A 55,781-nucleotide genomic window follows, 5' to 3' on the forward strand; every position below is an offset into this window, starting at 1 on the left:
GCCGAGCAGGGCATAGCCGACAATCATCGGCCAGCGGGTTCCACACCAGGATGACAACTTGCCGAACAAGGAAGAGGTGAGCGCCATCGCAATGAAGACTGGAGCCATGCGCCATCCCGTCGCCGTTGCCGACAAGCCCTGCACTTGCTGGAGAAACAGGGAAAAGAAGAACAGGCTGCTGTAGCCCGAAAAGCCGAGTGCGAACGAAGCGAAGTTGATGGCGGCAAATGTGCGGTCGCGGAAGAGATCGACAGGCAGCACCGGGCGCGCCGCACGCAGCTCGATCGCGATGAAAGTGATGAGCCCGGCAATCGCTATCGCAAGCGCAATCGTAGTCTTCAGGGATGTCCAGCCGGCATGGCCCGCGTTGATCAGCGCATAGGTCAGCGCGCCGAGAAAGACGATGGACAGCGCCTGCCCTGCGGGATCGAGCGCGGCGTGATCGGGATCCGCGCTCTCGGTGATGCCCCTCAGGCCGAGCGCTATCGTGAGCACGCCAATCGGTATGTTGATCAGAAAGATACTCGACCAGCCGACATTGTCGACCAGGAGGCCGCCGAGCATTGGTCCCAGGATCAGCGATACCGCGCTGAAGGAGGCCCAGCCACCGATCACATGGGCGCGTTGTGCAGGATCGGTAAATGCTTGTGTCAGGATGGACAATGCGCCGGGAATGACCAGGGCACCAGCAATGCCTTGCAACGCGCTGCCGGCGATCAGGATGCCAAGCGACGAAGCCGCGGCCGAGATCACCGATCCAATCGAGAACAGCGCGACGCCGATCAGCCAGACGCGTTTGCGTCCATAGCGGTCACTGATCGGTCCGGCCGACAACATAAAGGCGGAAAGGCAAAGTGCATAGGAACCCACCACCCATTGCAGCCCGGAAAGGTCGGTCCTGAGTGCTGCCTGAATGGCTGGAAGAGCGACCGTAACGATGCTGATGGCCAGCGTTGCCATGAACGTGCCGAGGTAGACGGCTGCGACGAGACCGCGTCTGTGCGTTGATGGCATGGGGTTAATCCTGATGATTTTGCTCAACAATATATTCTGACCGACCGTCGGTCAATACGAGAAGCTTTTTGAAATCGTTAGAACTATGCGAGGAGGGACAGGAAGTCGTAGAATGACTCTGCCTCAGCCGCGGGAACCGCAATGAACGGAAACGCAAATCTGTCCGCTAAACGCCGTTCGCGACCTCGGCGGCGTACCTTGCCTGCCGAAGTGCGCACGGACGATCTGATGGCGGCCGCAGCAGCGCTGTTCATCGCGAAAGGCATCGAGGCGACGACGATCGACGAGATCGTTGCGCGTGCCGGCGTGGCCAAGGGCACTTTCTATCATTATTTCGCAACGAAGACGGATGTCGTCTTGGCCCTGCGGGAGCGTTTCTCGCGGGATTTCGCGAGAGGCGTGAACGAGGCAATCGAGGCCTGTCCCGCGGCGGATTTCCCGGCGCGATTGTCAGCCTGGGTTCACGGTGCTGTGCGAGCTTATCTCGCCAATTTCAAATTGCATGATGTGGTCTTTCACGATTTCAGCCACTCACGGCGGCATTCGAAGGAAAAGGATGCCGTGATCGCTCAGCTTGGCGCCTTGCTAGACGCTGGCCAGGCGGCGGGTGCCTGGTCTGTGCCCGATATCCGCATGACCGCGCTGGTTCTATTCGACGGCATGCACGGTGTCGTCGATGACGCAATTGCATCCGAAAGGCGCGATCCGCAGCCACTCTGCGACATCCTGCTGGAATTGTTCTCGAAGATGCTGTCGGTCAGCCGAGGCACTTTTCCGCTAGTCCCCAGCTGATCGAACGAGGAGGAGCCGCTCGCGTATGGCGCCAGCTCCCTGGATGCCGATCACGGGTTGGCGGCGAAGCAGACGAGGTTGCCGTCGGGGTCGGTCACGATGAATGTGCGGGAGCCCCAGGGCTCGGTTTTGAGTGCCTGGAAGAACGGCACATCGGCAGCCTGGTAGTCGAGGAACAGTTTCTTGATACCGTGGTCCAGCACGATCGTTGCCACCACAAGGTGTTCCGGCACGATCCTGGCGGTATCCAGCACCGGTCTATCAACATGGCGCAGGTTGAGGCGCGCTCCATCCCGGAAGACCTGCGCGTAGAAGGGCGGCTCGCCATAGGTGAAACGAAGGGTGAAGCCGAGCTTGCCGGTATAGAAATCGCAGGCACGGCCTATGTCGGCAACGAACAACTGTGGCTCCGAAAGAGCGAGAAACGGTTCTTTTTCGGGTGCGGTAGAGGTGCTCATGACTGCAGGTCCTTTCTTGAGCGCCTCCCAATTCTCGAAACCCGCCTTGCGGGCAACAAGCTCTTGCGCATCGGCGAGCTTGAACTCGCGTTCAAGGATTTGCCGGTCGCTGAGACCTCGATAGCGTGGCAGCAGCGACCGGATCGCCGCGGCCGCGGGATAGCGGCCCTCGCGATGCCATTTGAGATAGAGCTTGGCCTGTTTGCGGAAATGTTCGAACTGGGACATGGGCGCATTTCGGGTTGAGGTGTCGTAGGCGGGCAATGCCCCTTCGGCCGAAACCGGTGCGCCCTACAGCAGCGGAAGGATCGTAAGCGGAGCCAAAGCGTGAGACAAGAGCACTGCAGGACCTTGGTTGAGTCATTGCGGGCTCTTATCTGTCGGATGGCAGGCCTTAGCGTGGTTGACTTGGCCAAGCCCTTCCGATTTACCGTCACCAGCAAATCCCGACACTGCGGACGCCCTTTCCATGCTCGAAAAAACCTATGACGCGAAAAGCGTCGAGCCTAAGATCGCCAAGATTTGGGAGGAGGCGGATGCCTTCCGCGCCGGTGCCGGTGCGGAGGAAGGTGCCGAGCCGTTCTCCATTGTCATTCCGCCGCCCAATGTTACCGGCTCGCTGCATATGGGCCATGCGCTCAACAACACGCTGCAGGACATCCTGGTGCGCTTCGAGCGCATGCGCGGCAAGAATGTGCTGTGGCAGCCGGGCATGGACCATGCCGGAATCGCCACGCAGATGGTGGTCGAGCGCAAGCTCATGGAAAAGCAGATTCATCGTCGTGACCTCACGCGAGAACAATTCGTCGAGAAGGTCTGGGAGTGGAAGGGCGAATCCGGCGGCGTCATTTTCAACCAGCTCAAGCGTCTGGGGGCGTCGGCGGACTGGTCGCGTGAGCGATTCACCATGGACGAGGGCTTGTCAAAGGCGGTGCTCGAGGTCTTTGTCACGCTGCACAAAGAGGGCCTGATCTACCGCGGCAAGCGTCTGGTGAACTGGGATCCGCAGTTCGAGACGGCGATCTCCGACCTCGAAGTCGAGAACAAGGAAACCGACGGCCATATGTGGCATTTCAAGTACCCGCTGGCCGGCGGCGAAACCTACACCTATGTCGAGAAGGACGCGGACGGAAACGTCATCCTGAAGGAAGAACGCAATTACATTTCCATCGCGACCACCCGTCCGGAAACCATGCTGGGCGACGGGGCGGTTGCCGTTCATCCTTCCGACGAACGTTATGCGCCAATTGTCGGCAAGCTTTGTGAAATTCCGGTCGGCCCGAAGGAGCATCGGCGCCTGATCCCGATCATCACCGACGAATATCCCGACCCGACCTTCGGCTCGGGTGCCGTGAAGATCACGGGTGCGCACGACTTCAACGATTATCAGGTCGCCCGTCGCAACAACATTCCACTCTACCGGCTGATGGACACGCAGGCCGCGATGCGCGCTGACGGTGAGCCCTATGCCGACTATGCGGCGCAGGCACTGGATATTGCCAGGACCGGGAACGTGCCGAGCGAAGCCGAAGTCGACGCCATCAATCTGGTTCCGGACGAATATCGTGGCCTCGACCGCTACACCGCTCGCAAGCTGATCGTCGAGGCGATCACTGCGGAGGGGCTCGCCGTCACGGTCAAGGATGCCGAAGGCAATGACATTCCCTTCGTGGAAAAGAAGAAGCTCATGCAGCCCTTCGGCGATCGCTCCAACGTCGTGATCGAGCCGATGCTGACGGACCAGTGGTTTCTTGACGCCGAAGTGCTGGCAAAGCCAGCGCTGGCCTCGGTACGCGAAGGGCGCACGAAGATCATCCCAAGCAGTTGGAACAAGACATATTTCCAATGGATGGAGAACATCGAGCCCTGGTGCATTTCGCGCCAGCTATGGTGGGGACATCAGATTCCAGCCTGGTATGGACCGGATGGCCGCGCCTTTGTCGAGAAGACCGAGGAAGAGGCGCTCGAGGCCGCAATCCAGCATTATCTTGCCCATGAAGGTCCTTGGAAGGCCTGGGTGGAGGAGAAGTTGGAAAACTTCCAGCCGGGCGAGATCCTGACGCGTGACGAAGATGTGCTGGACACATGGTTCTCATCTGCGCTGTGGCCGTTCTCGACGCTCGGCTGGCCGGACAAGACACCGGAGCTGAAGACCTACTATCAGACGGACGTGCTGGTCACAGGTTTCGACCTCATCTTCTTCTGGGTCGCCCGCATGATGATGATGGGCCTGCACTTCATGGACGAGGAGCCGTTCCATACCGTCTACATGCATGCACTGGTGCGCGACAAGAACGGGCAGAAGATGTCGAAGTCGAAAGGCAACGTCATCGATCCGCTCGAACTGATCGACGAATATGGCGCCGATGCTCTGCGTTTCACGCTGGCGATCATGGCGGCACAAGGGCGCGACGTGAAGCTCGATCCTGCCCGCATCGCCGGCTACCGGAACTTCGGCACCAAGCTTTGGAACGCCACGCGCTTTGCCGAGATGAACGGTGTGGCCCGCGACGATACTTTCTGGCTGCAGGATGCCAAGCTTGCGGTGAATCGCTGGATCCTGACCGAGCTGACCCGTGCGGCGCGCGAGATCACTGACGCGATCACGTCCTACCGCTTCAACGAAGCGGCAGGTGCCGCCTATCGATTCGTCTGGAACCAGTTCTGCGATTGGTATCTGGAACTGCTGAAGCCGGTGTTCATGGGCGAAGACGAGGCGGCGAAGGCCGAGAGCCGCGCCTGCGTCGCTTTTGTGCTCGACGAGATCTACAAGCTGCTCCATCCGATGATGCCGTTCATGACGGAAGAGCTGTGGGCTGAGACGGCGGGAGAGGGCAAGGAGCGTTCGTCGCTGCTTTGTCACGCTAGCTGGCCGTCACCGGATTTCGAAGATGCCGAGGCGGCCGACGACATCAACTGGCTGATCGATCTGGTCAGCGGCATTCGTTCGGTGCGTTCGGAGATGAACGTGCCGCCGGCAGCGATCGCGCCCTTGGTGGTCATCGGCGCAAATGCCGCGACCAAGGAACGGCTGGTTCGGCACGAGGCAGCGATCAAGCGGCTGGCACGGGTCGGCGAGATTTCGCACGCCGACACGGCGCCGAAAGGCTCGGCACAGATCGTGTTGGGTGAGGCGACGGCCTGCCTGCCGCTGGGCACTCTGATCGACCTTGTCGCTGAAGCCGCGCGTCTCCAGAAGGAACTGGCCAAGGTGACGGAGGAGATCGCCCGTCTGCACAAGAAGCTGTCGAACGACAAGTTCGTCGCCAATGCGCCGGAAGAGGTGGTCGAGGCCGAACGCGAGAAACTCACCGAATACAACGAGCAGCAGCAGAAGCTGTCGGCTGCGTTGACCCGGGTACGCGACGCCGGTTGAGCTCACGCCATCCCGACCGTTTCCGGCGCGCATTGCGATGCGCCGGAGACCCGATTCTGACGTTGCGTTCAGGGCGTTCCGAGGCCATCGAAAACCCGCCAAAAAGGCATTCCGCTGCGTCACAATTGACGTAAACGGAAACTTTGAACCGCATTGTTGCCATAATGTAACAATTCTGGTTGAACCCGCCAAAATGAGGCTTTTTCGTGCGTTTGGTACGAATTTTGGCGACGTTTTTCTTCGCCGGCCTTCAAAAACAGTGGCTTTTTGGTGTCCGAGCCAATGCTGCGATGAGTAAGCGCGGTGTATTCGGAGCCACGGAAAAAAACTGTACTTGTACAGCTTGAAATTCCTTATTGCCTCATTAACGCGAATTGGCTCTAGCTTGGTGCACGAATTTCCGGGGAGAGGATTTCATGACCAATTTGCGTATCAAAGCGCTCCTGGGGGCAGGGTGCATGTCGCTGGCGATGATCGGCACGGCAAACGCCGGCGGTTTCTCGCGCGGCTCGGCCGATACGGACATCATCTTCGAGCAGGGCAACTTCAACATGCGCTCGAGCGTCACCTATGTGACGCCGAAGCGTAAGTTCAATAAGAACGGTAATCCGCAGCTGATCGGCACCGACTATGCCGAGGATTACGTAATCCCGTCGGCGGCAGTGAAGTTCAACCTGACCGAAAATTTGCGCTGCGCCGGCACGTTGGTGAACAACAACGGCGGCAATGCGAAGTACGATTTTCCGACTTCAAGCGGAAAGATCTCCGAAGAATTCACGACGTATGAATCGGCGCTGACCTGCGGCATCGGCTTTGATGCGGGGCAAGGCAAGCTCTGGCTGCTCGGCGGCGGCTTCATGGAGAAGTTCGACTATAATCGTGTGAATTCGTACGCGGCACAGGGCTTGGGCAACGCTACGTTGCGCCTGGACGGTCAGGAATACGGTTACCGCGTCGGCGCGGCCTACGAGATTCCAGATATCGCCTTCCGCGGTCAGGTCATGTACCGCTCTGGCACAAAGTATGGAGCGGACGGTTCATTGACAGCGCCCGCTGCTGTTTTGGCTCAGGCGACGGCAGGAACGCCGTTGCAGGCCCAGTTTCTCAGAATCATTCAGCAGGCTGGTCCGAACGCACCTGTTCCAGTAGATGCAATCGGTGTTGGCAATCTGCCACAGAGCGTTGAGTTCAAACTGCAGAGCGGCATCGCGCCAGGCTGGCTTGCGTTTGGTAGCGTCAAATGGACCGATTGGAGCCAGCTGACGACACTTGACGTTCGCTCCAAAATTGGTGGTGTGACCGTTTCTTCTGACAAGTACTTCTGGAAAGACGGCTGGACCGTCACTGGCGGTGTTGGTCATGCCTTCAACGACCAGGTTTCCGGTTTCGCCAGCCTGACCTGGGATCAAGGTGTCGGTACCGGCTGGGATGTCATCGGCGACACCTATACGCTGGCAGTGGGTGGTTCCTTCAAGGATGGTATCGGCGGAGAGTTCCGCGGTGGCGTCGGCTTCAGCTATCTCGGCTCTGGTGAGGAAACTCAGTACGGCGCTAAAAACCAAGGCGTCGAGTCAGGCTATGCTATCGCCTTCAACGGTGGTTACAGCATAAAGTGGTAAGCTCCTCATTCTGATTGAAAAAGCCGGGCATCCTGCCCGGCTTTTTTGTTGCATGGAATCCGGCCAGGTCCATCCCGTGCCGTAAATGCAACATCAACATCCCCATTCATAATTGTGACGTTTCGGCAACAGTTTCGAAACAAGCCATCGGCTAAGAAGTCGAGGCGGGCGCGATGCCCATTTCCCGCCATAAACCCGGAGCACCTCAATAAGGCCCGGCGAGACCGAAGACGGTTGGCGCGAGAGGTGGGCCGCAAGGCCGCGGCAGGAATAGCAATGAACGCTCACGTGTTTGTCAGTGCCAGCCAGTTGAAACGCAGCGCGATTGCCATATCGCCGCGCGGTTTCAACCGCAGTTTGGCCGGAAATGCGTGGCAAAACTCGATGAAATGTGAGTCCCAGCGCAACGTGCCGCGCAAAAGCGTGGCTGCGAGGTCGCTGGCTTGTACGGATTCGATCGTCCGCATGGGCGACGCGAAAGAAATGCGCAGTCATGCGGGTTGGTGAGTTGGCGAGATCTTCTGTCCTGACGGTGCTGGTCGCGATGGCGACCCTCGGCGCCGCAGGCCAGGCTTTTGCCTTTGATGACAAGATTTTCGACGACAAGAGTGGTGTGAAGCCGAAATCCAGTCCCTGGGAAGTTTTTCAGTTCGGCTTCTCGGCTTACAAGAACGGCCACAAGGAACAGGCTGTCGAAGCCTACAAATATGCCGCCGAGAACGGCCAGATCGGCGCGACCTGGAAGCTGGCGCGCATGTATGCCGAAGGTGATGGCGTCGCGCAGGACGATTACGCGGCCTTCAAGTTCTTCTCCGAAATCGCCGATCAGGACGTTGAGCCCGGTTCACCGGAAGAAAGCTATGTTTCTGATGCGCTGGTGGCGCTGGGCGATTACCTGAAGCAAGGCATCCCTGGCAGCCCGGTGAGCGCGGATCCGATCACCGCGCAGGAATATTTCACGCGCGCCGCTGCCAATTACCGGAACCCGAATGCCCAGTACGAATTGGGCAAGATGTTCCTGAAGGGCGAAGGCGGGGCAAAGGCCAGTGTCAGGCAAGCCGGCCGCTGGCTGCAGCTTGCTGCCGAAAAGGGGCATGCCGGCGCACAGGCGACGCTCGGCAACCTGTTGTTCCAGAGCGGCAAGGTGGTGCGGGGGCTGGCCATGATGACGGCCGCTCTTTCGCGCGCGACACCGACCGATCAGCCGTGGATTCGCTCCATGCAGGAAGAAGCTTTCGCCGTTTCCGGTGAAGCAGACCGTCGCACTGCCATCTCGTTGGCTGATGATATGCTGGCCAAGGGCGTTACCGGCGCCGAACAGCAGTAACCGCAGGCGATTTTTGTCTCCAGCCTACCGTGTCGAAATGACCTGCTTTCTGGCCGCTCACGCTGCCGTCAGCGTCAGATCCACCGCTACCGGAACATGGTCGGAAGGCTTTTCCCACGCCCGCACATGCTTTTCGATCGACGCCGACGCGAAACGGTTTGCTGCTTCGGGCGACAGGAGCAGGTGGTCGATACGAATGCCATTGTTTTTCTGCCAGGCTCCAGCCTGATAATCCCAGAAAGTATAGACGCCGGGCGCATCGGTGACGGAGCGCACTGCTTCGGTGAAGCCGAGATTCTGCAGCCGGCGGAATGCCTGCCGGGTTTCTGGCTGGAATAGCGCGTCACCCAGCCATGCTTCCGGTGTCCTGGCGTCGATCGCTTCGGGAATGACGTTGTAGTCGCCGGCGAGGATCAGCGCCTCCTCCAGCGCCAGCCGCTCCGCCGCCCACCGCTCCAGCCGCGCCATCCAGGAGAGTTTGTAGGGAAACTTCACCGGATCGCTGATCGGATTGCCGTTCGGCAGATAGAGTGACACGACACGCAGCGCACCTCTGTCGGTCGAAAACACGCCTTCGATGAAACGTGCCTGTTCGTCGGCATCATCGCCGGGCAGGCCGCGATTGACCTCGTCGAAGCGCAGCTTCGACAGGATGGCAACTCCGTTGAAACCCTTCTGGCCGTGCGTCTCGACATGGTAGCCGAGCGCTTCCACCTCAAAGCGTGGAAACTGGTCGTCGACAGTCTTGATCTCCTGCAGGCAGACGATGTCTGGCTGGCTCTCGTTCAGCCAATGGACAAGGTTCTCGATACGAGCGCGCACGCCGTTGATGTTCCAGGTGACGATTTTCATGAAAATCTCGCGACTAGTTCAGGCAGATCAAGGATGGCGCGATCCGCGTTCCGATTCGATCCTGCAATATCCTTCACAGGAAAGGAACCCGGCACGGAACGACAGGCGCGATAATGGGAACATCGTCATGCCATCAACCGTCAAAAGGCTGCCAGAGGAGGCGGCTTTTTATTGCTGGGCACCTTCCAGGGTAGGTTTCTTTTGGAACTGGCGGCGATAGCTGGCTGGCGAGATCGAGAAGGTTCGCGTGAAATGCTGGCGCAGCGACACGGTCGAGCCAAAGCCGGCCATCTCGGCCACATGGTCGATTGAACAGGATCCTGTTTCCAGCAGGCGCTGTGCCGCAGCAAGGCGGTGGTTCAGCAGCCATTGCGTGAAGGTCGTGCCGGTCTTGTTGCGGAAATGCCGGGTGAAGCTGCGAAGGCTCATGCCAGCTCGCCTCGCAAGCTGATCGAGGCTCAGCGGTTCGTCGAGATGCTCTATCGCCCAGCTGATCGCAGCCCCGATCTGGTCCTCACTGCCGCTCGTTGGCAGCGGTTTTTCGATATACTGCGCCTGGCCACCATGACGGTGTGGCGCGACCACCAGACGCCGTGCGACGCGATTGGCGATCTCCGCGCCATGATCGCGGCGCACGATATGCAGACAGCAGTCGAGGGCGGCTGCTGTCCCCGCCGAAGTCAGGATATCGCCATCGTCGATGTAAAGCGCGTTCTGGTTCAAGGCGACATGTGGATGGCTCCGCTCGAACTCGCCGGCCCAGGCCCAATGTGTGGACACCGTGCGCCCATCGAGCAGGCCGGCTTCGGCCAGCACGAAAGTGCCCAGGCACAGGCCGACCACACGCGCGCCGCGCGCATGCGCCGCCTTGAGAGCTTGCAGAAGGGCTTCGGACGGGCGCTCGTCGGGATCGCGCCAGGCGGGTACGATCACTGTGTCTGCCGTCGCCAGGCTGGTGAGGTCGTGCTCCACCTCGATCCGGAAACCTGACATGGTGGCCACCGAACCTATGTTCTCACCGCAGATCTGCAGACGGTAGCGTGGTGCGCCCAGCTTCAGCAGATCATCCCCGAATACGATGCAAGGCACCGAGAGATGGAAAGGGCTGATGCCTTCGAAAGCGATGATGGCGATTGTGTGCATGCGTGATGACTTCAAGCGATGGGTTGGCCGGAACCTATCACATATTGTCATTCAGGCCACTTTCGCAGATCCGCGGATTTTGTGACCAAGCGCCAACGGAAATGGCAAAGAAAGGAAGTTCCCATGGCACAGCACCCAACCATTCGCACCATCGCCGGTGCTCAGGCGCCTCAGCATCTTGATCCGGCCAGGACGGCTCTGCTGGTGATCGATTTCCAGAATGAATATTTCAACGGCAGGATGCCGATCCCGAATGGAGAAAAGGCGTTGGCGAATGCCCGGCGCTTGATCGAACGCGCGGACGCCGAGGGCACCACAGTTTATCACGTCCAGCATGTCGCACCGGCAGGCAGCCCGGTTTTTGCTGAAGACAGCGAGACCTCTGCATTCCATCGTGACAGCCAGCCTGCAGCCAATCATGCGATCTTGCGCAAATCGTCGGTCAGCGTGTTCCCGACAACGGATATCGATCAGCGCCTGAAGCAGTCCGGGATAGAGACGCTGATCATCACCGGCCTGATGACGCATGCCTGCGTTGCCGGTGCCGCGCGCGATGCCGTGCCGTTGGGTTACAATGTGATCGTGGCCGAGGATGCCTGCGCGACGCGTGATCTCGATACCGACAATGGCCAGACCATCGCTCACGATACGTTGCATCGCGCAGCGCTTGCCTCGATCGACGACACGTTCGGCGACATTCTGACGACCGAACAGATCCTGAAACTGCCACGTATGGCGAAGTAGCGCCTGCCGCTTCTTCGCTGCGGACGCGAGCGAGGAGGTCCTCCCGATACCCTGCTTCGGGAGGACCTCCTGTTGTCACGGTTTGCGATAGACCTCATTGCCGGCAAGGTAGGTCGCCTCGACCTTGCGCTGGCGGATCGACCGGTCGAGCGGGTCCGGGAGCGTGCCGTCAATGAGGACAAAATCAGCCCATTTGCCGACACTGATCGAGCCGATCTGGTCGCCCCATGGCGTCATGTTGGCTCCGGCCTGCGTGTAGGAAAACAGAGCCTGGTCGAAACTCACCGCCTGCTCGGGATGCCATGGTCCGTTGCCGAGCCCGAATGGGCTTTCGCGGAAGACGGCATCGTTGATCTGGGTGAGGGGGCTCAGCGGTGAGGTTGGCCAGTCCGAGCCGAACACCAGTGGCACGCCGGCTTCGAGCATGGAATGCCAGACATAAGCTCTGGGCTCGCGGTTTTCGCCGATGCGTTCGGTGATGTATTTGCCGATCGTGCCGGTGGCATGGTTCGGCTGCATGGAGGCGGCAACACCGAGGTCCTTGAAACGCTTGATGTCCGGGGTTTCGACGACTTCGATATGTTCGATCCGGTTCGGCTGCGCGCGCGGAACGGAGGCTTCGGCAAAGGCATCGAGCACCAGGCCGACGCTGCCGTCTCCGATGGCGTGCACAGCGGTGGGGAAGCCGTTCTCGTTCGAAGCGCGGATGGCGGCGGCAAGTTGCTCCTTGGTCTCGAACGGCTTGCCCTTCCAACCCTTCTGGTCCGAATAGTCCTCGTGCAGATAGGCCGTGCGGGTGGACAGAACGCCATCCATCACCGACTTGGTGTAGCCAAGTTTCAGCAGCGGTCCCTTTTTCTCCTGCTCGCCTGAATCGGTGGAGATCTTGTCTACCGCTTGCCGGTCCACGACTGCCGCGGCGATCTTTTTCGGATCGCCTTCGAAGAAGCCGTACCAGACGCGCAGCGGCATTTTCTTGTCTGCAACGAGTGCAGCATAATCGTGCACGGCCGCCAGATCGGACATGTCGTTGACGGTGGTGATACCAAGGCTGTTCGCGAATTTCAGTGTTTCCAGCAAGCCCTCGCGCCGTTCGGTGTCGGTGGCAACCGGCCGATGCTTTTCCACCAGTTCTCCGGCCGCTTCCAGCAGGATGCCGCTCGGCTCACCCTTGTCGTTGAGCAGGACCTGGCCGCCTTCCTTGACTTCCGACTTGGCGGTGACAGCGCCCACTTCGATCGCTTTGGAGTTGACCCAGACAGAATGGAAGTCGATGTCCCGCAGGATCACCACGCGGTCCGGAACGACCGCGTCGATATCCTCTTTCGTCGGCAGCTTGCCTTCGCCCAGCGTGTAGTCCCAGCCGCCGCCGGTCAGCCATGCGCCTTTCGGCAAGCGCGCATCGGCTTCCTTGATCTTGTCGAGCCAAGTCTTCTTGTCGGGAATGTAGGAAAGATCGACCCCGACGACCATGTCGGTGCCAGAGGTTAAATGCGTATGCCCATCGATGAAACCTGGCGTCACGGTTTTGCCGCCGGCATCGACGATCTCGGTGTTGCCGTCGGCCTGCGCCTTGATCTCGTCATTGGTGCCGGTGGCGGTGAATTTTCCGCCCTCGATCGCGAATGCCTGGACCTTTGGCTTGCCAGGATCGACCGTACGCACATCCGCGTTGACGACGATGAGGTCGGCGGCTGCCATGGCATGTCCCGCGCTTGAGACAAGCGCCACCAGGCAGGATGTCAGAAGCAGGCCCTTCCTTGGATCTCTGTTTTTCATGTTTCCCTCGATTTGCAGCCCCTCGGGCGCAACTCCTGACGAGGCGCGGGGCTTGCGCATCGGGCATTGTGGAGCGCTGTTGGGAAATGAAAAATACGCCTTCGGGCTAGGGTGTTGTCGCGGGTGGGTTCAAGCAATGTCGGGCTCGGATGTTCGCCGTTGCTTGCCGCTATTTGGGCATTGTCATACGCTGCGCATGGGAGAGGAGATTTCAAAATGAACGGCGATGATTTCGCCCAACGACCCGCTGGTGGCGCATCGGCGACAACAAACCTGGCGCTGTCATTGCTGGCCGGGGTCGGTTCGCTGGATTTTCAGGAGCGGCTTGCACAGTCGCTCAAACAGCATGTCAAGGTCGACGCGGGCCTGATCCTGCTTTACCGCCGCGATACGGCACCGAAGATACTCTTCAACGACTGGTGCACCGACAGGGGACTTTCGGACATTCGCGCCTACCTGCACGGTTCCTATCGGCTGGACCCATTCTACCGTCTTGCCCTCGACAATGGGGACGACGGACTTTATCGGCTCAACCAGATCGCGCCGTCGCTCGACCGCTCACAATATTATCGCGACTATTATCGGCATTCCGGGCTGCACGACGAGTTCAACATCTTCGTCAGCCTCGACACGGATACCAAGGTTGCGATCTCGCTGGCCCGGCGCAGGTCACATGAAATCTTCAGCGGCGAGGATGCCGAGTTCCTGCAAACCGTTGCGCCGCTGCTGAGCCAGGCTGTGCTCAAGCACTATCGCGACTTGCGGCCTGAAGTCCTTGAAGATCAAGGATCATTGCTGCAGAGCGTGCTGGCGCAAGCGTTGAGAAATTTCGGGCGCAGTGTGCTGACCCCACGTGAATGCGAAGTCGCCCAATTGATCCTGCGAGGCTTTTCCGTGAAGGGCGCTGCTTCGCGGCTCGGCATTTCGCCAGCGACGGTGAAGCTGCATCGCCGCAATCTCTATGCAAAACTCGATATCGCTTCCCAGACCGCGCTGTTTTCGCTGTTCATCGATGCCGCCGCATCGGCAGGCAATGCGTCGGAAGATCCCCTGATCGCTTATCTCGGCCGGCGCGGCCAACTGACGGGGCAACTGGCGCCTCATTGAGGGATCGGCAGGACCGTCCCGATCGCTACGTCACATGTTCACGCCTCTGCCGTTGCCTTGCTGCGGCTGGGTAAGGAGGTCATCGCAACAACTCCGGCAATGACCGTCACCAATCCGATTGCAGCTGTTGTGGTAACAGTCTCTCCGAGGAAGATGACGCCGATCGCCACGCCGATGGGAACCCTAAGATAGGCCTGTGCGGTGGCGCCGACCGAGCCCAGCGTTTGCAGCAGCCGGAAGTAGATCGCGAAGGCAAGCGCGGTTGAAAAGACGGAAAGGCCGAGCAGCGCGAGTAAAGAGTGCGTCGAAGGCGCCAGTGACCAGGGGTGATCGACGACCAGGCTGAGCGGTATGAGCATCATCGCTCCCGCAATCAGCGAGCCAGCGGCGGGGATCATCGGGTCCGTCCCCTTGAAGCTTTTGCCCGTAATCGCTGCGGCGCCGTAGCAGATGGTTGCAGCCACCATCGCAAGCTGCGCCCACAATTGCGTGCCCAGCCCGTTCAGCGCCTGTATCCCGATGATCAGGCATGCGCCGGCAAGCCCGGCAACGACACCGAACAGCTTGCGGCTCGTTACCTGTTCATGCCTCGTGATGAGTGCGGTGAGCAGGAAGGCGAAGATCGGCGTCAGCGAATTGAGGATGACGGCGAGTCCCGCATCGATCGAGCGTTCGGCCCAGGCGATCAGCGTGAAGGGCACCGCGCTGTTCAGCACCGCCTGCAGCACGAACCGGCCCCACATCGTCGCTTGCGTCGGCAATCGCAGGCCACGCCAGTGCAAGACCCCAAGCAGGATCAGTCCAGCGATCAGGGTTCGCGCTGCGATCAGCGTCACCGGTGGAATGGTCTCCACGCCGACCTTGATGAAGGTATAGGAGGCGCCCCACAGCGTCGACAGAAGGACGAGCAAGGCAAGTTCGGGAGCGGTCTTGGCGGGCATGGCGGGTCGTGCTGTCCTTGTGACGTTTCATCGTCCTCTAGCGTGTTGCCGTCATGCAATGTTTCGATTTGGATCGAACTGTTGGGCCACGCTTTTCGCAAGGAGCCGCGATCTGGAGGCAGCAGCCGGTGGTACTTAGAGCATTTTCCGTTTTTTCGAAAACGCTCTAAGTCTCTGTTTTTACGCAATTTCGAACGGAAAACCGTTACGTATTTTTCCTGGAATTGCTCTAGCCCGCTTTGCGTTCCACCAGCCCGATGGTGTTGCCGGCAGGATCTTTCAGGAAAGCCATCCACTCACTTTCGCCGGCCGGGCCGAACAGGCCATTGATGTCGTGGTGCACCATTGCCGGCGCAGCGGTGAACGGTACGCCGGCGGCTTTGGCTTCAGTGTGGAAGGTCTCGATGTCGGTGATGTCGAGGTAAACGGTGCCTGCCGGCACGCCGTCGGCGAAATAGAGCCGCACGTCACCTGCCATGATGAAGGCCATGCCGGGTGGATCGAAACGCGAATGCAGGGACAGACCCAGCACCTCGTGCCAGAAGGCCAGCGTGGTATCGAGATTTCGCCCGGCCGACAGCGCGACCTGACGGACCGCGCCGATCGAAGGCATGTTAGATCGAGAAACTGGTCCCGCAGCCGCAGGAGGCAACGGCGTTGGGATTCCTGATCTGGAAGGACTGGCCCATCAGATCGTCGACGAAGTCGATGACCGAGCCGCCCATATAGATCAGCGAGATGTCGTCGATGAGGATGGTGGCGCCGTCGCGCTCGATGGCGACGTCGTCGTCGTTGCGGGTGTCGACCAGGTCAAATTTGTACGAGAAGCCCGAACAGCCGCCACCTTCGACGGCAACGCGTAATGCCGTTTTGCCGGGTTCGTCGCCAACGATCTTGGAAATCCGCTTCGCGGCGGATTCCGTCATCTCGACCTTCATGGCGGTTTTGGCGTCGGCACCCATGGGCGTCACCTTGCGTTCGGTTCTGCATGATAGGTATGAAGCGGGGCGGGGCAAGTCAACAGCGACAGGGGCGATGACCAGCGAGCTTGGCGATATCGGCTTCGGCTACAGGCCACGCGCAGCCTATGCGTGCGACCCGGCGCGTTCGCGCGGCCGCCTGTTCGACGAGGCGGAAAGCCCGACGCGCACGCCTTTCCAGCGTGACCGGGACCGGATCATCCATTCTACTGCGTTTCGCCGGCTGAAGCACAAGACGCAGGTCTTCGTTGCGCATGAGGGCGATCACTACCGCACCCGACTCACCCACACGATCGAGGTGGCGCAGATCGCGCGGGCGCTGGCCCGTGCTCTCCGCGTCGACGAGGATCTGGCCGAAGCGGTGGCGCTGGTTCACGATTTCGGCCATACGCCCTTTGGCCATACCGGCGAGGATGCGCTGAACGAGAAGATGACGCTCTGGGGCGGTTTCGACCACAACGCGCAGTCGCTGCGTGTCGTGACGCGGCTGGAGCGCCGCTATGCCGAATTCGACGGGCTGAACCTGACCTGGGAAACGCTGGAAGGGCTGGTCAAGCACAATGGTCCGTTGACGGATGCCGCGGGCAGAGGGTTGAAAGGGCCGGTACCAAGGGCGATCCTTGACTATTCGGAACTGCACGACCTCGAACTGTCGCGCTACGCCAGCATCGAGGCGCAATGCGCGGCCATCGCCGACGACATCGCCTACAACACCCATGACATCGACGACGGTATTCGCTCGGGTCTCATCAGCCTCGACATGCTGGAGGCCGTCGGCCTGCCGGGGTCGATCCTCAAGGGCGTCCGCGAGCGCTATCCGGCGCTTGATGCGGTCCGCACCGGTCACGAACTGATGCGGCGCCAGATCACCATGATGGTCGAGGACGTCATCGTCACCGCCAAAACCAATCTCGCCCGTCTTTCTCCCGGCAGCCCGGACGCTGTGCGGGGTGCCGGTGAGACCGTCGTGCGTTTCTCCGACGAGATGGCGCTGGCGGAGAAGGAGTTGAAGACCTTTCTCTATGCGCGGCTTTACCGTCATCCCGAAGTGATGCGCGTTCGCGCCGATGCCGAGCAGATCGTGAAGGACCTGTTCGACGCCTATTTCGCCGATCCGCGCGCCATGCCGGATGGCTGGCGTGAAGGGCTCGATCGCGCCGAGGCCCGCATCAAGGCGCGCGACGTGGCGGATTTCATTGCCGGCATGACCGACACCTATGCGTTGAAGGAGCACCGACGTTTGTTTGACCGAACGCCTGATTTGAGCTAGGCCGGGCACGATTTTCGCCGGCCAAAGACCGGTTCTTCTCGCATAAACGCAGAGCAGTTTTCATGAATATCTTCGCCGACTTCACAGCGCGGGTCATCAAGACCGTGAAAAGCCTTGATCTGAAAGACAAAGATGGTGGTACGCTCGATCTTGGCCGCATCGCTGTCGAGCCACCGCGTGACGCCAGCCACGGCGATCTCGCAACCAACGCCGCGATGGTGCTGGCCAAGCCCGCAGGTCAGAATCCGCGCGCATTGGCCGAGCGCATCGTTGAAGCCTTGCGCGGTGATGCCGACGTCTCCGGCGCAGAGGTGGCTGGACCGGGTTTCGTCAACCTCAGGCTTACGGACGCGTTCTGGCACCGGCATCTCACCGGTCTGATCGACGAAGGCCAGGATTATGGCCGCTCGAAGATCGGCGAGGGTCTCGCGGTCAATGTCGAATATGTCTCGGCCAATCCAACCGGGCCGATGCATGTCGGCCATACGCGCGGTGCCGTCGTCGGCGACACGCTGGCCAACCTGCTCGCCTTCGCCGGCTACAAGGTGACGAAGGAATATGTGATCAACGACGCCGGCGTGCAGATCGACGTGCTCGGCCGCTCCGCTTTCCTGCGTTACCGCGAGGCGCTGGGCGACGAGATCGGCGAAATCCCGCCAGGCCTCTACCCCGGCGATTACCTGGTGCCGGTAGGGCAGGCGCTGGCAAAGGAGTTTGGCCGTAACCTGCTGCAGATGCCGGAAGATGAAGCGCTGGCCATCGTCAAGGATCGCACGATCGATGCCATGATGGTGATGATCAAGGAAGACCTCGCGCTGCTCAACGTCCATCACGACGTTTTCTTCTCCGAGCGCACGCTGCATGCCGACAACGCCAAGGCGATCCGCGCGGCGATCGCCGATCTGACGCTCAAGGGGCACATCTACAAAGGCAAGCTGCCGCCCCCCAAAGGCGAGAAGCCTGACGACTGGGAAGACCGCGAGCAGACGCTGTTCCGTTCGACGGCGGTCGGCGACGACATGGATCGTGCGCTGGTCAAGTCCGATGGCTCCTTCACCTATTTCGCCGCCGATGTCGCCTATCTGAAGGATAAGGTGGAGCGCGGCTTCGACGAACTGATCTATGTGCTCGGCGCCGACCACGGTGGGTACGTCAAGCGGCTGGAGGCGCTCGCCAAGGCGGTTACCGACGGTCGCGTGAAGCTCACGGTGCTGCTGTGCCAACTGGTGAAGCTGTTTCGTGATGGCGAACCCGTGCGCATGTCGAAGCGCTCCGGCGATTTCGTCACGCTGCGCGAAGTGGTCGAGGAAGTCGGCCGCGATCCGGTGCGTTTCATGATGCTCTATCGCAAAAGCGACGCTCCGCTCGACTTCGACTTCGCCAAGGTCACCGAGCAGTCGAAAGACAATCCTGTCTTCTATGTGCAGTATGCATCCGCGCGCTGCCATTCGGTATTCCGGCAGGCGAGGGAGCAGCTCAACATCGTCGATCCGTCGCGCAAGCAACTGTCGGCCGGGCTTGATCTGCTGAAAGACGAGGGTGAGCTTGCGCTGATCAGGAAGCTCGCTGAATATCCACGTTTGATCGAGCAGGCGGCGCAGTCGCAGGAGCCGCACAGATTGGCTTTTTACCTGTATGATCTGGCCAGTGGCTTCCATGCACAGTGGAACCGTGGCAACGATCATGTAGACTTACGTTTTGTTAAGGTTAACGACCCACAATTGACCTATGCCAGACTCGGGCTGGTGCAGGCTGTTCTGGACGTATTGTCGTCTGGCCTGGCGTTGATCGGAGCGGATGCCCCGACCGAAATGCGCTAGGTTCGACCGAAAAGCCTGTCACCATTTGCCCACATTGCGCTGGTAGGGGCCAACCTTCCGCGACGTCCATGGCGTCCGATGAGTGCGAGTTCGGGAACGACAATGGCAGACAGAACCCAGGCGCGTGTAGCCAACCACAACGACATCGCAAGTGACGATCCGTTCGCGGAACTGACCCGCATCATGGGCTTTGATCCGCGTGAGCCGGTGCAGCGCCAGGCGGCGCCGCAGCCGACTGCCGGGCAGGCCGAAGATTTCGACATCGACCTCGAAAAGGAATTGATGGGCGAATTCGAGGCTTACGATGAAGAGCCGGTCGCTGCGGCGCAGCCGCTCGCCGCCCTTCCGCCGCAGGCCACCGAGCCGCATGCCGATGAAACGGTCGACGACGATTTCGTCGCTTCGATGGAGCAGGAGTTCCGTGCTGCCGAACCTGCGGTTTCAGCCGTAGCTGCTCCGGTCGAGGATGATGCTCCAGACTTCGATTTCGCTGCCGCCGCTGAAAGCCTGGACGAACAGGCCTTTGACGAGGCTGTCGTGATCGATGATGAGGTTCAGCCGCAAGCCACGCCGACCGGACAGCAGTTCGAAGATTACGAAGCCGCGATGAGCGACGTTGATTTCGGCGATCTCGACTTCGCGGACGAAACGGCCGGGGATCCTGTCGCGACGGTAGAACCCGTCGTTGCCGAGCAAGTTTCTGCCGAGCCTGTTGCCGAGGAGTCGGCATCATTTGCCGTCGAGCCGAGCGCTGCCGTTGCTGGCGATGATTTCGATGCGCATTTCGACACAGCCATGGCCGATGTCGATATGGATTTCAGCGCACACGATGAGGCGCCGGTTGTTGCGGCGGAGGCGACTGAAGTCGAGGCTGTCGAAGTCGAGCCGACGCAGTCCGAGCAGACATTCATGCCAACCTTTGGCCATCATGCGCAGCCGGCGGATGTCGTTGCCGAGGATGAGCCTGATTTCGACGTCGATCTGGAGGACGCCTTCAACGACGAGAGCGAGGCCGTGGCGATTGCTGCCGCCGAACCCGTTGCCGCAGTGGCCGCTGAAACCCCGTCCCTCGCTGCGCAGGACCGCAGCCTGGAAGACGAGCTCAACGCGCTGCTTGGACGCATGACCGCACGCCCTGCTGCCGCCCCATCTGCTGAAGCCGAAGCTTGGCGCCCGCAGTTTGCCGCGGCTCCAGCCACGGTTGAACTGCCGGCTCAGCACGAGGTCGAAGCCGATCTTGACGCTTCGTTGGTCGAGGAATTTGCCGCTGCCGATATCGAAGCTGTCGACGAGATCCCGCACGCTGAAGACGACATCGATTTCGACACCGATGCCTTTGATGCGGCGATGGCCGGCGGTATGGATACACTCGACGAGGAACCGGTCGAGCAGGTCGAAGAAGATCCGGTCGAAGCGCTGAAATGGGCGGCTCCAGCCGCGGCTGCCGCTACCGCTACCTTCGCGCAGCCCATGCGGGCCTGGAGCCGCGGCAATCCGGTGGCGCCTTCGTCGCAGCCATACTCCGCGCCTGCGCAGCAATACTCTGCATCCGTGCAGCAGTTCTCGACGCCGGCGCAGCTGCCCCCGGTTCAGCCGGCCATGCAAGTCGAACCACGCGCGGAGGCCGCGCCGCAGCCGGTTGTTCAACCTGCCGCCGCGTCCTGGCAAAAGCCCGCACAGCCGGTTCGCGAAGACGTGCCGGATATCGAGACCATGGATGTGCCGGAGCGTGTCGTTGCACTTGCGGACGATCTTGATATCCCGGAAGTTCCCTTCGAACAGGACAAGCCCGAAACCTCGAACTTCGACGAACTCGACGCCGAATTCTCGACGCTTCTCAACGAGATGCTACCGGGTGAATCGGCGGCGCCTGCGAAGACGGCTCAATATGACGACGACGCCGTCAACAACTACAAGCGCGACCGTGTCGAGATGCCGGCTTACGCTGACACGCCGCAGGCCGCTGCCGCGGCTGCCGCTTACGCTGATCTCGGTTACCAGGGCTACGATTCCCGCAATCCGGGGCATGCCATGCCAGCCGAGGGCGGCCAGATTGCCGACGACGGTTTCGACTATGATCCGGACCTTGAAGAGGGCATGACCATCCCGGACGCGGCTGCTGCCGAAGCGAATGAAGCGCCGCGTCGTCGCGGTCTGCTGATCGCCGCTCTGGTCGGTGCGGTCGCCGTAGTCGGCGGCGTTGGTGCCTTCGCTTTCTCGTTCGGCGGTGGTTCGAGCTCGGATGCGCCGGCTATCGTCAAGGCTGACAGCCAGCCGATGAAGGTGAAGCCAGAAAATCCGGGCGGAACCGTCATTCCCAACCAGGACAACAAGGTTTATGACGCCGTCGCCAAGGGCGCCCGTCCGGCTACACCGACCCAGCCGAAGCTGGTCGCGAATGCCGAGGAGCCGGTGGATGTCGTCGCCAAGGAGCAAGCCGACCGGGCTGAGCGCAATGCCGCCTTCTCGGGCACGGACGACAGCGAAGGTGATGCGCAGGGGCAAAATACCGCGCAACAGCCGGTGAAGTCGGAAGACCGCGTTGCTCAGATTGCACAGGAAAACGCCGGCACGTCGGAAGGCGCGCTGGTAACGCCGCGCAAGGTTCGCACCATGGTGGTCAAGCCAGACGGTACACTTGCCCCGCGCGAGGAGCCGGCTGCAGCTCCTGTGGCGGCTTCCGAACCGACCGACCCGACGCCACAGCGTGTCGCGCAGGATCAGACAGGCACCGTGCCGCAGGCCGGCGCCGATCAGCCCGCACTGAAGCCGGCGAAGCCGAGCACCGTTGCTGCAACCCCGTCCGCTGCCCCGCTGGCGCCGCAGCGCCCGTCTGACCAGCCGGTCGACATAGCCGGCGAGATCAAGCCGCAGGCACAGCAACAGCAGCAGGTCGCTTCGGCACAGCCCCAGGCTCCGGCGCCTGCAACTTCTGGCTGGTCCATGCAGATCGCCTCGCAGCCGACTGTCGAGGGTGCTCAGTCGACCTATCAGGATCTGGCTCGCCGCTATTCGAATGTGCTGGCAGGCCGCAGCGCCAACATCGTCAAGGCCGACGTTGCCGGCAAGGGCACCTTCTACCGGGTGCGCGTGATGGCGCAGTCCCGCGAAGACGCCATCAAGCTGTGCACCAGCTACAAGGCGGCTGGTGGCAACTGCTTCGTCTCGAAGTAAACCGGACGAAACCTTCCGAACACAAACGGCGCGGCTTTGGCTGCGCCGTTTTCTTTTGGGAGCCCGGCTTGTTCGTTCATGCGACATGCCGACAAGCAGACCGCGAGGCTAACAGTGGCAAGCCTCAGTTGCTCTTGAGTGACGTTCCTTTCACTTGCCTTGCGCGGTAGGCGCGGCGCACGCGCTCGCGGTTGCCGCACAGATCGCTGGCGCACCAGATGCGCGAGCGGTTGTTGGTGTGGTCGATGAAAATGGCCCGGCAATCCTGCGCATGACAGGTGCCCAGCTTCCTGAGGTCGTCGGAGACCAGCAGCGTAGAAAGTGTCCACAAAATCGGCCAGAGCGGTTCTGCCAGGTTCCGGCCCGGGAGGTCGTAGGCAGCGCCTTGGCCGCGCGCCGTTGGCAGCAAACGGGGCGGGGAGACGAGGCGTGCGAGATGGGCATTTATCCCAGGCAACAATGGAGAAAGATCACCGCCTGTCTGAACTGCCTCGGCAAGCTGGCGGACAGCGCTGCGCAATTCAAGCGCATCGGCCAGCGCATGGTTGGCATCGGCTGGTGCTGCATTCGCCAACCTCAGGAGTTTTTTTCCTGTCGCCGGCATCATCGTGGCTCGCGCCACACTCCAGGCAATCAGCGCACCGTAATCGGCAACCAGATCGCGTTCTTTCGGTGTGCCCGGCAGATCGATCGTATTGATGAAGTCGAGGCACAAGCTGCCTGCGATAAAGCGATGCGGCCAGCCTGTCTTGGTGTCGGCAAGCAAATGAGCCTCCTTTGTCAGGATGGTTGCGTCGGTTGGCGATCTTTCCTTGCTAATGCATGTAGCCATTAGTATCCTGGAAATATAGCTCAGGCAACAGGCCGTTGCGCGCCGGAAAACGCTGGCGCCGGGGCATGGGGCGCAAGCGACGGAGGAAACGATGACGCAGGAAAACCAGACGGCACGGATCGTGCGCGTGTGGCGCGGCAGCACTACAGCCAGCCGGGCCGATGATTATGAGGCTTATCTCTATGCCGAAGGCCTGCCGGATCTGAAGAAATATGCCGTCGGGGTGCAGATGTTGCGGCAGGATCGTTCAGGCGAAAGCGATTTCATGGTCATGTCCTTCTGGAAGGACATCCCGTCCATGTCGAATTTTGCCGGCAGCGATCCAAAGAAAATCCGGCATCTGGAGCGAGACGAGGAGTTTTTGACCGTCTTGCCCGAAGCTGTCGAGATATTCGACGTGAGGGCCAGTACCTTGCCCGCGCCGTTGACACTCGCTTATTCGGCCAAGGCGCACTGATGGCATCCGTCGTGGTCGATCCTGCCAAGGTCAGAGAATTTCCGGATGCTGACAGCTTCTATGGTTGGCTGTCGCTGAACCATGCCAACGAGACGGAAATCTGGATCAAGATCCACAAGGTCGGCTCGGGATTGCCCTCGATCACGCCGCTTGAAGCCATCGACGCCGTTTTATGCTGGGGCTGGATCGATGCCATCCGCAAGGGGTTGGACAAGACCAGCTATCTGCAACGCTATACGCCGCGCGGCAGGAAAAGCATCTGGAGCCAGATCAATGTCGATAATGTCGCCCGACTGATCGAGGAAGGCCGCATGACCGAGCATGGGTTGCGGCAAGTGGATGCCGCCAAGGCCGACGGACGATGGGCCAAGGCTTACAAGGGCAGCAAGGACATGACGGTTCCGGAAGATCTCCAGGCCGCCATCGATGCCGAGCCGGCGGCGGGCGCGATGTTCGCCAGGTTGAGTTCGCAGAACCGCTTCGCACTCGTCTTCCGCATCCACAACATGAAGACGGAAGCCGGCCGAAGGAAAAAGATCGCGGATTTCGTCGCGATGCTGAAGCGCGGCGAAACGATCTATCCGCAAGGCAGGAAGTAACAACTCTCCCGCGCGGCGGTGCCGCGCGGGAGAGGGCCGTCAGCGTGAATGCTGCCGATCCAACGTCAGCGCCGCCAGCACGACGGTCGCCATGACGGCCATGTACGCGACCAATGGCCAGGCAGTGTCGCCGTTGAATGCCAACACCGCCAATGTGCCGGCAACGCCGACGATCAGGCTTTCTATGCAGAAATAGAGAGCCACGGCTGTGCCTGCGCGATCGCCGAAATCGGCCAGCGCGCCATTTGCCGTAACCGTGCCGGTGAACACGATGCCGGCAGCTGCCACCCACATCGGCAGGATGAAGGTGACGAAGGACGGTTCTCCGAGTGTTTGCCCGAGGCTAAGGAGCGCCGCCGCAAGCAGCAGCAGCACCATGCCACGTTTCGCACAGCCACGGGTACTCCATCGGGCCACGAAGCGCTTGGCGAAGCGTGTCGTCACAATCATGACCCCGGCCACGGTACCGAATGCGAGGCTGAAGACCAGTTCCGAATAGCCAGCCTGGCCGATCAACACACGTGGTGCCGTCGAGAAGAACACGAAGAAGCTTCCCATCGCCGCACTGAACGCCAGCGTATAGGTCCAGAATGCCCTGCTGAGCAGTATGGGCAAGATGGCCGGATGGCTTGCTCTGGCGGTTGCCGGTCGGGTTTCATGCCACCGCATCGAGGCGTTGACGAGTGCCGGCATCGCCAGCAGGCCCAGTGCCGCGAAGACGGCACGCCAACCGCCCTGGTCGGCGATCAACGCACCCAGGATCGGCCCAAGTGCTGGCACGAAGGCCAGCATGGCGCTGAACAGGCTGTAGATGACGGCGCCCTCTGGCCGCTCGGCATAGACATCGCGCACCGTGGCGAAGGTGGCGACAAGCGCCGCCGATGCCCCCACGGCCTGCAGCAGGCGCAAGCCGAGGAAAGTCGGCCCGTTCGTCGATGCGGCGAGGCCGAAGGAGGCAGCCGCGAACAGCATGGCGCCACCAAGCAAGATTGGCCGGCGGCCGATGCGGTCGGACAGCGGCCCGAATACGATCTGGCCGGCGCCCAGCAGGATCATGTAGAGGCTGAGCGTGAGCTGGATGAGGGCAGGGCTGGTGCCGAGCTTTTCGGGCATCGCCGGCACAACGGGCAGGTAGATGTCCATCGCCAGCGAGGCGAGAAGGTCGAAAGGGGCCATCAGCAGCAATGCCGCCGGCAGGCCCTGGGCCCAAACGGGATTTTTTCTAGACATGACAAAGGGTCCACTCAAAAAGAATTCGAGCGGCGTCTGTCGGTCAGTCCAGTCGATTGGATGAGAGTGGACAGCGCGCCGCAACAACGAAAGCGTCGTTGCGGCCTATCTGTCTGACTGCGGTAAGGCCCCCATGCCGGTGCTCCAATGGAGGGTCGCGAAGAGCGGCATTTAGCACCCCGTACATCCTCGGGCAACGCACTTTGGCATGGCGCGCATGGCAGCCATGCGCACCAAGCTCTTGCTCCCATACGTAAAAAACCTAAATTGCCGGACAGAGGACGACCTCCCCACATCGGGAAAGAATGTCCGGGACGGCCCGGCTCTCCAAAGGAGGGTCGTCATGGCCTGGGTTTATCTCGTTATCGCTGGATTGTTGGAAGTCGTCTGGGCCTTCTCGATGAAGAAGTCGGAAGGTTTCACTTTGCTCACGCCTACAATCATCACCATCGTCATGATGATCGCCAGCTTCGGGCTGCTGTCGGTTGCCATGAAGACGTTGCCGCTCGGCACTGCTTACACGATCTGGACCGGCATTGGGGCGGTAGGAGCCTTTGCCGTTGGCGTGATGGTGCTCGGCGAAGCGATGACGCCGATGCGCGTGCTGGCCGCAGTCCTCATCGTCAGCGGCCTCGTCATGATGAAGCTGTCAAGCAGCCACTAGCGCTGCAACGGGCAATCCGCTGTCAGGTCATGGCAGTTGTCTTTGCTTTCGAAAAGAAAACCGCATCCAATAATGTCGGTGGCCACCGTCTCGAAACGTCATTTTGATGACGGCGGGCCGGTGGTCGGCACGCCTTCGGCAGTTTCCTGCTTTTGGGAGGCGGACGGATATGGCTACTTCTTATCGTTGGGTGATCGTCGCCGCGGGTGCGTTGATGACCTGTGTTGCGCTGGGTGCGATGTTTTCCCTCGCAATTTTCCTTGAACCGATCTCGGTCGACACCAATTGGTCGCGGGCCGGCATTTCCAGCGCGATGACGCTGAATTTCCTGGTCATGGGCGTTGGTGGCTTCATGTGGGGGGCGGCCACCGATCGCTTCGGACCGCGCATTGTGGTGCTGATCGGCGCGGTGCTGCTCGGGCTGGCGCTGGTGTTGGCAAGCCAGGTCCATTCGTTGCTGATCTTCCAGGCTATCTACGGCGTGCTGGTCGGATTGGCGGCGAGCGCCTTCTTTGCGCCGATGATCGTCGCCACCACGGCCTGGTTCGACAAGCATCGCAGCCTGGCGGTTTCGCTGGTCTCCGCCGGCATGGGCGTGGCGCCGATGACGATTTCGCCCTTCGCGCGCTGGCTGATCACCGCCTATGATTGGCGCACCGCCATGTTCTATATCGGCGTGATGTCCTGGGTGCTGCTCATCCCGGCGGCCCTTCTGGTACGGCGCGCGCCGGATAGCCTTGTCTCCGATGGCGAGGGCGCGAACATCGCCGGTGACGGCATGACCGTTGGCCAGGCCTTCAAGTCCATGCAGTTCCTGGTCCTGGGGCTGACCTTTTTTGCTTGCTGCATGGCTCACTCCGGCCCGATCTTCCACATGGTCAGCTATGCCATGGCTTGCGGCGTCGCCCCGATGGCAGCCGTATCCATCTACAGCGTCGAAGGTCTGGCCGGTCTCGGCGGTCGCGTCGTGTTCGGCATCCTTGGCGACCGGCTGGGTGTGAAGCCGGTCCTGATTGCCGGCTTGCTCATCCAGTCGGTTGTGATCGCTGCCTATCTGATGGTCAGCAAGTTGGGTGAGTTTTACGCCCTTGCGGTGATCTTCGGTGGCACCTATGGCGGCGTCATGCCGCTTTATGCCGTGCTGGCGCGCGACTACTTCGGCCCGCGTATCCTTGGCACCGTCTTCGGCGCAGCCACCATGCTCTCCTGCATCGGCATGGCTTTCGGTCCGCTGGCCGGCGGCTGGGTATATGACGCCTATGCGAGTTACGCTTGGCTGTTCATCGGCTCGGCGATCGTCGGCCTGGGTGCCGTGGCCATTGCACTGGCATTCCCACCGCAGCCGAGGCAGCAACTGCAGCCGGCATGAAACCGGATCATGTTTCAGGTTCGCGCGGATAGTCTGGACAGTTACTTCGAGTTCGACCCTCAACGCAGGGACGAACTCGAAGCGATTGATGGGTTGATCCGTCGTGCAGCTCCAGGCCTTCGCCGATATTTTCATGAAGGCACGCCGGCCGGTCAGGCCGGCATGCGCATGAAGATGATCGGCTACGGCCAGTTCCTCTATGCGATCAGGAGCGGAAAACAGACGCCTTGGCCGGTGATCGGGCTGGCGCTGCAGAAGAACTACATCAGTCTCTACTGCGCGGTCACCGTCGACGGACACCCGATCACCACGCTTTACGCCGATAGGCTCGGCGCGTTTCGCGTCGGACGCAACAATTTCAGCTTCGACCGGTTTTCGGACCTCAACGCCGACGCGTTGGAGGCACTTGTTTCCCGCAGCGCTGAAATCTTCGAAGCTGAGCCTGATAACCCTGTTCGCTACAAGCAAGGTGCATGACGGCGGAAATCGTCAGTTTCGGCTCCGTGCCATGGAACCAGACAGCAGTGGCCAGCCGAGATTGATCGCCAATCCGGCCAGCAGGATGAGGACCAGCCCGGCGCCTTGGGTGAGTGTGATCGAGCGCCCGAACACGACGAGATCCGTGATCAACGCGGCGGCAGGGTTGAAGAAGGCGCCAGCCGCGATAACCGGGGTCGGTAGCTTCGGATACGCGGAATAGAGCAGAACGTACACGATGCCTGTATGGACGAGGCCGAGGCCTGCCAGCCATCCCCACATCGGCAGGCCGCCGGTCAGCGTTGCGGTCCCCATAAACGGGGCAAAGGCGACGAGGCCGATCGTGCAATGCAGCGTGCTCAGCACATCCGGCTTTACCGATTTGACGGCGCGGGTGGTCAGAGTCGTCGCCGCGTAGAATAGGGAAGCGACCACCGCCAGGCCGACGCCAATCAGCCAGTTCCGGTCCGTCTGCATGGCGCCGATCTTGGGCAGGATGGTCAGCACGAGGCCCGTGAAGGCAACCGCGATCCAGCCAAGCTTGTCGCGCGACAGTCTTTCCCCAAGAAACAGACCCGCGATCAGCACGATCCAGAAGGGTTGAAGGTGATAGATGATCGTCGCAAAGCCGATCGAGGTGCGATTGAAGGCTTCAAACAGAGCTAGCCAGTTGATGACGAGGCACAACCCGCTGATCAGGATAAGCGGCCATTGGCGCCTGGCGATGCGGAGATAGTCGCCATAACCACCGCGCAGGCACACCCAGGCAAACAACACGAGCGCGCCGAACAGGCAGCGGAAGAAAACAACGTTGAACGTCGGTTGGCCTGACATGATCGAGAACAGCCCTGCTGTGCCGGACAATGCCATGCCGGCCGACAGCATGATGGTGGGTCGGGCGAGATCGTTTTTCATCATCGTCTGGTTCTGGACTGGCATCATCTACGTGGCACAAGACCAGTATGCCAATCGGGCTCGGCGCGTCTTCTATCGGGCCAGACGATCGTCTGTCGTTACGTCGCCCGTGCTTCGCCGATCTCGTAGACGCGAAGATCACGGTCGGTGATGCCGAGTTCCGGCCAGGTAGCGCGCCAGGCCATGATGTGGTCGGAAGCGAAATGCGCGTCGAGCGAGGGCTGGTCGCGCCAGATCTCCTTGACGTGGATACGCCCGGCGATCAGCACGTCCTCCGCGTAGGAATATTCAAGGCAACCGGTTTCGGCGCGGCTGGCGACGATCATGCGCTCCATTGCCGGGCGCGCTTCGGCCAATTTTTCGGGCGGCAAGCGAACGGTGCCGATGATCAGAAGCATTTTTCGGGCCTTGGATGTTGGTGTGCCAGCATCCTATGTCAGACCGAGTATCGCCTGGATTGCAACCGGAGACGTTCGCCTCTGTTCGCTCCCAGATTCCCTTGAGCTTGCGAAAGCTCTAAGCTCGGGCCATGACCGAATCACAGACCCTCATCCTCGGCTGCGCCGGAACATCGCTCTCTCGCGAGGAGAAAAGCTTCTACCGGGGCGAATGCCCGTGGGGTTTCATCCTCTTTGCCCGCAACATTTCCGAGCCGGAGCAGATCCGCGATCTCGTCGCCGAGATACGCGATTGCATCGGCCGCCCGGAAGCGCCGGTCTTCATTGACCAGGAAGGCGGGCGTGTTCAGCGGCTGCGGCCTCCTCTGGCACCGAACTATCCGGCCGGAGCGGCGTTTGGCGCGCTTTACCGCGACGACGAAGAGATCGGCTTGCGTGCCGCCTGGCTGCTTGCTCGCCTGCACGCCTTCGACCTGCTGCGCTACGGCATCACAGCCGACTGTCTGCCGGTTCTCGACGTTCCGGTGGAGGGAGCCAATGACGTGATCGGCGCGCGCGCATACGCCAAGGACCCGTCGATCGTCACCGCACTCGGCCGTGCCGCTGCTGAAGGTCTGATGTCAGGCGGCGTCATCCCGGTCATGAAGCACATTCCCGGCCATGGTCGGGCCTTCGCCGACACGCATTTCGAGCTGCCGACGGTGACGACGTCGTTGAAAGAACTGCGTAAGCATGATTTTGCCCCATTCCAGGCGCTCAACCACCTGCCGATCGCGATGACCGCGCATGTCATCTTCAGCGCGGTCGATCCGGATAATCCGGCGACCACCTCCGGCAAGGTCGTGGAGGAGATCATCCGCGGCGAGATCGGTTTCGACGGGCTTCTCGTGTCCGACGACACGTCAATGAAGGCACTTTCTGGGGATTTCCAGACAAAGGCGGCCTCGATCCTTGCGGCGGGCGTCGATCTGGTCCTTCACTGCAATGGCGTCATGGAGGAGATGGTCGCCATTGCCTCGCGGGCAAAACCGCTGGAAGGCAAGGCGCTGGAGCGGGCCAACCGGGCGCTCGCTTCGGTCAAGGGGCATGACGACAAGGAAGAGGCTGAATTGCGGGCCGAATTCGCGGATTATTTCGAGGCGGTCGCGTAACCGCATGGAGTGAGAGAAGAGGCAAGGTGGCGGAACTAGCGGAGAAAAAAGCCGGCAAGGCCGCGCCGATGGACCGCCTCTGGGCCGAGGGTGACGACGATCGTGTCACTGGCGATCCCGAGCTGGTCGTCGACGTCGCCGGTTTCGAAGGGCCGCTTGATCTTCTCCTTCATCTCGCCCGCAACCAGAAGGTCGATCTCGCCCGCATCTCGATCCTGGCGCTGGCGGAGCAATATCTGGCCTTCGTCGAGAAGGTGAGGGCGCTGCGGCTCGAACTCGCCGCTGACTATCTGGTAATGGCAGCATGGCTGGCCTTCCTGAAATCCAAGCTGCTCATCCCCAAGCAACCCGGCGAAGAAGGCGAGAGCGGCGAGGAAATGGCGGCGGTGCTGCAATTCCGGCTGCGTCGCCTGGAAGCCATGCGCGACGCAGCCGCACGCTTGGTCAATCGCAACCGGCTTGGCCGCGACGTTTTCCAGCGCGGCTTGCCCGAAATGGTCATCGTCGAGAAGCGCAACGAATTTTCGGCGACACTCTACGACCTGCTCACCGCCTACGCCGGACAGCGCCAGCGGCAGGCGATCTCCACTGTGCGCATCGCCAAGCGCGGGGTGTGGTCGCTCAAAGAGGCGCGTACCATTCTAGCCCGGCTGATCGGCGTATCGGGGGATTGGACTGCGTTGGATTCCTTCCTGATCGAATATCTGGCGAGCCCCGAGGAAAAGCGCACCGCCATGGCGTCCTCCTTCGCGGCGACATTGGAGCTTGTGCGCGAAGGCAGCATGGAAATGCGCCAGGATGAGGTGTTCGCCCCGCTCTACTTGCGAGGGCGTCAACGCGTGAAGGCAGTCGAGGTCGTGCAATGAGCGAAAGCAGCAACGCTTCGGTCATCCCCTTCAAGGTGGAAGACGAGGACGAGGACCAGAACCCGGCGGAGCGCCTGCATCAGGCCGAGGCCGTGCGCATGGCCGAGGCAATCGTCTTTGCCAGTGCGGAGCCTGTGACCGAGAAGCAACTTGCCCAGCGCCTGCCTGACGGCGTCAACGTCGCGGCGGCCATGGCGGAGCTGCAGGACATCTATTCGCGCCGGGGCGTGAACCTTGTGCGTGTTGGCGATAGCTGGGCCTTCCGGACCGCGGGTGACCTAGCCTTCCTGATGAGCCGGGATTCGGTTCAGCAGAAGAAGCTGTCGCGCGCAGCCCTCGAAGTGCTGGCTATCATCGCCTACCATCAGCCGGTCACGCGCGCGGAGATCGAGGATATTCGCGGTGTCGAGACCTCGAAAGGCACACTGGACACGCTGCTGGAAACCGAGTGGATCAGGATGCGTGGTCGCCGCAAGACACCGGGTCGCCCGGTCACTTACGGCACCACCGACAAGTTCCTCGATCATTTTGCGCTGGAGGAGATCCGCGATCTGCCCGGTATCGAGGAGCTGAAGGGGGCAGGGCTGCTTTCCACCCGCATGCCGGCCAATTTCTCGGTGCCGCAGCCCCCTGCCGATCCGGACGAATTGACCGAGGACGAGGATCCGTTGACCGACATCGATCTCGAAGAGCTTGGCCTTTTGACGCCGCGCGTCACGGAAGAGTGATTGGCCAGCTCACCGAAAGCCGTTCATGCGCTGTTTGGTAGCGGCGTATTTTCGGGTGCGCTCAACAAATCCGGCTGACAATTGGCCGCACGTGATAGAAGCTGTCGCGGTTCCGTTTGAATCCGGATGCGAAAACGCATAGATCAGCGGCAGGGAAACAGTTCAAGAGAGATAAACAATGGGTTCGTTTTCGATTTGGCACTGGCTGATCGTGCTGGTCATCGTGCTCCTGGTGTTCGGCCGGGGCAAGATTCCGGAACTGATGGGTGACATGGCCAAGGGCATCAAGAGCTTCAAGAAGGGCATGGCTGACGACGAAGCCGACGATTCCCGCACTGTCGAGCACCGCTCCGACGAAACCGTCTCGAAGATGAAGGAAAAGGCCGGCAAGAGCTGAGCCGCTGCTTTTCCGGAGACATCGTCAGGCATTAGTCGGAACTCAGAGCCATGTTTGAAGTCGGCTGGACCGAGATGCTGGTGATTGCGATCGTCATGATCGTGGTCGTCGGCCCTAAGGATTTGCCGAACATGCTGCGTACCTTTGGCCGCACGGTGGCCAAGCTGCGTTCCATGGCCGGTGACTTCCAGAAGCAGTTCAACGATGCGCTGAAGGAAGCCGAGCTCGACGACGTCAAGAAATCGGTCGACGAATTGCGCGGTCTCAATCCGGCGGCTCAAATCCGCAAGCAGCTCAATCCGTTTGAGCAGGCCGCCGCCGATGTGCGCGCTGGTGTCGACAACATGATGAAGCCGAAGCCGGCGGAAGATCCGACGGCTCCAGCCGCAGGTGAACCGCAGGCGACGGAGCCACTGAAGAACGGCGCTACCGTCCTGCCCGGCGTGAACGGCCCGGAAAGCATGCCGGCAGCGCCAGCCGTTCCGGCAGTGGAACCTGTTGCGTCTGCAACTCCGGCAGCGCCGGCAAGGCGCAAGCCAGCCGCCAAAGCGTCTGATGCTTCGCCGAAAACTGCTTCCAAGCCTGCTGCTGCAAAAGCGGCACCCAAGGCAGCCGACAAAAAGGCATCGGCCAAGCCGGGTGCAACCAAGCCCGCTCCCGTCGCCAAAACCTCAACTGCGGCCAAGGTCGTAGCGAAGGCGACGCCAGCTCAGAAGGCGGCGGCCAAGCCGACAACTGCAAAGGCGCCCGCTCCCACAAAGAAGACGGCGAGGACCGCCAAGTGAGCCTTTCTGAAAAGGACGAGATCGACAAGTCGTCGGCCCCGCTCATCGAACATCTGATCGAGCTCCGTCGCCGGCTTATCTGGTCGATCGGCGGTTTCTTTGTCGCGTTCCTGGTCTGCTTCTTCTTTGCCAAGAAGCTGTTCAACCTGCTGGTCGTCCCATTCAAATGGGCGACGCAATGGGCCGGGCTCGATCCGCATAAGGTCGAGCTGATCTATACCGCACCGCAGGAGTTTTTCTTCACGCAGGTCAAGCTCGCCATGTTCGGCGGCATGGTCATCGCTTTTCCGCTGATTGCGACGCAGATCTACAAGTTCATCGCACCCGGTCTCTACAAGAACGAACGCGCTGCCTTTCTGCCGTTCCTGATCGCCTCGCCGATCCTGTTCCTGATGGGTGCAGCCCTTGTCTATTTCTTCTTCACACCGATGGTGATGTGGTTTTTCCTCGCCATGCAGCAGGCCGGAACGGACAGCGAGGTGCAGATTTCGCTGCTGCCCAAGGTGTCGGAGTATCTCAGCCTCATCATGACGCTGATCTTCTCCTTCGGCCTGGTTTTCCAGTTGCCGGTGGTGACCAGCCTGATGACGCGCGTCGGCATGCTGTCCTCGCAAGCGCTGGTCGATAAGCGCCGCTGGGCGATCGTCATCGCCTTTGTCGTCGCAGCCGTGCTCACACCGCCCGATCCGCTCAGCCAGATCGGTTTGGCGCTACCCACCATCATCCTGTACGAAGTCGCGATCTGGACAGCGCGTATGATCGAGAAAAGCCAGCAGCGCGAAAAACTGGCACGGGAGAAGCAGGAAGCAGACGACTCCACTGGGGAGCAGTCTTCCGAATCTTCTGCGGATCCTGCGCAACAATCCTGATCCAGCTCTCCGGTCGCCACCGTCTTCTGGCCCATGGTCGCGAGTCGTATCTCGTTGGCGAAATTTCGGCATCCTGCGGCGGACCGAATGATGGTGCCGCCTGGGGCACGAAGTCTCGATTTTGATTTTCCGTTCCGGGCGCGCCAGGCCGTCCCACCCTTGCATCCTGGGCCGAGGAGAGTTACCCCACGGCTCCCTCTTCAGGATGGATGGACATGCTCGATATCAGATGGATTCGCGAAAACCCGCAGGCCCTCGTTGAAGCGCTGGTGAAGCGCTCGTGGTCGCAGGCCGATGCGCAGTCCACCGTCGAGGACATCATTGCCAGGGATGAAGCCCGTCGTGCGCATCTCGGCCGGCTGCAGGAGGCGCAGGAGCGCCGCAATACCGTGTCCAAGGAGATCGGCAAGGCGCTCAGCATGAAGGATGCCGAGCTGGCTGAAAAGCTGAAGACCGAAGTCGCCGAGATCAAAAGCTTCATCCAGGGTGGTGAAGCCGAGGAGCGCCGGCTTGATGAGGCGCTCGAGGGTCTCCTGGCTGTCATACCCAACGTGCCGCTGGATGACGTTCCGGTCGGCAAGGACGAGCACGACAATGTCGAGGTACACAAGGTCGGCAAGGTCGCCACGCGGCCGAACTGGGTCAAGGAGCACTTCGAGATCGGCGAGGCGCTGGGCCTGATGGATTTCGAGCGCGCTGCCAAGCTGTCGGGCTCGCGCTTCACCATTCTCCAGGGGCAATTGGCAAGGCTCGAGCGCGCGCTCGGCCAGTTCATGCTCGACCTGCATACGACCGAGCATGGCTACACGGAAGTGCAGCCGCCGCTTCTGGTGCGCGACGAAGTGCTCTTCGGCACCAACCAGTTGCCAAAATTCGAAGAGGATCTTTTCTTCACCCCGCATGGCGAGAGCCGGCTGGGCCTGATCCCGACGGCTGAAGTGCCGCTTACCAATCTGGTGCGTGAAGAGATCGTCGCGCATGACAGGCTGCCGTTGCGCCTCACCGCACTCACGCCATGCTTCCGCTCGGAAGCCGGTTCGGCCGGCCGTGACACGCGCGGCATGCTGCGCCAGCACCAGTTCTACAAGGTCGAACTGGTCTCGATCACCGATCAGGAGGCGTCGTTCACCGAACACCAGCGCATGACGCAGTGCGCCGAGGAAGTGTTGAAGCGGCTTGAATTGCCGTTCCGCACCGTGGCGCTATGCACCGGCGACATGGGCTTCGGCGCGCGCAAGACCTTCGACATCGAGGTCTGGCTACCCGGGCAGAACGCTTATCGCGAAATCTCGTCCTGCTCGGTCTGCGGCGATTTCCAGGCCCGCCGCATGAACGCCCGCTATAAGGACCGCGAAGGCAAGGGCAACCTCTTCGTGCATACGTTGAACGGGTCGGGCGTTGCTGTCGGGCGCGCACTCATTGCCGTCATGGAAAATTATCAGAACGAGGATGGCAGTGTAACCATTCCTGAAGCGCTCAAGCCTTACATGGGCGGCCTGGAAAGAATCGAATCGAAATAATGCGTATTCTTCTGACCAACGACGACGGCATCCATGCCGAGGGACTGGCTTCGCTGGAACGCATCGCCCGAACGCTTTCGGACGATGTATGGGTCGTGGCACCGGAAACCGACCAATCCGGCTATGCGCATTCGCTGTCCATTTCCGAGCCGTTGCGCCTGCGCAAGATCGGTGATCGCCACTATGCGGTGCGCGGCACGCCGACCGACTGCGTCATCATGGGTGCACGCAAGATCCTGCCCGGACTGCCGGACCTCATTCTGTCCGGCGTCAATTCCGGTGCCAACATTGCCGACGATGTCACCTATTCGGGCACGGTGGCAGGGGCTATGGAGGGCACGCTGCTCGGTGTGCGTTCCATCGCCATCAGTCAGGCATATTCATATGTCGGCGAGGATCGCGTCGTCCCTTACGAAACGACCGAGGCACTGGCACCGGCATTGCTGAAGAAGCTGGTTACTACGCCCTTGCCGGAAGGCGTGCTGCTCAACGTCAATTTTCCGAACTGCGCGCCAGAGGAAGTCTCCGGCACGGTAGTGACTTCGCAAGGCAAGCTGGTGCATTCGCTGTGGGTTGATGAACGCCGCGACGGCCGGGGTCTGCCTTATTTCTGGCTGCGCTTCGGCCGCGAGCCAGCGGAAGGCAAGGCTGGCACCGATCTTCATGCCATGCGCAACAAGCTGGTCTCGGTAACGCCGCTCCACCTTGATCTGACCGCATACGAAATCCGCGACCAACTGACGAAGGCGCTTGCATGACCGGTGGTTTCGACGAACGCGAGGGGTTTGCTGCCTTTTTGCTTCGCCTGCGCGGCAAGGGTGCCGTTCCGAAACCGCTGATCGCTGCGTTCGAAGCGACGCCACGCCAGGCTTTCATTTCCGGCCAGTTCCATTCCATCGCCTGGACCGATCGCATGTTGCCGATCGAGTGCGGCGAGGCGATGGAAGGAGCTGACCTGCAGGCCGCCGTCATTACCGCGCTGAACATCGAGCCCGGCAATCGCGTGCTGGAGATCGGCACCGGTTCAGGCTTTACCGCGGCCGCCATGGCGCGGTTGGCTGCGCGTGTTGTCACCGTCGATCGCTACAAGTCGCTTATCGAACTTGCCAAGCAGCGCTTCGAAGCACTCGGCATTACCAATGTGTTCGCGCGTCATGCCGATGGTTCGAACGGACTCGTCAATGAAGGGCCATTCGATCGAATCATCGTCTGGGCAGCCTTTGACACTTTGCCGCGTTTTCTGCTCGACCAACTCTCCAGTGGCGGTACGGTGATCGCTCCGATCGGCCCGGAAGAGGGGGAACAGGTGCTGGCCAAGTTGATCAAGGTGGGCAGCCGTTTCGAACGCGAGGATATCGGTACGGTGCGTTTCCAGCCGATCTTGCCGGGGGCTGCAGCGTTCATTTGATCTCCGGTGCACGTACCGCCCCGATCCGGACAAACATTTTAAGAAAAATTTCGACGGATTCTAACGGCTTAACCGACCAGTAACATTAACGCGCTTTAATCAGGTACAGTGAGTACCGGGTAAGTGCGGGTTGTTGCGATGCAGTTCAAATCCTTGAAGGCAAACAAACGCAATTTGACGCGTGGCTGCGCCATGTTGCTGGTCATCGGAGCTGTTTCTGGGTGTAGTTCCCAGGTTGCCCGCTTCGGTGGTGTCGATACGATGGCGACGGCCTCGACCGACAATCAGCGTTCAATCATAACCAAGCCGGCTGCTTCCCAGCCTTATCCGGGAGACGCGCAGTATCAGGCATCCAATGTCAACTATTCGCGCTCGTCGGTCACCCGTTCCAGCCTGTCGCCGGTTTCGTCGCAGCCGCTGCCGACGGTAGCGCAAGCGACTGCGCCGGCTGTCAACAAGGCCCGTTCTGTCGCTGAACCGATCATGGCGCAGGGCGCGGCGAAGGTCGCCAAGGTCGATCAGACCGTAACTGGCGGCGTCAATCAGCTGCAGGCGCCGGTGAATTCCACGATTGCCAGCACGCAGATCGTGGCAGAGGAAGTGAAGGGCTGGTCGCGGGCCGGCGGTACGCAGATCACCGCACGTGAGGGCGAGACCGTCTACAACCTCTCGCGCCGCTACGGTGTGCCGGCTGACGTCCTGATGAAGACGAATGGTCTCGCCTCGGCCGACGGACTCAAGAGTGGTCAGAAGCTGGTCATCCCGACCTATGTCTATACCAACAAGGCACCGGTTTCCGCGCCGGATAATGATCCGAACGTTGCCGATGCCAAGTCGTCGCGCGGCACCAAATACGATGTGCCGGCCGACAAGGTGCCTCTGCCCGGCAACGCGCCGGTGGAAAAGGTAGCTGTTCTGCCGCAGCAGCCGAAGGTCAAGGAAGGCAAGGCTGCAGCTCAGGTCGACACCTCGGCTGCCGCGAGCGATCCGAAGGCGAAGTTGGCCAAGGAAGCCCAAGTCGCTGCCGCGCAGCCGAAGGGTGGGGCAGGCGGCTACACCGTCCAGCAGGGCGACACACTGTCTTCGATTGCTCGCAAGACCGGTGTTTCGACCACTGCGCTGAAGCAGGCCAACGGCATGCAGGACGGCCTGCTGCGCATCGGCCAGACCTTGAAGGTTCCTGCTGCGGGTGCCGCGCCTGCGGCAGCAGTGGCTGCCGCCAAGCCCGCGGCTGCGGTCGATGCCGTCAACACGGCTTCAATCCCGGCACCGGAGAAGCCGAGTGCCACGCTGGCCACCTATACACCGCCGAAGAAGGACCAGAAGGTCATTCAGCAGGCCGAGAGCGACGCCGCCGAGGCTCCCGATGCCACCGGTATTGGCAAGATGCGCTGGCCGGTGCGCGGTCGCGTCATTTCCGGCTACAAGTCGGGAACGGGTGGTATCGACATCGCGGTTCCGGAAGGCACACCGGTCAAGGCTGCCGAGAACGGCGTCGTCATCTATGCCGGCGACGGGTTGAAGGAATTCGGCAACACCGTGCTGGTGCGGCATGAAGATGGCCTTGTCACGGTCTACGGCCACGCCTCCTCGCTGGAGGTGCAGCGCGGCCAGAAGGTCAAGCGCGGCCAGGAAATCGCACGATCCGGTATGAGCGGCACCACCGAGTCGCCGAAGCTGCATTTCGAGGTACGCAAGAATTCGTCGCCGGTCGATCCGCAAACCTTCCTCGAGTAGGCCGGGCCTCGAATAGAAGAACAAGAAGATCGCGGGTCGTCGACCTCCAGTCCGGCCCGGCAGCTTGGCCCGCTCCTCGAGGAGCGGGCTTTTTCGGTTTATGTCGATGAATCAGCTTGTTAGAGCGGCTTGCCGAGGCGGCCGGCCAGATCCTGCGTGAACTGCCAGGCGACACGGCCGGAACGGCTGCCGCGCGTCGTTGCCCATTCCAGTGCCTCCGCACGCAGCGTGTCGGCATCGATGTCCAATCCGAAATGGGTGACATAGCCGTTGACCATGTCGAGATAGTCGTCCTGCGAGCATTTGTGGAAGCCGAGCCACAGGCCGAAACGGTCTGACAGCGACACTTTTTCTTCTACCGCCTCTGACGGATTGATCGCTGTCGAGCGCTCATTGTCGATCATGTCGCGCGGCAACAGGTGACGGCGGTTCGAGGTGGCATAGAAGATGACGTTGTGCGGCCTGCCTTCGACGCCACCTTCCAGCGCTGCCTTGAGCGACTTGTAGGAAGTGTCGTCATGGTCGAAGGAAAGGTCGTCACAGAACAGGATGAAACGATGGGGGGCGATCTTCAGCATCGCCATCAGCTTCGGCAAGGTGTCGATGTCCTCGCGATGGATCTCGATCAGCTTGAGCGGGCCGCCTGGTTTGCCGGATGCGTTGATCGCAGCATGGACAGCCTTGACCAGCGAAGACTTGCCCATGCCGCGCGCGCCCCACAGCAGCACATTGTTTGCAGCATAGCCGGAGGCAAAACGCTCCGTGTTGTCGAACAGGATGTCGCGCACGTGGTCGACGCCACGGATAAGGGAGATGTCGACCCTGTTCACCTTGGCGATCGGCTCGAGATAGCCGGGATCGGCCTGCCAGACGAAGCAGTCGGCCGCGGCAATGTCGGTCCTCGGCGGCGGTGGCGGTGCCAGCCGGGCAACGGCTTCGATCAGGCGATCGAGTTTTTCGGATAGCGCTTCGATGTTTTCCTGGGGCAAGGGACGTCCTCGGCATCGTGATGATGTACGCATCTGCGTGCGTACCGTACCGTACGGTTCTCTCATGAGGTTCCGCTTTTTGCAAGCATTGGTGCGACCAAAGCGACACGCTGGCACAACAGTGGTGGGAGCAGGGTGGGGAATGGTTGCAATAGTGGCTTTACCGACTATATTCCGCGCAAATTTCGTGGGCCGGATAACGGCTTTCCTCTACGTCTCAGGAGTTTTCGATGTTCGTGACACCGGCATACGCCCAGGGCGTTGGCGCTACCCCTGATGTCTTCATCAGCATTTTGCCGTTTGTCCTCATTTTCGTGATCATGTATTTTCTGATCATCCGTCCGCAGCGTACGCAGATGAAGAAGCGCGGCGAAATGCTGTCCGCGATCCGCCGCGGCGACACGGTCGTCACCGGCGGCGGTTTTGTCGGCAAGGTTACCAAGGTGGTGGACGACAACGAACTCGAGGTTGATCTCGGCAACGGCCTGAAGGTCACCGCTCTGCGCAGCACCATCGCCGACGTGCGGGTCAAGGGCGAGCCGGTTGCCAACCAGAACGCCAAGAACTAAGCGCTGCGGCGTGCCCGGCACGCCGGATCGGCCCACTGGATCGTAGAACATGCTCTATTTTTCGCGCTGGAAGGCAATCCTGATCTGGCTGGCTGTTGCCGTCACGTTCGTCCTTGCCGCGCCCAATCTTATTCCGGCCGACACTTTGGCCAAGCTGCCGAGTTGGGTGCCGAAGAAGCAGATGACCCTGGGTCTCGACCTGCAGGGTGGTTCTCACATTCTTCTCCAGATCGATCAGAACGATCTGATCAAGGATCGGCTCGAAGCCAGCCGTGACGAAATCCGGACACTGCTGCGCGATGCCAAGATCGGCTACACCGGTCTGTCCGGTTCCGGCCGGGTCGTACAGGTGCGCATCCGCGATGTTGCCCAGGTGGATGCCGCCAAGAACGCGTTGAAGGGGCTGACAGCACCGATAACGTCAGGCCTGTTCGGCGGTGGCACCATCACCGAGTGGACGGACGACCAGCCGGAACCCGGTCTGCTGCGCTTCACCATGACGGATGCGGGCATTAAATACCGTTCTTCGACAGCGCTGACGCAGTCGATCGAGGTCGTTGACCGCCGTGTCAACGAACTCGGCACCACCGAACCGATCGTGCAGCGCCAGGGCGACGACCGCATCGTGGTGCAGGTGCCAGGCCTGCAGGACCCTCAACGGCTGAAAGAAATCCTCGGCCAGACCGCCAAGCTGACCTTCCAGATGGTTGATCAGACGATGCCGGTGCAGGAGGCCATCAATGGCCGTCCGCCGGCAGGCTCGAGCGTGCTCTATTCGAAGGATGATCCGCCGGTTCCGTATTTGATCGAGAACCGCGTCATCGTCTCTGGTGAAAACCTCGTCGACGCGCAGGCGACGTTCAACTCGCAGAACAACGAGCCGGTCGTCTCGTTCCGTTTCGATTCCAAGGGCGCTACCCGCTTCGGCCAGGCGACCCAGCAGAATGTCGGCAAGCTCTTCGCCATCATCCTCGACAACCAGGTGATTTCGGCACCGCAGATTCGCGAGCCGATCCTTGGTGGCACGGGCCAGATTTCCGGCAATTTCACCGCCCAGAGCGCCAATGACCTCGCGGTCCTGCTGCGCGCCGGCGCGCTGCCCGCAACGCTGACCGTCGTCGAAGAACGCACCGTCGGTCCAGGCCTTGGGCAGGACTCGATCCAGGCCGGCAAGATCGCCGGTATCATCGGCTCGATCCTGGTCGTCGGATTCATGTTCGTGGCCTATGGTTTCCTCGGCTTCCTCGCCAACATCGCGCTGGTTGTGCATGTCGCCATGATCGTCGGGTTGCTGTCGCTGCTCGGCGCCACGCTGACGATGCCGGGTATCGCCGGTATCGTGCTTACCATCGGCATGGCGGTCGATTCCAACGTGCTGATCTACGAGCGCATTCGCGAGGAACGTCGACAGGGGCGGTCGGTCATTCAGGCAATCGACACCGGTTTCGCCAAGGCACTGGCGACCATTGTCGATTCCAATGTCACGTCTTTCATCGCCACCATCGTGCTGTTCTGGCTCGGTTCTGGCCCGGTGAAGGGCTTCGCCGTGACCTTTGCGATCGGCATCCTGACCACTGTCTTTACCGCCTTCACCTTTACGCGCCTGCTGGTCTCGATCTGGCTGCGTCGTGCCAAGCCGAAGGAACTCCCGCGCGCGCCGGTGACCTTTGTTCCGCCTGGCACCAACATCCCGTTCATGGGCGTCCGCCGCTGGACTTTCGCACTGTCCACGCTGCTGTCGATCATGTCTGTGGTGCTGTTCATGACAGTCGACATCAATTACGGCGTCGACTTCAAGGGCGGTTCGACGATCGAAGTGCAGTCGAAGAGCGGGCCGGCGGACATCGCCGATATCCGCGGCAAGCTGTCGGAACTCAACATTGGCGACGTACAGGTCCAGCAGTTCGGCAGTCCGACCGATGTTCTGATCCGTGTGGCGGCACAGGAAGAAGGCGACAATGCCGAGCAGAGCGTCATCGACAAGGTGCGCGCGGAGCTACAGGACAAATATGATTTCCGCCGTGTCGAAGTCGTCGGTCCGACTGTGTCGAGCGAACTCGCCACGCAGGGCACGATCGGCATGCTGGTCGCGCTGGTTGGTATCCTGATCTATGTCTGGTTCCGCTTTGAATGGCAGTTCGCCGTCGGTGCCATCGTCGCGACCGTACACGATATCGTCATGACGATCGGATTCTTCTGTGTAACAGGCATTGAGTTCAACCAGTCGTCGATCGCCGCGATTCTGACCATCATCGGCTATTCACTGAACGATACGATTGTCGTCTATGACCGCGTCCGTGAGGATCTGCGAAAATACAAGAAGACGCCGATGCCGCAGATTCTGAACACAGCGATCAACGAGACGCTGTCCAGAACGACGCTGACGGCGGTCACCACCATTCTGGCCTTGCTGGCGCTGGTGCTGTTCGGTGGCGAGGTGATCCGGTCGTTCACGTTGGCAATGCTGTTCGGCGTCGTGTTCGGCACCTATTCGTCGATCTTCATCGCCGCGCCGTTGCTCATCCTCTTCAAGTTGCGTCAGGCTCCTGATGCTTCCGGAGAGAAGCCAGTGAACGGCAAAGCGATCACGACTTGACGGATTAGGACCTGTGGCGAAAGGCCTCTTCGGCGGCAAAGGCATCATTATCCGCGAGGCGCATTTTCCAGGCCGCGCGGCGATCGAGGCCTACGGCAATGGCGGCTTTCGCTTCGCCGACATGTCGCATCGCGGCTCGCTGCTCTGCCTTCCATCCGGTATCCACGGCTGGCAGCCGACCAATCCCGCCGCCTTGATGGCGGCGGATTTCGACAAGGTGTTGGCCGAAGCCGCCAATATTGAAATCCTGTTGGTTGGCATGGGCAAGGATTTGCGGCCGCTGCCGGTGGCGCTGAAAGCTGCGCTCAGGGAGGCCGGGATTTCGGCCGACCCGATGTCAACCGGGGCCGCCGTCCGCACTTATAATGTGCTGCTAGCCGAAGACCGCGCCGTCGCCGCTGCCTTCATAGCGGTCGACTGACCGTGAGCGACACCCACGGGACCGTCATGGATACGGTGCGAGCCGCCGACCATGACCGCTATCTTTCCGCACTCTACGCGCCCGCCGACAAGCGCGATGCGCTTCTGGCGCTCTATGCCTTCAATGCTGAAATCGCCAGCGTGCGCGATCGCATCCGCGAGGCATTGCCAGGTGAGGTCCGCCTGCAATGGTGGCGGGACGTCATTGCGTCGGACGCGCCGGATGCCGGCGCGGGCAATCCACTTGCGGAGGCGCTGACGGCGGCGATCCGCCAATACAACCTGCCCAGGCAAGCCTTCGATAACTATCTCGAAGCACGCACCTTCGATCTCTATGACGACCCCATGCCGTCTCGCACCGATCTCGAAGGTTATTGCGGCGAGACGGCGTCGGCATTGATCCAACTGGCCGCTCTCGTGCTCGACCCGGGGCAGGCGCCGCGCTTTGCCGAACTTGCCGGCCATGCGGGTTGTGCACAGGCGATCGCCGGTTTGCTGCTTCTGCTACCGCTGCACCGGGCTAGGGGACAGTGCTATGTGCCCGCAGATATTCTGACCGCGGTGGGTACTTCGCCGCCGGAATTCCTGGCCGGCGACGGTGGTCCGGCGGCCGGACGAGCCGCAACGGCGATGATTGCCCTGGCGCAGGAGCACCTTGCTGCCTTCGAACGTGGGGCGGCGGTATTGCCGGCCTCCTTGCGTCCGGCTTTTCTGCCGCTGGCACTGACGAAAGCCTATCTGGCTTCGATGAGCCGTCGCGATGCGGCAGCACTGCTTTCCGGGAACGTGCGGCTTTCGGCTCTGAAACGGCATTGGCTGTTGTTGCGCCAGGCCGGCCGTGGCTGGATCTGAGCGCGCTTTCTCGAGCCCACAGCAGCGAAAGGCTATGGTGCTGCTGGTCGCCGCGTTTTCGCGTCGATTTTCTTTGACGTAAACGTCAATCATGATAGCTTTCAAGCCGGGGTTTGGGCGCGGGGAGGCGTTCGCCCGGAGGAGCGCCTTTGATCAGCTTGCCGGTTCTCGTGGTGATGGTCGTCGTCGGCATTTCGATGGCGGTTGCGGCCGTGCATTTCACCGGTGGCAGCCGCACCACGCGGCTGGCTGATGCCAGGCAGGCCCTGGACCGGTTTGCTGTGGATTTTCCCGATCTCAAGCCGGGCACGGTTCAACTCACTGGAAATGGCGATACGGCTTTCATCGAACTCGCTGACGGGCATACGGGTGTCGTCCATGCCATCGGAGACCGCTTTTTGACGCGTATTGTGACGCCGGCCGAGATCGAATTAGTCAAGCTCGACAGCAACAATGTGCTGACGCTGCGCTTCAGGGATTTCACCTGGCGGGGCGGGCGCTTCGCCTTCGCTGACGCCGCCACGGCGCATGCGGTTTTCCAGCCGCTCGATCCAAACAAGCAGTCGGTTCGGCAGGAGGCCGCCTGATGGAGATTTATCAGTTTCCCGATGTCACCAAGCTCGCCATCCCGTTCTTCGTCGTCGCCATTCTGCTGGAAGTCTGGCTGGTGCGCACGGGCCGAGCCAAAGGGGAGTTCGAAACCCGCGACACCCTCACCAGCCTGATGATGGGGACCGGCAACGTCGCGGCCGGAATCCTGCTCGGCATTGTTTCCTTTTCAGCGCTGATGTGGGTTTGGCAATTCCGTTTCTTCGATCTCGGCGTGTCGGTTTGGACCTGCATCGCCGCTTTCCTGATCGATGATCTGCGCTATTACGTCTATCACCGCATCGCGCATCGGTGCCGCTGGGTGTGGGCCGAGCACGTCAACCACCATTCCAGCCAGCACTACAACCTCTCGACGGCGCTGAGGCAGAGCTGGACAGGCCTGTTCACCGGCATGTTCGTGCTGCAGGTGCCACTGGTGCTGCTTGGTTTCCATCCGGCTGTCATTGCCTTCGTCTACGGCTTCAACCTCATCTATCAGTTCTGGATCCACACCGAGACCATCGGCAAAATGTGGAACTGGGTGGAATTCATCTTCAACACGCCGTCGCACCACCGTGTGCATCACGCCACCAATCCGCGTTATCTCGACGCCAACTATGCCGGTACGCTGATCATCTGGGACCGCATGTTCGGCACCTTCGTCGAGGAACTGGAAGAGGATCGGCCGCGCTTCGGCATCGTCAAGAACATCGGCACCTTCAATCCATTCAAGGTGGCGTTCCATGAATGGATCGGCATGTTCAAGGACGCGTTTTCTCCTGGTCTGACACCCGGTCAGCGGCTGCGGTATCTGTTCATGCCGCCTGGCTGGAGCCATGATGGTTCGCGCGACACCTCCGAAACGCTGAAGGCGGCCTATGTCCGCCGCAATCCTGCTGAAGCAGGCAAGCCGGGACTGCCGGGTCAGAAGATCGAGGCTGCCGAATAGAAGGTCGGAGCGCAGAAAGCCGCCAAGCCGGTTTCCTACCGAGCCCTGGTTAGCCGGCCTTCGGCTGTTGAACGCCGACCATTGGAATGCCCCATGAAGACAACGGCATGTCGCTGGACGTCCGTACCAGCGAATCGTAGACGGCAAGGCTTTGCAGGCGCTGTGTTTCGCTGCTGCATTGCTGGACGAAACCGCCTGCATACCAGGTGCAGCCCAGCCGCTCGCCTGGTAAGGCGCCTGTCGCCCAATCCTTGACGACACCGTCGGAACCCACACGGAAATAAGCGAGCCGGTAGCGCGTGCCGACGCTTTCGCGCTGCATCAAGAGCCCTGCGTTCACACCCGTTCGCGTGGATTCGACATTGTCGATGTGCCGGTAAACCGTATCGCCGTCGACCAGACGGTATTCGCCGATCATCGGCCCGTAGATGGTCGCGCCTGCCAGGCCTTCGACGGACATTTGGCTTTGCGACGCGATCTGTGCATAGGGCTTGCCCGTCGCATAGCGCATGTAGTTTCGGTCGCCGAGCGACTGCAATGCCTCGGGTGCTGTGGTGCAGCCGGTGAAAGCCGCCAGAAGGACGGCAGCAAGGACAGTTCTTTTCCGAAGCATGATGGTCCCCCGACCACGAGGGACGCAGACTAGTCTGCCGGGGCCTGAAGGTAAATCCGCTACTCTGCCGCCTGCGCCTGCGCTGGCAGGCCGAGCCATGCACGGCAGTCGGCCAGCGCGCGCGCTGTCGTTGCCTTCTTCTTGGCAATCGATTTGTCTTTTCCCCGGAAACGGCCTTCGAAACCGTCGGGGCGCAGTTTTGTGCCAGCCTCCAGCGCCGGAAACAGGCCGAAATTGACATTCATCGGTTGGAACGAACGCTTGCCCGGTTCGTCGTCGGACGTGATGTGGCCGCCGGTGATGTGGTTGAGCAGCGCGCCGAAGGCCGTGGTGGCCGGTGGCAGTGAGATCGGCAAGCCGAGCCGCTCGGCGGCAGCGAAGCGGCCGGCGAGCAGGCCGATCGCGGCACTTTCGACATAACCTTCGCAGCCGGTGATCTGGCCGGCAAAACGCAGGCCGGGCCGGCTTTTCAGCTGCAGCGAGTCATCGAGCAAGGTAGGCGAGTTGATGTAGGTGTTGCGATGCAGTCCGCCGAGCCGTGCGAATTCGGCATTCTCAAGTCCAGGGATGGTCTTGAAGACGCGTACCTGCTCGCCATGCTTCAGCTTGGTCTGGAAACCGACCATGTTGTAGAGCGTGCCCAAAGCATTGTCCTGCCGCAGCTGCACCACGGCATAGGCCTTGACCGTCGGGTTATGCGCGTTGGTCAGGCCCATTGGTTTCATCGGCCCATGCCGCAGCGTTTCGGCGCCGCGCTCGGCCATTACCTCGATCGGCAGGCAGCCATCGAAATAGGGTGTGCCTTCCCACTGCTTGAATTCTGTCTTGCCGCCTTCGATCAGGGCCTGCACGAAAGCGTCGTATTGCGCCTTGTCCATCGGGCAGTTGATGTAGTCCTTGCCGGTGCCGCCAGGGCCGACCTTGTCGTAGCGAGACTGGAACCACGCAACATCCATGTTGATCGTGTCGAAATGCACGATCGGCGCGATGGCATCGAAGAAGGCCAGCGCATCTGCACCGGTTTCGGCGGCGATCGCCTCCGCGAGCGATGGCGCCGTCAACGGTCCTGTTGCGACAATGGCCTGACCCCATTCCGCGGGCGGCAGGCCAGTCACTTCCTCGCGCTGGACGGTGATGAGCGGGTGTGCCACGAGCCTGGCGGTCACCGCAGCCGAAAAACCATCGCGGTCGACGGCAAGTGCACCGCCGGCCGGAACCTGGTTGGCGTCGCCCGAAGCCATGATCAGTGAGCCGGCCAGCCGCATTTCGGCGTGCAGCAGTCCTACAGCATTGGATTCCGCGTCATCGGATCGGAAGGAGTTCGAACACACCAGTTCGGCGAGATCCTGGGTCTTGTGTGCATCGGTGCCGCGTACCGGACGCATTTCGTGCAGGATCACCGGCACGCCTGCCTCGGCAGCCTGCCAGGCGGCTTCCGAACCGGCGAGACCACCGCCAATGATGTGAATGGGGTTCTTGCTCATGCGGCCCGCAATAATCCTTCAGCCGTGCGAATGCAATTGTCGCAATGGCGGTTGGGTCCCATAGGCTTCGATGGAGTTGAAAAACACAACACCCGCCGGGGGAGGAGGTCCGGCGGGTGTCGTTTTGGTGACCGACCTCAGGGAGGAGGAGGAGGCCGGTCTTATTCGTCGTTGCCCGGGAGGAGGTGGGCTTCGACGAAATTCCTTTCGCCAGATTGGAGAGGGCGAAACTCTCTTTCGGAAACAATGCCCGCCGCTGGGAGGAGTGCGGCGGGCACCGTTTCGGTGGTCGGCCTCAGGGAGGAGGAGAGGGCCGACCTATTCGTCATCGCCGGGGAGGAGGTCGGCTCTGACAAAATTCCTTTCGCCAATTGGAGAGGGCGAAACTCTTTTCGGAAACAACGCCCGCCGCTGGGAGGAGGAGTGCGGCGGGCGCCGTTTCGGTGGTCAACCCTTGGGAGGAGGTAAGGGGTGACCGTATCCGTCAGGGTCTGGGAGGAGGTAGACCCTGGCGAAATTACTTAGCTTGCCTTGCGAGCAGCCTGCTTGATCTCCATGCGGAACAGGCCAATGTCTTCCAACTGGCGGTTCGACAGGCGACCCAGCTGTTCAACCGTGTCGCGATAAGCGCGCCAATTACGGTAGTTGCGGATCAGGTTCATTGTCTTGTCTCTCAATTCGGTTCGGGCCGGGCTCGGCCCGATTGGTTACGCAGCCTTGCGGGCCACGTAGGCGATGTCGCTGCGGCTGATGCCGATATCGCTCAGCTCACGGTTGCTCAGGCGGCTCAGCTCGGAGACGGTGTCCCGGTAGCGGCGCCAGTTGCGGTAGTTGCGGATCAGGTTCATGATATTTGCTCGTTTACGTCTTTGTTCGTTCGTTCATCTTTTCTGTACGGTGCTAAAATAGGTGGACCCATATCGATTTAAAAGTGCGATTGACGCATGGCAGCAATGCGTTTTGTGCAATGCAACATGGCAACCATTTCACACCGTCGTCATAAAGAAACCAGAATCGGAAAATGACGCCCTGCCAATGATTTGCCCTGGCTGGCTGGTAATCCGACTAAAATAGTGGAGTGACACCCTTGGCAAGCTATGCGAGCAAGGTCAGGCAGGATATCGCGCGTTGGGTCGAAAATGGGCTGATCGATGCCGGAACCGGCGAAAAGCTTAGCCGCGACGTCGATGCGAATATCCGTCGCTCGTTCTCCTTCGGAACAATACTGGCCATGCTGGCGGCTATCCTGCTCGGCGCCGCGATCCTCATTTTCATTGCCGCCAACTGGGAAACCATTCCACGCATAGCGCGGGTGCTTGCCGTCTTCGCGGTCATTGCGGCTGGCTATGTCGGTGGCGCATGGCTGAAGCTGCGAGAACACCCTGCCTTCGCGGAGGCGGCGTGGGTGGTCGCTGCGACTGCCTTTGGTGGAGCGATCGCGTTGATCGGCCAGATGTATCATTTCTCCGGCGACGAATCCGGTGCGATCCTCACCTGGTGCGCGGGCACCGCGCTTGCCGCCGTGGCACTGCGCTCGAATCCGCTCACTGTCATGGCTGTTGCCATCGCCGACGGTTGGCTGGTTATGAGCCTGCTCAACGGTTTCGATTTCCGGAGCGGATTCGACTTCCCCTATCTTTATGTCTTGATGGCGATAGCGCTGTTCCTGATCTCTTATTGGACGCGCAGCCAACCCGCGCGCCATCTGATCATTCTGTCGCTTATCATCTATGCGGGCTTCGTCGCCTTGGACGACGATTGGGATGCGATGGCGATCCAATTGGCGATCGGCTCGGCGGTGGTCTTTGCCGCAGCTGTCTACGCGTCCGAGCCACTGGATGGCTTGCTGCAGCTTGGCGGGCGGCTACCGCTTCATGCCTTTATTGGTTTCCTAGTCGGCATGGCAATCTTGCAATTCAAATATGACGAGGGCGGCGGCCTGGTTCTCACCTCGGCGCTGATGCTCGCCGGTATCGTTGCTGCCATCGTGTTGGCCGGGCGCGACAGTCGAGGCTTGCGCTGGCTCGCCTATATCGGTTTCGCCTATGAACTGGTCTGGATCTATCTCGTCATGATGGGGACAATGCTGGACACTGCCAGCTTCTTTCTGGCGGCGGCTGTGATCCTTGGCCTTCTCGCCTTCGTCATCATCCGCGTCGAAAAGAGCATGCGTGGGCGCGCCGCGGCGGGAGGGACTGCGCAATGACCGGTAAGAAGCTCATTATCTCTGCAGTCGTCCTGGCGCTTGTACAGATCGGCTTTCTGAGCTGGATCATTGCCGGCCGTGCCGCCATCCTGCGCAACGGCACGGAGGTTCTGCTGAAGGTCGAGCCTGTCGATCCGCGCGACCTGCTGCGTGGCGATTATGTGCGGTTGGGTTACGAGATCTCTACCATTCCGGCCAAGCTGGTTGCCGATCTGGCGCCAGGCCAGACAACGACGCCCGGCGGCCGCATGCTGGTCCGGCTGAAGAAGGATGTCGATGGCTACTGGCGTCCGGTTTCAGCCTTCTTCGGCACGCCGGCCACTGTGCCAGGTTCGGATGAGGCTGATATTGCCGGCACGATTTCCGGCGGCTGGTCGCTCGAGGCCGACGCTACGCTGTCGCCGGATTATGGTATCGAGCGCTTTTATCTGCCGGAAGGCGAGGGGCGGGCTATCGAGACCGATATGCGGGTTCGCCCGTTTGGCGTGCGCGTTGCGCTGGCCAAGGATGGTACGCCGCAGATCAAGGCGCTGGTCGATGGCGACAAGACGCTGTTCGAGGAGCCACTTTATTAGGAGTCTTGTCGGGAAAAAGTGGTGCGGATGAAGGGACTCGAACCCCCACGCCTTTCGGCACCGGAACCTAAATCCGGGGCGTCTACCAGTTCCGCCACATCCGCATACCGGGCCAAATCCCACGTAGCCATCATTCTGTCAATGTCGCCGGTCAAGACACGGCTTGTTGCCGGGCGCGAAGATAGTTGAAAATCGGCCTCGCCTGTGACAAAAGGCGTGTCGAATGTGACGGGATGCGACGATCCGCTTCTGCTAAATGTGATATGAAGTAGGAAAAACAAAGACTTAATCACATTTTGGGGCGTCGTTGGGAGAATTGAGCCGCCGAAGCGGCCAAGGGCTCCAGCTTCCGTACCAAAGCCACTCCCGGCAAGACTATTCCGGCAGGCTGCGAACGGCGGATCCGTTTGCCAGTCTCATTGGTGAAGATAAAGGTTTGATGATGCAGGTCACCGAAACGCTCAATTCCGGCCTCAAGCGCGAGATCAAGGTCGTCGTGCCCGCCGGCGACATGGAGGCCAAGCTCCTGGCCCGTCTGTCGGATGCCAAGGACAAGGTCCGCATCAATGGCTTCCGTCCGGGCAAGGTGCCCGTCCAGCACCTGCGCAAGGTGTACGGCAAGTCCTTCATGGCCGAAGTGGTCAACGAGATCCTGAACGAGTCGCGCACCATCATCACCGGCCGTGGCGAAAAGGCCGCCATGCAGCCCGAGGTCATCATGACCGAGGACGAGAAGGAAGCTGAGAAGATCCTGGCTGGCGGCAGCGATTTCGAGTTCAAGCTGAACTACGAGGTCATCCCGGCGATCGAGATCAAGGATTTCTCCGACATCAAGGTGACCCGCCCGGTCTATGACGTGCCGGAAGCGGAAATCGACGAACAGGTCCAGCGTGTTGCCGAATCGTCCCGCTCCTACGAGACCAAGTCGGGCAAGGCCGCCGAAGGCGACCGCGTCACCATCGACTATGTCGGCAAGATCGACGGCGAGGCTTTCGCTGGCGGTGCCGGCACCGACCAGCCGCTGGTGCTGGGTTCCAAGGAATTCATCCCGGGTTTCGAGGATCAGCTGATCGGCTCTAAGGCCGGTGATGAAAAGCAGGTCACCGTCACATTCCCGGAAAATTACCAGGCGCCGCACCTGGCCGGCAAGGAAGCCACTTTCGACGTCACCGTCAAGGAAGTCGCCGCTCCCGGCAAGCTGGAGGTCAACGACGAAACCGCCAAGAACCTTGGCCTGGAATCGCTTGAGCGCCTGCGCGAAGTCGTAAAGGGCCAGATCGAGAGCCAGTTTGGCTCGATGACGCGCCAGAAGGTCAAGCGCCAGCTGCTCGACCAGCTCGACGGTTCCTATTCGTTCGAAGCGCCGTCCAAGCTGGTCGAGGCTGAGTTCACCAATATTTGGAACCAGGTCAACCGCGATCTCGAAGCCGCTGGCCGCACCTTCGCCGACGAAGAGACGACCGAGGAAGAGGCCCGCGCCGAGTACACTCGCCTTGCCGAGCGTCGCGTCCGTCTCGGCCTTGTGCTTGCCGAAATCGGTGAGAAGGCTGGCGTCACGGTCTCCGATGACGAGCTGCAGCGCGGCCTGTTCGAGCAGATCCGTCGCTTCCCGGGCAACCAGCAGCAGGAAGTCTACGAGTTCTACCGCTCCAATCCGGATGCGCTGAACACGCTGCGCGCGCCGATGTTCGAGGAGAAGGTCGTCGACCATCTGCTCGGCCAGATCTCTGTCACCGACAAGAAGGTGAGCAAGGAAGAGTTGATGGCCGAGGACGAGGAAACCGAGACCAAGGCCAAGCCCGCCAAGAAGGCCGCTGCCAAGAAGGCGGAAAAGGCCGAAGAAGCCGGCGCGGAAGAGCCGAAGAAAAAGGCTGCTCCGAAGAAGAAAGCTGCCAAGGACGCCGAATAAGCGTCAAAGGTTCAAGAATGAAGGCCGCCGCGAGGCGGCCTTTTTCTTTGAACGATTGTGCTCGATACGGTCTGCCGGCATGAGGAATTGCTCTGCGGCTCTGGTTTTCCCGACCGGTATGTACATGCAGACTACTGGCGGTAATCCGAGGTGCCACTAAATCACCACTAATCACTTGGTAAGTTGCCGTAGCGTAGCTTACCGCAGAGTCGCGGCTGTTTTCGCGGAGGGCAAATTGGCAAGGTCGGTCGTCGGACTTCGTCCGGTGCTGGGTATGGTGTTGCTGGCGTTGGGCGGTGGCGCCGCGCGGGCGGACGATATCGCCGACCGATGGCGGTTTGGCTCTGCTCCCGACGGCTCGATCACCGCCTCGGTCTCTGCCGACAGCATTATCGCCATCGGCAGCGGCGCGCTTGGGTACCGTCCGGTCCTGACCATTGCTTGCCGTCCGGACGGCGAGCCGCAATGGAGTGAATGGCTGCAGCTGAATGACGGCGTCGCCGCGGGGGACACCATCACTGTTGTCGTGTCGGTCGACGGTGGCCAGAATTTCAAGGAAGACTGGTCGGTGTCCAACGGGTCGCGAACATTGATGCGGCCTGGCACCGATGCGGTCAGCAGGTTGGCGTCCGCCAAGCACCTCAGGCTTTCATGGCGTTTCGGCGTGATCACCGGTCGTGCCAAGGCCGATTTCTTCCTGGGCGGCGCAGCTGCCGCCATCGATCGGCTGGCAGCCGAATGCAAGATCGCCACGCCCTGATCGCTTTAGATCAGCAGCAGCCCCTTCATCGAGGCATGACCTTTCTTACCGATGACGATGTGGTCGTGGACTGCAATTCCCAGCCGCTTGCCCGCCTCGATGATCTCCTTGGTCATTTCTATGTCTGCCCGGGACGGGGTAGGATCCCCCGATGGATGGTTGTGGACGAGGATGATCGCCGTGGCTGAAAGCTCCAGCGCCCGCTTCACGACTTCGCGCGGGTAGACAGGCGTATGATCGACCGTTCCAGTCTGTTGGACTTCGTCGGCGATCAGCATGTTCTTCTTGTCGAGGAAGAGGATGCGAAACTGCTCGCGGGCCTCGAATGCCATGGCTGCACGGCAATAATCGAGCAGCTGCTGCCAGGAGGACAATGATTCGCGACCGGTGACTTCGCTGCGCAGCGAACGATGCGTGACGGCGGCGATCACCTTGAGGTCGAGCGCTACTGCGGGGCCGACGCCCTTGACCTCTTGAAGCAGCGCGATCGGCGCACCCAGGACCTCGGCCAGACTGCCAAAGCGGGCGAGCAGAGCTTTGGCCATGGGCTTGGTGTCTGTGCGCGGGACGAGGCGGAAGAGCAGAAGTTCCAGCAATTCGTAGTCGGGCAGGGCGCTGTGTCCTGCGCTGGCAAACCGCTCGCGCAGCCTTTCGCGGTGACCAAGATAATGCGGCTTGTCGTCAGCGGTTTTCCGCTTCTCAAGCGCCAGCACCGGCTGTTCGGCCAGGAACCGGCGCTCATCGTCCCCGTTGCTCATCAAGCCCCCGCTTCGAGCCCTATCCCGCCTCCTCGGCGCGTCGGAGTGTAGTGGGAGTTCTGTGGCTGGGATAGGGGCTACAATGGCGGAAGACCCGGCCTGTCGAGCCCCTTCGGCGACAGCGTGAAAATCTCGCAGCCGGTCGAGGTCACGCCGATCGTGTGCTCATACTGTGCCGACAGCGAACGGTCGCGGGTGACCGCCGTCCAGCCGTCGGAAAGAACCTTCACATGCGGTCGACCGAGATTGATCATCGGCTCCACCGTGAAGATCATGCCGGGGCGCATTTCCACACCTTCGTTGGCATGGCCGTAGTGCAGGATGTTCGGCGCGTCGTGGAACAGCCGGCCGACGCCATGGCCGCAAAAATCACGGACCACGGAACAGCGCTCGCCTTCGGCATAGACTTGGATCGCCTGGCCGATGGCGCCCGTGCGCACGCCGGGGCGGATCGCGGCAATGCCGCGCATCAGGCACTCATGCGTCACTTCCATCAGCCGCTCGGCGGCGCGCTTGACGGTACCGACCGGATACATGCGACTGGAATCGCCATGCCAGCCGTCCAGGATGTAGGTGACGTCGATATTGACGATATCGCCGTCACGCAGCGGCTTGTCATCGGGGATGCCATGGCAAACGACATGATTGATCGACGTGCAGGACGACTTCGTGTAGCCGCGATAGTTGAGCGTGGCCGGCAGCGCGCCATGGTCCATGCCGAACTCGAAGACGAAACGGTCGATGGTATTCGTGGTGACGCCAGGCTTCACGATGTCGACCAATTCATCCAGGCATTGCGCGGTCAGCAGGCAAGCCTTGCGCATGCCGGCAAAGCTCTCCTCGTTGTAGAGCCTGATCTGGCCGGTGTTGCGCAGCGGGGCTGTTTCTGCGTCGAGATAGGTAACCATGGTATCCGGAAGCGTTTGTTTTCGGGCAGATTATCATGTGACACCGATGGCGTCGTTCTTCAACCTCTTGCATTGCATTGGCAGCGAGACAGGCGGCATTGACCGTGTTAGATGCCGATGGTTGGGGGAGATAGGGCATCTAGACGGGACGGTATTCCGTGTCGAGTATCTTCAGGCAGCTGCTCGGCTGGCCGGGCTGGCGCGCATCTCCCGCGCAATGGCAGATCAACATGTTGGAAGGGTGGGCCAGATGCTGGCTCCTGTTCGTACTTGGCGCGGGACTCCTCCTCTATTTTCCCTATCTGGGGTTGCGCCCGCTTCGTTTCGAAGAAGGTCGGCGCGCCCTGCAGGTTTTGGAGATGCTGGATGGCGACGCCTGGTGGCATCTCAAGTTTATCGGCACGCCCTACGTCAACAAACCGCCCTTCACGCCCTGGCTGATGGCAGCGGTGGCCGCGTTACGCGGCGTTCTGGATGAGGTGTCGATCCGCTTGCCGGGCGTGATTGCCGCGTTGGCCGGCGCGCTTTCGGCCGGCGCTGCTGCTCTTGTCCTTGCGCCGCGTGACCGAAAGGTAGCGGCCCTGACGGCGGGACTGGCCTTTCTCTGCTCGGTGCAGATTCTGCTGAGGGCACGCATCGGCGAGACCGACGTCACCGTCACCGCTCTGTGCGGCATGGCGCTGGCGCTCTGGTTGCATGGTCGTGCGCGACGGTACTTCACCCTCGTGCTCTGGCTCGGCATCGCCGCACTTCTCGCATGTGCGGCGATGACCAAAGGCCCGATCCCGGTTGCCTTTTCAGCTCTGC

Annotated in this window: 55 protein-coding genes and 1 tRNA gene (2 of these 56 cut by a window edge); 36 read left to right on the plus strand and 20 right to left on the minus strand. The window is 60.9% G+C overall.

Annotated elements, in window-relative coordinates:
• Positions 1-1,014 carry the 5' portion of an MFS transporter gene (locus ACFWXH_RS05760; protein WP_379118249.1) on the minus strand. 510 nt of this gene lie to the left of the window's left edge, so 1,014 of the gene's 1,524 nt are visible here — the first part of the coding sequence; the start codon lies at positions 1,012-1,014; its stop codon lies beyond the left edge, outside the window.
• 228 nt (positions 1,015-1,242) lie between these two features.
• Between ACFWXH_RS05760 and ACFWXH_RS05765 the strand changes: the two genes are divergently transcribed.
• Positions 1,243-1,806, plus strand: a complete 564-nt coding sequence (locus ACFWXH_RS05765) for a TetR/AcrR family transcriptional regulator (protein WP_379118251.1) — start codon at positions 1,243-1,245, stop codon at positions 1,804-1,806.
• Positions 1,807-1,856: 50 nt separating this feature from the next.
• Here the strand turns inward: ACFWXH_RS05765 and ACFWXH_RS05770 are convergent, their stop codons facing one another.
• The gene (locus ACFWXH_RS05770; protein WP_379118253.1) at positions 1,857-2,492 is read right to left on the minus strand and encodes a VOC family protein; all 636 of its coding nucleotides are present in this window, start codon (positions 2,490-2,492) and stop codon (positions 1,857-1,859) included.
• A 241-nt stretch (positions 2,493-2,733) separates the two neighbouring features.
• Between ACFWXH_RS05770 and ACFWXH_RS05775 the strand changes: the two genes are divergently transcribed.
• From ACFWXH_RS05775 to ACFWXH_RS05790, 4 genes are all read left to right on the plus strand, one after another.
• Complete coding sequence (locus ACFWXH_RS05775) at positions 2,734-5,640, plus strand: valine--tRNA ligase (RefSeq protein WP_379118255.1); 2,907 nt, start codon at positions 2,734-2,736, stop codon at positions 5,638-5,640.
• Positions 5,641-6,056: 416 nt separating this feature from the next.
• Positions 6,057-7,259, plus strand: coding sequence for an outer membrane protein transport protein (locus ACFWXH_RS05780; RefSeq protein WP_379118257.1), 1,203 nt, complete (start codon positions 6,057-6,059; stop codon positions 7,257-7,259).
• Positions 7,260-7,535: 276 nt separating this feature from the next.
• A complete protein-coding gene (locus tag ACFWXH_RS05785) occupies positions 7,536-7,766 on the plus strand; it encodes a hypothetical protein (protein WP_152979880.1) in 231 nt (76 codons plus the stop codon).
• Positions 7,753-8,586: a tetratricopeptide repeat protein gene (locus ACFWXH_RS05790; protein WP_379118260.1), complete on the plus strand. Its 834-nt coding sequence runs from the start codon at positions 7,753-7,755 to the stop codon at positions 8,584-8,586. Before ACFWXH_RS05785 ends, ACFWXH_RS05790 begins: the two co-directional genes overlap by 14 nt.
• Before the next feature lie 57 nt (positions 8,587-8,643).
• On the opposite strand, the gene xth is transcribed toward ACFWXH_RS05790, so the two are convergent.
• The gene (gene xth, locus ACFWXH_RS05795; protein WP_379118262.1) at positions 8,644-9,438 is read right to left on the minus strand and encodes an exodeoxyribonuclease III; all 795 of its coding nucleotides are present in this window, start codon (positions 9,436-9,438) and stop codon (positions 8,644-8,646) included.
• A gap of 168 nt (positions 9,439-9,606) precedes the next feature.
• Positions 9,607-10,581, minus strand: a complete 975-nt coding sequence (locus ACFWXH_RS05800; protein ID WP_379118264.1) for a GlxA family transcriptional regulator — start codon at positions 10,579-10,581, stop codon at positions 9,607-9,609.
• 123 nt (positions 10,582-10,704) lie between these two features.
• On the opposite strand from ACFWXH_RS05800, the gene ACFWXH_RS05805 reads away from it, so the two are divergent.
• Positions 10,705-11,325 carry a cysteine hydrolase family protein gene (locus tag ACFWXH_RS05805; protein ID WP_379118266.1) on the plus strand — a complete coding sequence of 207 codons (621 nt, stop codon included), beginning with the start codon at positions 10,705-10,707 and terminating at the stop codon, positions 11,323-11,325.
• A gap of 75 nt (positions 11,326-11,400) precedes the next feature.
• On the opposite strand, the gene ACFWXH_RS05810 is transcribed toward ACFWXH_RS05805, so the two are convergent.
• A complete protein-coding gene (locus ACFWXH_RS05810; RefSeq protein ID WP_379118268.1) occupies positions 11,401-13,104 on the minus strand; it encodes an amidohydrolase in 1,704 nt (567 codons plus the stop codon).
• A 216-nt stretch (positions 13,105-13,320) separates the two neighbouring features.
• On the opposite strand from ACFWXH_RS05810, the gene ACFWXH_RS05815 reads away from it, so the two are divergent.
• The gene (locus ACFWXH_RS05815; protein WP_054311538.1) at positions 13,321-14,211 is read left to right on the plus strand and encodes a LuxR C-terminal-related transcriptional regulator; all 891 of its coding nucleotides are present in this window, start codon (positions 13,321-13,323) and stop codon (positions 14,209-14,211) included.
• 38 nt (positions 14,212-14,249) lie between these two features.
• On the opposite strand, the gene ACFWXH_RS05820 is transcribed toward ACFWXH_RS05815, so the two are convergent.
• The 3 genes from ACFWXH_RS05820 to erpA all read right to left on the minus strand — a co-directional run bounded on the left by ACFWXH_RS05820 (position 14,250) and on the right by erpA (position 16,114).
• Positions 14,250-15,152 (minus strand): DMT family transporter, encoded by a 903-nt coding sequence (locus tag ACFWXH_RS05820; protein WP_379118271.1) that lies wholly within the window; start codon positions 15,150-15,152, stop codon positions 14,250-14,252.
• A gap of 229 nt (positions 15,153-15,381) precedes the next feature.
• Positions 15,382-15,765, minus strand: a complete 384-nt coding sequence (locus ACFWXH_RS05825) for a VOC family protein (RefSeq protein ID WP_379118273.1) — start codon at positions 15,763-15,765, stop codon at positions 15,382-15,384.
• Between the two features lies 1 nt (position 15,766).
• Positions 15,767-16,114, minus strand: a complete 348-nt coding sequence (gene erpA, locus ACFWXH_RS05830; protein WP_054311541.1) for an iron-sulfur cluster insertion protein ErpA — start codon at positions 16,112-16,114, stop codon at positions 15,767-15,769.
• A gap of 73 nt (positions 16,115-16,187) precedes the next feature.
• Between erpA and ACFWXH_RS05835 the strand changes: the two genes are divergently transcribed.
• The 3 genes from ACFWXH_RS05835 to ACFWXH_RS05845 all read left to right on the plus strand — a co-directional run bounded on the left by ACFWXH_RS05835 (position 16,188) and on the right by ACFWXH_RS05845 (position 22,396).
• Positions 16,188-17,402 (plus strand): deoxyguanosinetriphosphate triphosphohydrolase, encoded by a 1,215-nt coding sequence (locus ACFWXH_RS05835; RefSeq protein ID WP_379118276.1) that lies wholly within the window; start codon positions 16,188-16,190, stop codon positions 17,400-17,402.
• A 62-nt stretch (positions 17,403-17,464) separates the two neighbouring features.
• Positions 17,465-19,222: an arginine--tRNA ligase gene (argS, locus tag ACFWXH_RS05840; protein WP_379118278.1), complete on the plus strand. Its 1,758-nt coding sequence runs from the start codon at positions 17,465-17,467 to the stop codon at positions 19,220-19,222.
• Positions 19,223-19,324: 102 nt separating this feature from the next.
• On the plus strand, positions 19,325-22,396 hold the full coding sequence (locus ACFWXH_RS05845) for an SPOR domain-containing protein (RefSeq protein ID WP_379118280.1): 3,072 nt from the start codon (positions 19,325-19,327) through the stop codon (positions 22,394-22,396).
• 124 nt (positions 22,397-22,520) lie between these two features.
• Here ACFWXH_RS05845 and ACFWXH_RS05850 read toward each other — a convergent pair whose 3' ends face one another.
• The gene (locus ACFWXH_RS05850) at positions 22,521-23,162 is read right to left on the minus strand and encodes a CGNR zinc finger domain-containing protein (protein ID WP_379118282.1); all 642 of its coding nucleotides are present in this window, start codon (positions 23,160-23,162) and stop codon (positions 22,521-22,523) included.
• 157 nt (positions 23,163-23,319) lie between these two features.
• Between ACFWXH_RS05850 and ACFWXH_RS05855 the strand changes: the two genes are divergently transcribed.
• The gene (locus tag ACFWXH_RS05855; RefSeq protein WP_379118284.1) at positions 23,320-23,685 is read left to right on the plus strand and encodes a hypothetical protein; all 366 of its coding nucleotides are present in this window, start codon (positions 23,320-23,322) and stop codon (positions 23,683-23,685) included.
• Positions 23,685-24,284: a YdeI family protein gene (locus ACFWXH_RS05860; protein WP_379118286.1), complete on the plus strand. Its 600-nt coding sequence runs from the start codon at positions 23,685-23,687 to the stop codon at positions 24,282-24,284. Before ACFWXH_RS05855 ends, ACFWXH_RS05860 begins: the two co-directional genes overlap by 1 nt.
• 39 nt (positions 24,285-24,323) lie before the next feature.
• Here ACFWXH_RS05860 and cml read toward each other — a convergent pair whose 3' ends face one another.
• The gene (cml, locus tag ACFWXH_RS05865; protein WP_379118288.1) at positions 24,324-25,514 is read right to left on the minus strand and encodes a CmlA/FloR family chloramphenicol efflux MFS transporter; all 1,191 of its coding nucleotides are present in this window, start codon (positions 25,512-25,514) and stop codon (positions 24,324-24,326) included.
• 343 nt (positions 25,515-25,857) lie between these two features.
• Between cml and ACFWXH_RS05870 the strand changes: the two genes are divergently transcribed.
• The 3 genes from ACFWXH_RS05870 to ACFWXH_RS05880 all read left to right on the plus strand — a co-directional run bounded on the left by ACFWXH_RS05870 (position 25,858) and on the right by ACFWXH_RS05880 (position 28,024).
• On the plus strand, positions 25,858-26,178 hold the full coding sequence (locus ACFWXH_RS05870) for a multidrug efflux SMR transporter (protein ID WP_054311548.1): 321 nt from the start codon (positions 25,858-25,860) through the stop codon (positions 26,176-26,178).
• Between the two features lie 169 nt (positions 26,179-26,347).
• Positions 26,348-27,547, plus strand: a complete 1,200-nt coding sequence (locus tag ACFWXH_RS05875) for an MFS transporter (protein WP_379118290.1) — start codon at positions 26,348-26,350, stop codon at positions 27,545-27,547.
• Positions 27,548-27,556: 9 nt separating this feature from the next.
• A complete protein-coding gene (locus ACFWXH_RS05880; protein ID WP_379118292.1) occupies positions 27,557-28,024 on the plus strand; it encodes a hypothetical protein in 468 nt (155 codons plus the stop codon).
• Positions 28,025-28,036: 12 nt separating this feature from the next.
• Here ACFWXH_RS05880 and ACFWXH_RS05885 read toward each other — a convergent pair whose 3' ends face one another.
• The gene (locus ACFWXH_RS05885; RefSeq protein ID WP_379118294.1) at positions 28,037-28,942 is read right to left on the minus strand and encodes a DMT family transporter; all 906 of its coding nucleotides are present in this window, start codon (positions 28,940-28,942) and stop codon (positions 28,037-28,039) included.
• A 95-nt stretch (positions 28,943-29,037) separates the two neighbouring features.
• On the minus strand, positions 29,038-29,337 hold the full coding sequence (locus ACFWXH_RS05890) for a putative quinol monooxygenase (RefSeq protein WP_379118296.1): 300 nt from the start codon (positions 29,335-29,337) through the stop codon (positions 29,038-29,040).
• A gap of 131 nt (positions 29,338-29,468) precedes the next feature.
• On the opposite strand from ACFWXH_RS05890, the gene nagZ reads away from it, so the two are divergent.
• From nagZ to ACFWXH_RS05940, 10 genes are all read left to right on the plus strand, one after another.
• Entirely contained in the window at positions 29,469-30,488 is a 1,020-nt protein-coding gene (gene nagZ / locus ACFWXH_RS05895; RefSeq protein WP_379118298.1) for a beta-N-acetylhexosaminidase, read from the plus strand.
• A gap of 68 nt (positions 30,489-30,556) precedes the next feature.
• Positions 30,557-31,354, plus strand: a complete 798-nt coding sequence (locus ACFWXH_RS05900; protein ID WP_054311598.1) for a ScpA family protein — start codon at positions 30,557-30,559, stop codon at positions 31,352-31,354.
• Positions 31,351-32,082, plus strand: coding sequence for an SMC-Scp complex subunit ScpB (gene scpB, locus ACFWXH_RS05905; protein ID WP_379118300.1), 732 nt, complete (start codon positions 31,351-31,353; stop codon positions 32,080-32,082). The genes ACFWXH_RS05900 and scpB overlap by 4 nt, the downstream gene beginning before the upstream one ends.
• A 178-nt stretch (positions 32,083-32,260) precedes the next feature.
• Positions 32,261-32,479: a twin-arginine translocase TatA/TatE family subunit gene (locus ACFWXH_RS05910; protein WP_054311554.1), complete on the plus strand. Its 219-nt coding sequence runs from the start codon at positions 32,261-32,263 to the stop codon at positions 32,477-32,479.
• Between the two features lie 50 nt (positions 32,480-32,529).
• Entirely contained in the window at positions 32,530-33,264 is a 735-nt protein-coding gene (gene tatB / locus ACFWXH_RS05915; RefSeq protein WP_379118303.1) for a Sec-independent protein translocase protein TatB, read from the plus strand.
• A complete protein-coding gene (gene tatC, locus ACFWXH_RS05920) occupies positions 33,261-34,133 on the plus strand; it encodes a twin-arginine translocase subunit TatC (RefSeq protein ID WP_379118305.1) in 873 nt (290 codons plus the stop codon). Before tatB ends, tatC begins: the two co-directional genes overlap by 4 nt.
• A gap of 215 nt (positions 34,134-34,348) precedes the next feature.
• The gene (serS, locus tag ACFWXH_RS05925) at positions 34,349-35,653 is read left to right on the plus strand and encodes a serine--tRNA ligase (protein WP_379118307.1); all 1,305 of its coding nucleotides are present in this window, start codon (positions 34,349-34,351) and stop codon (positions 35,651-35,653) included.
• Complete coding sequence (surE, locus tag ACFWXH_RS05930) at positions 35,653-36,411, plus strand: 5'/3'-nucleotidase SurE (protein ID WP_379118310.1); 759 nt, start codon at positions 35,653-35,655, stop codon at positions 36,409-36,411. Before serS ends, surE begins: the two co-directional genes overlap by 1 nt.
• Positions 36,408-37,061, plus strand: coding sequence for a protein-L-isoaspartate(D-aspartate) O-methyltransferase (locus ACFWXH_RS05935; RefSeq protein ID WP_379118312.1), 654 nt, complete (start codon positions 36,408-36,410; stop codon positions 37,059-37,061). The genes surE and ACFWXH_RS05935 overlap by 4 nt, the downstream gene beginning before the upstream one ends.
• Before the next feature lie 138 nt (positions 37,062-37,199).
• Positions 37,200-38,798, plus strand: coding sequence for a peptidoglycan DD-metalloendopeptidase family protein (locus ACFWXH_RS05940; protein WP_379118314.1), 1,599 nt, complete (start codon positions 37,200-37,202; stop codon positions 38,796-38,798).
• 119 nt (positions 38,799-38,917) lie between these two features.
• On the opposite strand, the gene ACFWXH_RS05945 is transcribed toward ACFWXH_RS05940, so the two are convergent.
• Complete coding sequence (locus ACFWXH_RS05945) at positions 38,918-39,820, minus strand: ATP-binding protein (protein WP_379118975.1); 903 nt, start codon at positions 39,818-39,820, stop codon at positions 38,918-38,920.
• 197 nt (positions 39,821-40,017) lie between these two features.
• Here ACFWXH_RS05945 and yajC point away from each other — a divergent pair, with 197 nt between their 5' ends.
• The 6 genes from yajC (at position 40,018) to ACFWXH_RS05975 (ending at position 45,761) form a co-directional block, all read left to right on the plus strand.
• Positions 40,018-40,356: a preprotein translocase subunit YajC gene (yajC, locus tag ACFWXH_RS05950; RefSeq protein WP_054311561.1), complete on the plus strand. Its 339-nt coding sequence runs from the start codon at positions 40,018-40,020 to the stop codon at positions 40,354-40,356.
• A gap of 49 nt (positions 40,357-40,405) precedes the next feature.
• Complete coding sequence (gene secDF / locus ACFWXH_RS05955) at positions 40,406-42,952, plus strand: protein translocase subunit SecDF (RefSeq protein WP_379118316.1); 2,547 nt, start codon at positions 40,406-40,408, stop codon at positions 42,950-42,952.
• A 13-nt stretch (positions 42,953-42,965) separates the two neighbouring features.
• A complete protein-coding gene (locus ACFWXH_RS05960; RefSeq protein WP_379118318.1) occupies positions 42,966-43,373 on the plus strand; it encodes an Mth938-like domain-containing protein in 408 nt (135 codons plus the stop codon).
• A gap of 26 nt (positions 43,374-43,399) precedes the next feature.
• On the plus strand, positions 43,400-44,224 hold the full coding sequence (locus ACFWXH_RS05965) for a phytoene/squalene synthase family protein (protein WP_379118977.1): 825 nt from the start codon (positions 43,400-43,402) through the stop codon (positions 44,222-44,224).
• A 149-nt stretch (positions 44,225-44,373) separates the two neighbouring features.
• Positions 44,374-44,811 (plus strand): hypothetical protein, encoded by a 438-nt coding sequence (locus tag ACFWXH_RS05970; protein ID WP_379118321.1) that lies wholly within the window; start codon positions 44,374-44,376, stop codon positions 44,809-44,811.
• Positions 44,811-45,761, plus strand: a complete 951-nt coding sequence (locus tag ACFWXH_RS05975) for a sterol desaturase family protein (RefSeq protein ID WP_379118323.1) — start codon at positions 44,811-44,813, stop codon at positions 45,759-45,761. The genes ACFWXH_RS05970 and ACFWXH_RS05975 overlap by 1 nt, the downstream gene beginning before the upstream one ends.
• 49 nt (positions 45,762-45,810) lie before the next feature.
• On the opposite strand, the gene ACFWXH_RS05980 is transcribed toward ACFWXH_RS05975, so the two are convergent.
• The 4 genes from ACFWXH_RS05980 to ACFWXH_RS05995 all read right to left on the minus strand — a co-directional run bounded on the left by ACFWXH_RS05980 (position 45,811) and on the right by ACFWXH_RS05995 (position 48,706).
• The gene (locus ACFWXH_RS05980; RefSeq protein WP_379118325.1) at positions 45,811-46,374 is read right to left on the minus strand and encodes a hypothetical protein; all 564 of its coding nucleotides are present in this window, start codon (positions 46,372-46,374) and stop codon (positions 45,811-45,813) included.
• Positions 46,375-46,433: 59 nt separating this feature from the next.
• Positions 46,434-47,858 (minus strand): methylenetetrahydrofolate--tRNA-(uracil(54)-C(5))-methyltransferase (FADH(2)-oxidizing) TrmFO, encoded by a 1,425-nt coding sequence (trmFO, locus tag ACFWXH_RS05985; RefSeq protein WP_379118327.1) that lies wholly within the window; start codon positions 47,856-47,858, stop codon positions 46,434-46,436.
• Between the two features lie 521 nt (positions 47,859-48,379).
• Positions 48,380-48,520 carry a DUF1127 domain-containing protein gene (locus tag ACFWXH_RS05990; protein ID WP_082407436.1) on the minus strand — a complete coding sequence of 47 codons (141 nt, stop codon included), beginning with the start codon at positions 48,518-48,520 and terminating at the stop codon, positions 48,380-48,382.
• Between the two features lie 45 nt (positions 48,521-48,565).
• A complete protein-coding gene (locus ACFWXH_RS05995) occupies positions 48,566-48,706 on the minus strand; it encodes a DUF1127 domain-containing protein (RefSeq protein WP_082407437.1) in 141 nt (46 codons plus the stop codon).
• A gap of 239 nt (positions 48,707-48,945) precedes the next feature.
• Here ACFWXH_RS05995 and ACFWXH_RS06000 point away from each other — a divergent pair, with 239 nt between their 5' ends.
• Positions 48,946-50,064: a DUF2157 domain-containing protein gene (locus ACFWXH_RS06000; RefSeq protein ID WP_379118330.1), complete on the plus strand. Its 1,119-nt coding sequence runs from the start codon at positions 48,946-48,948 to the stop codon at positions 50,062-50,064.
• On the plus strand, positions 50,061-50,639 hold the full coding sequence (locus ACFWXH_RS06005) for a GDYXXLXY domain-containing protein (protein ID WP_379118332.1): 579 nt from the start codon (positions 50,061-50,063) through the stop codon (positions 50,637-50,639). The genes ACFWXH_RS06000 and ACFWXH_RS06005 overlap by 4 nt, the downstream gene beginning before the upstream one ends.
• A gap of 19 nt (positions 50,640-50,658) precedes the next feature.
• Here ACFWXH_RS06005 and ACFWXH_RS06010 read toward each other — a convergent pair.
• Positions 50,659-50,743, minus strand: a tRNA-Leu gene (locus tag ACFWXH_RS06010).
• Positions 50,744-51,081: 338 nt separating this feature from the next.
• Between ACFWXH_RS06010 and tig the strand changes: the two genes are divergently transcribed.
• A complete protein-coding gene (gene tig / locus ACFWXH_RS06015) occupies positions 51,082-52,548 on the plus strand; it encodes a trigger factor (protein ID WP_379118979.1) in 1,467 nt (488 codons plus the stop codon).
• Positions 52,549-52,783: 235 nt separating this feature from the next.
• Positions 52,784-53,308 (plus strand): hypothetical protein, encoded by a 525-nt coding sequence (locus tag ACFWXH_RS06020; RefSeq protein ID WP_244483403.1) that lies wholly within the window; start codon positions 52,784-52,786, stop codon positions 53,306-53,308.
• Positions 53,309-53,313: 5 nt separating this feature from the next.
• On the opposite strand, the gene radC is transcribed toward ACFWXH_RS06020, so the two are convergent.
• Both radC and map read right to left on the minus strand, forming a co-directional pair.
• Positions 53,314-54,066 (minus strand): DNA repair protein RadC, encoded by a 753-nt coding sequence (gene radC, locus ACFWXH_RS06025; RefSeq protein WP_379118334.1) that lies wholly within the window; start codon positions 54,064-54,066, stop codon positions 53,314-53,316.
• A 77-nt stretch (positions 54,067-54,143) separates the two neighbouring features.
• Entirely contained in the window at positions 54,144-54,974 is an 831-nt protein-coding gene (map, locus tag ACFWXH_RS06030) for a type I methionyl aminopeptidase (RefSeq protein ID WP_054311582.1), read from the minus strand.
• Between the two features lie 158 nt (positions 54,975-55,132).
• On the opposite strand from map, the gene ACFWXH_RS06035 reads away from it, so the two are divergent.
• Positions 55,133-55,781: the beginning of an ArnT family glycosyltransferase gene (locus ACFWXH_RS06035; protein ID WP_379118337.1), read on the plus strand. It continues 866 nt past the right edge of the window; the window shows 649 of its 1,515 coding nt (coding positions 1-649); its start codon is at positions 55,133-55,135; its stop codon lies beyond the right edge, outside the window.

It is taken from the genome of Mesorhizobium sp. NPDC059054, assembly GCF_042739215.1.
Taxonomy (GTDB): domain Bacteria; phylum Pseudomonadota; class Alphaproteobacteria; order Rhizobiales; family Rhizobiaceae; genus Mesorhizobium.

Excerpts from the sequence above, each read along its gene's own strand:
- ACFWXH_RS05765 (WP_379118251.1), top strand. The coding sequence starts at position 1,243 with ATGGCGGCCGCAGCAGCGCTGTTCATCGCGAAAGGCATCGAGGCGACG.
- ACFWXH_RS05770 (WP_379118253.1), bottom strand. The coding sequence starts at position 2,492 with ATGTCCCAGTTCGAACATTTCCGCAAACAGGCCAAGCTCTATCTCAAA.
- ACFWXH_RS05775 (WP_379118255.1), top strand. The coding sequence starts at position 2,734 with ATGCTCGAAAAAACCTATGACGCGAAAAGCGTCGAGCCTAAGATCGCC.
- ACFWXH_RS05780 (WP_379118257.1), top strand. The coding sequence starts at position 6,057 with ATGACCAATTTGCGTATCAAAGCGCTCCTGGGGGCAGGGTGCATGTCG.
- ACFWXH_RS05785 (WP_152979880.1), top strand. The coding sequence starts at position 7,536 with ATGAACGCTCACGTGTTTGTCAGTGCCAGCCAGTTGAAACGCAGCGCG.
- ACFWXH_RS05790 (WP_379118260.1), top strand. The coding sequence starts at position 7,753 with ATGCGGGTTGGTGAGTTGGCGAGATCTTCTGTCCTGACGGTGCTGGTC.
- xth (WP_379118262.1), bottom strand. The coding sequence starts at position 9,438 with ATGAAAATCGTCACCTGGAACATCAACGGCGTGCGCGCTCGTATCGAG.
- ACFWXH_RS05800 (WP_379118264.1), bottom strand. The coding sequence starts at position 10,581 with ATGCACACAATCGCCATCATCGCTTTCGAAGGCATCAGCCCTTTCCAT.
- ACFWXH_RS05805 (WP_379118266.1), top strand. The coding sequence starts at position 10,705 with ATGGCACAGCACCCAACCATTCGCACCATCGCCGGTGCTCAGGCGCCT.
- ACFWXH_RS05810 (WP_379118268.1), bottom strand. The coding sequence starts at position 13,104 with ATGAAAAACAGAGATCCAAGGAAGGGCCTGCTTCTGACATCCTGCCTG.
- ACFWXH_RS05815 (WP_054311538.1), top strand. The coding sequence starts at position 13,321 with ATGAACGGCGATGATTTCGCCCAACGACCCGCTGGTGGCGCATCGGCG.
- ACFWXH_RS05820 (WP_379118271.1), bottom strand. The coding sequence starts at position 15,152 with ATGCCCGCCAAGACCGCTCCCGAACTTGCCTTGCTCGTCCTTCTGTCG.
- ACFWXH_RS05825 (WP_379118273.1), bottom strand. The coding sequence starts at position 15,765 with ATGCCTTCGATCGGCGCGGTCCGTCAGGTCGCGCTGTCGGCCGGGCGA.
- erpA (WP_054311541.1), bottom strand. The coding sequence starts at position 16,114 with ATGGGTGCCGACGCCAAAACCGCCATGAAGGTCGAGATGACGGAATCC.
- ACFWXH_RS05835 (WP_379118276.1), top strand. The coding sequence starts at position 16,188 with ATGACCAGCGAGCTTGGCGATATCGGCTTCGGCTACAGGCCACGCGCA.
- argS (WP_379118278.1), top strand. The coding sequence starts at position 17,465 with ATGAATATCTTCGCCGACTTCACAGCGCGGGTCATCAAGACCGTGAAA.
- ACFWXH_RS05845 (WP_379118280.1), top strand. The coding sequence starts at position 19,325 with ATGGCAGACAGAACCCAGGCGCGTGTAGCCAACCACAACGACATCGCA.
- ACFWXH_RS05855 (WP_379118284.1), top strand. The coding sequence starts at position 23,320 with ATGACGCAGGAAAACCAGACGGCACGGATCGTGCGCGTGTGGCGCGGC.
- ACFWXH_RS05860 (WP_379118286.1), top strand. The coding sequence starts at position 23,685 with ATGGCATCCGTCGTGGTCGATCCTGCCAAGGTCAGAGAATTTCCGGAT.
- cml (WP_379118288.1), bottom strand. The coding sequence starts at position 25,514 with ATGTCTAGAAAAAATCCCGTTTGGGCCCAGGGCCTGCCGGCGGCATTG.
- ACFWXH_RS05870 (WP_054311548.1), top strand. The coding sequence starts at position 25,858 with ATGGCCTGGGTTTATCTCGTTATCGCTGGATTGTTGGAAGTCGTCTGG.
- ACFWXH_RS05875 (WP_379118290.1), top strand. The coding sequence starts at position 26,348 with ATGGCTACTTCTTATCGTTGGGTGATCGTCGCCGCGGGTGCGTTGATG.
- ACFWXH_RS05880 (WP_379118292.1), top strand. The coding sequence starts at position 27,557 with ATGTTTCAGGTTCGCGCGGATAGTCTGGACAGTTACTTCGAGTTCGAC.
- ACFWXH_RS05885 (WP_379118294.1), bottom strand. The coding sequence starts at position 28,942 with ATGATGAAAAACGATCTCGCCCGACCCACCATCATGCTGTCGGCCGGC.
- ACFWXH_RS05890 (WP_379118296.1), bottom strand. The coding sequence starts at position 29,337 with ATGCTTCTGATCATCGGCACCGTTCGCTTGCCGCCCGAAAAATTGGCC.
- nagZ (WP_379118298.1), top strand. The coding sequence starts at position 29,469 with ATGACCGAATCACAGACCCTCATCCTCGGCTGCGCCGGAACATCGCTC.
- ACFWXH_RS05900 (WP_054311598.1), top strand. The coding sequence starts at position 30,557 with ATGGACCGCCTCTGGGCCGAGGGTGACGACGATCGTGTCACTGGCGAT.
- scpB (WP_379118300.1), top strand. The coding sequence starts at position 31,351 with ATGAGCGAAAGCAGCAACGCTTCGGTCATCCCCTTCAAGGTGGAAGAC.
- ACFWXH_RS05910 (WP_054311554.1), top strand. The coding sequence starts at position 32,261 with ATGGGTTCGTTTTCGATTTGGCACTGGCTGATCGTGCTGGTCATCGTG.
- tatB (WP_379118303.1), top strand. The coding sequence starts at position 32,530 with ATGTTTGAAGTCGGCTGGACCGAGATGCTGGTGATTGCGATCGTCATG.
- serS (WP_379118307.1), top strand. The coding sequence starts at position 34,349 with ATGCTCGATATCAGATGGATTCGCGAAAACCCGCAGGCCCTCGTTGAA.
- surE (WP_379118310.1), top strand. The coding sequence starts at position 35,653 with ATGCGTATTCTTCTGACCAACGACGACGGCATCCATGCCGAGGGACTG.
- ACFWXH_RS05935 (WP_379118312.1), top strand. The coding sequence starts at position 36,408 with ATGACCGGTGGTTTCGACGAACGCGAGGGGTTTGCTGCCTTTTTGCTT.
- ACFWXH_RS05940 (WP_379118314.1), top strand. The coding sequence starts at position 37,200 with ATGCAGTTCAAATCCTTGAAGGCAAACAAACGCAATTTGACGCGTGGC.
- ACFWXH_RS05945 (WP_379118975.1), bottom strand. The coding sequence starts at position 39,820 with ATGCGTACATCATCACGATGCCGAGGACGTCCCTTGCCCCAGGAAAAC.
- yajC (WP_054311561.1), top strand. The coding sequence starts at position 40,018 with ATGTTCGTGACACCGGCATACGCCCAGGGCGTTGGCGCTACCCCTGAT.
- secDF (WP_379118316.1), top strand. The coding sequence starts at position 40,406 with ATGCTCTATTTTTCGCGCTGGAAGGCAATCCTGATCTGGCTGGCTGTT.
- ACFWXH_RS05965 (WP_379118977.1), top strand. The coding sequence starts at position 43,400 with ATGGATACGGTGCGAGCCGCCGACCATGACCGCTATCTTTCCGCACTC.
- ACFWXH_RS05975 (WP_379118323.1), top strand. The coding sequence starts at position 44,811 with ATGGAGATTTATCAGTTTCCCGATGTCACCAAGCTCGCCATCCCGTTC.
- ACFWXH_RS05980 (WP_379118325.1), bottom strand. The coding sequence starts at position 46,374 with ATGCTTCGGAAAAGAACTGTCCTTGCTGCCGTCCTTCTGGCGGCTTTC.
- trmFO (WP_379118327.1), bottom strand. The coding sequence starts at position 47,858 with ATGAGCAAGAACCCCATTCACATCATTGGCGGTGGTCTCGCCGGTTCG.
- ACFWXH_RS05990 (WP_082407436.1), bottom strand. The coding sequence starts at position 48,520 with ATGAACCTGATCCGCAACTACCGTAATTGGCGCGCTTATCGCGACACG.
- ACFWXH_RS05995 (WP_082407437.1), bottom strand. The coding sequence starts at position 48,706 with ATGAACCTGATCCGCAACTACCGCAACTGGCGCCGCTACCGGGACACC.
- ACFWXH_RS06005 (WP_379118332.1), top strand. The coding sequence starts at position 50,061 with ATGACCGGTAAGAAGCTCATTATCTCTGCAGTCGTCCTGGCGCTTGTA.
- tig (WP_379118979.1), top strand. The coding sequence starts at position 51,082 with ATGCAGGTCACCGAAACGCTCAATTCCGGCCTCAAGCGCGAGATCAAG.
- radC (WP_379118334.1), bottom strand. The coding sequence starts at position 54,066 with ATGAGCAACGGGGACGATGAGCGCCGGTTCCTGGCCGAACAGCCGGTG.
- map (WP_054311582.1), bottom strand. The coding sequence starts at position 54,974 with ATGGTTACCTATCTCGACGCAGAAACAGCCCCGCTGCGCAACACCGGC.